Source organism: Plectonema cf. radiosum LEGE 06105 (genome assembly GCF_015207665.1).
Taxonomy (GTDB): domain Bacteria; phylum Cyanobacteriota; class Cyanobacteriia; order Cyanobacteriales; family Nostocaceae; genus Rivularia; species Rivularia radiosa_A.
Map to the genome: position 1 here is coordinate 1 of NZ_JADEWL010000050.1, position 43,631 is coordinate 43,631.

39 protein-coding genes are annotated in these 43,631 nt (G+C 39.7%); 16 read left to right on the plus strand and 23 right to left on the minus strand.

The genetic code is table 11. The annotated features are described in order from the left end of the window. The first annotated feature begins 147 nt into the window (after positions 1-147). The 5 genes from IQ247_RS15735 to IQ247_RS15755 all read left to right on the plus strand — a co-directional run bounded on the left by IQ247_RS15735 (position 148) and on the right by IQ247_RS15755 (position 6,491). A complete protein-coding gene (locus IQ247_RS15735; RefSeq protein ID WP_193921525.1) occupies positions 148-1,650 on the plus strand; it encodes a thioester reductase domain-containing protein in 1,503 nt (500 codons plus the stop codon). 228 nt (positions 1,651-1,878) lie between these two features. After that, positions 1,879-3,135: a glycosyltransferase family 2 protein gene (locus IQ247_RS15740; RefSeq protein WP_193921528.1), complete on the plus strand. Its 1,257-nt coding sequence runs from the start codon at positions 1,879-1,881 to the stop codon at positions 3,133-3,135. 100 nt (positions 3,136-3,235) lie between these two features. Continuing rightward, positions 3,236-4,426 (plus strand): ABC exporter membrane fusion protein, encoded by a 1,191-nt coding sequence (locus IQ247_RS15745; RefSeq protein ID WP_193921530.1) that lies wholly within the window; start codon positions 3,236-3,238, stop codon positions 4,424-4,426. 38 nt (positions 4,427-4,464) lie between these two features. Next, entirely contained in the window at positions 4,465-5,631 is a 1,167-nt protein-coding gene (devC, locus tag IQ247_RS15750; protein WP_193921532.1) for an ABC transporter permease DevC, read from the plus strand. Positions 5,632-5,813: 182 nt separating this feature from the next. Continuing rightward, the gene (locus IQ247_RS15755; RefSeq protein ID WP_193921533.1) at positions 5,814-6,491 is read left to right on the plus strand and encodes a DevA family ABC transporter ATP-binding protein; all 678 of its coding nucleotides are present in this window, start codon (positions 5,814-5,816) and stop codon (positions 6,489-6,491) included. 250 nt (positions 6,492-6,741) lie between these two features. Here the strand turns inward: IQ247_RS15755 and IQ247_RS15760 are convergent, their stop codons facing one another. Beyond that, positions 6,742-6,912, minus strand: coding sequence for a hypothetical protein (locus tag IQ247_RS15760; RefSeq protein ID WP_193921535.1), 171 nt, complete (start codon positions 6,910-6,912; stop codon positions 6,742-6,744). Between the two features lie 230 nt (positions 6,913-7,142). Between IQ247_RS15760 and IQ247_RS15765 the strand changes: the two genes are divergently transcribed. The 3 genes from IQ247_RS15765 to aroF all read left to right on the plus strand — a co-directional run bounded on the left by IQ247_RS15765 (position 7,143) and on the right by aroF (position 11,904). Continuing rightward, a complete protein-coding gene (locus tag IQ247_RS15765) occupies positions 7,143-8,615 on the plus strand; it encodes a serine/threonine-protein kinase (protein WP_193921537.1) in 1,473 nt (490 codons plus the stop codon). Positions 8,616-8,796: 181 nt separating this feature from the next. Further along, the gene (locus IQ247_RS15770) at positions 8,797-10,341 is read left to right on the plus strand and encodes a flavin monoamine oxidase family protein (RefSeq protein ID WP_228059783.1); all 1,545 of its coding nucleotides are present in this window, start codon (positions 8,797-8,799) and stop codon (positions 10,339-10,341) included. A gap of 468 nt (positions 10,342-10,809) precedes the next feature. Next, a complete protein-coding gene (gene aroF, locus IQ247_RS15775; protein WP_193921539.1) occupies positions 10,810-11,904 on the plus strand; it encodes a 3-deoxy-7-phosphoheptulonate synthase in 1,095 nt (364 codons plus the stop codon). A 455-nt stretch (positions 11,905-12,359) separates the two neighbouring features. Here aroF and IQ247_RS15780 read toward each other — a convergent pair whose 3' ends face one another. The 3 genes from IQ247_RS15780 to IQ247_RS15790 form a co-directional block, all read right to left on the minus strand. Continuing rightward, on the minus strand, positions 12,360-12,734 hold the full coding sequence (locus IQ247_RS15780) for an ester cyclase (protein ID WP_228059784.1): 375 nt from the start codon (positions 12,732-12,734) through the stop codon (positions 12,360-12,362). A gap of 215 nt (positions 12,735-12,949) precedes the next feature. Next, positions 12,950-13,684, minus strand: a complete 735-nt coding sequence (locus tag IQ247_RS15785) for an SDR family oxidoreductase (protein ID WP_193921541.1) — start codon at positions 13,682-13,684, stop codon at positions 12,950-12,952. Between the two features lie 33 nt (positions 13,685-13,717). Beyond that, entirely contained in the window at positions 13,718-14,482 is a 765-nt protein-coding gene (locus IQ247_RS15790) for an SDR family oxidoreductase (protein ID WP_193921542.1), read from the minus strand. 499 nt (positions 14,483-14,981) lie between these two features. Between IQ247_RS15790 and IQ247_RS15795 the strand changes: the two genes are divergently transcribed. Further along, on the plus strand, positions 14,982-15,917 hold the full coding sequence (locus tag IQ247_RS15795) for an AraC family transcriptional regulator (protein WP_193921544.1): 936 nt from the start codon (positions 14,982-14,984) through the stop codon (positions 15,915-15,917). Positions 15,918-16,285: 368 nt separating this feature from the next. Here IQ247_RS15795 and IQ247_RS15800 read toward each other — a convergent pair whose 3' ends face one another. The 11 genes from IQ247_RS15800 to IQ247_RS15850 form a co-directional block, all read right to left on the minus strand. Further along, entirely contained in the window at positions 16,286-16,735 is a 450-nt protein-coding gene (locus IQ247_RS15800) for a hypothetical protein (RefSeq protein ID WP_193921546.1), read from the minus strand. A gap of 576 nt (positions 16,736-17,311) precedes the next feature. Further along, positions 17,312-17,620 (minus strand): hypothetical protein, encoded by a 309-nt coding sequence (locus IQ247_RS15805; RefSeq protein WP_228059785.1) that lies wholly within the window; start codon positions 17,618-17,620, stop codon positions 17,312-17,314. A 109-nt stretch (positions 17,621-17,729) separates the two neighbouring features. Next, entirely contained in the window at positions 17,730-18,425 is a 696-nt protein-coding gene (locus tag IQ247_RS15810; RefSeq protein WP_193921548.1) for a stage II sporulation protein M, read from the minus strand. A gap of 53 nt (positions 18,426-18,478) precedes the next feature. Beyond that, positions 18,479-19,270 carry a CPBP family intramembrane glutamic endopeptidase gene (locus IQ247_RS15815; protein WP_193921550.1) on the minus strand — a complete coding sequence of 264 codons (792 nt, stop codon included), beginning with the start codon at positions 19,268-19,270 and terminating at the stop codon, positions 18,479-18,481. 141 nt (positions 19,271-19,411) lie between these two features. Continuing rightward, a complete protein-coding gene (locus tag IQ247_RS15820; RefSeq protein ID WP_193921552.1) occupies positions 19,412-20,266 on the minus strand; it encodes an SDR family oxidoreductase in 855 nt (284 codons plus the stop codon). 119 nt (positions 20,267-20,385) lie between these two features. Then, positions 20,386-21,039 carry a GOLPH3/VPS74 family protein gene (locus IQ247_RS15825; RefSeq protein ID WP_193921554.1) on the minus strand — a complete coding sequence of 218 codons (654 nt, stop codon included), beginning with the start codon at positions 21,037-21,039 and terminating at the stop codon, positions 20,386-20,388. Positions 21,040-21,113: 74 nt separating this feature from the next. Then, entirely contained in the window at positions 21,114-21,905 is a 792-nt protein-coding gene (locus tag IQ247_RS15830) for a CPBP family intramembrane glutamic endopeptidase (protein ID WP_193921556.1), read from the minus strand. 36 nt (positions 21,906-21,941) lie between these two features. Beyond that, positions 21,942-22,319, minus strand: a complete 378-nt coding sequence (locus IQ247_RS15835; protein WP_193921558.1) for a hypothetical protein — start codon at positions 22,317-22,319, stop codon at positions 21,942-21,944. A gap of 82 nt (positions 22,320-22,401) precedes the next feature. Further along, entirely contained in the window at positions 22,402-23,361 is a 960-nt protein-coding gene (locus IQ247_RS15840) for a CPBP family intramembrane glutamic endopeptidase (RefSeq protein ID WP_193921560.1), read from the minus strand. A gap of 93 nt (positions 23,362-23,454) precedes the next feature. Further along, entirely contained in the window at positions 23,455-24,411 is a 957-nt protein-coding gene (locus IQ247_RS15845; RefSeq protein WP_228059786.1) for a CPBP family intramembrane glutamic endopeptidase, read from the minus strand. A 69-nt stretch (positions 24,412-24,480) separates the two neighbouring features. Further along, a complete protein-coding gene (locus IQ247_RS15850) occupies positions 24,481-25,098 on the minus strand; it encodes a TetR/AcrR family transcriptional regulator (protein WP_193921562.1) in 618 nt (205 codons plus the stop codon). A 231-nt stretch (positions 25,099-25,329) separates the two neighbouring features. Here IQ247_RS15850 and IQ247_RS15855 point away from each other — a divergent pair, with 231 nt between their 5' ends. From IQ247_RS15855 to IQ247_RS15865, 3 genes are all read left to right on the plus strand, one after another. After that, entirely contained in the window at positions 25,330-25,500 is a 171-nt protein-coding gene (locus IQ247_RS15855) for a hypothetical protein (protein ID WP_445974526.1), read from the plus strand. 148 nt (positions 25,501-25,648) lie between these two features. Beyond that, complete coding sequence (locus tag IQ247_RS15860; protein WP_193921564.1) at positions 25,649-27,850, plus strand: anthranilate synthase; 2,202 nt, start codon at positions 25,649-25,651, stop codon at positions 27,848-27,850. 67 nt (positions 27,851-27,917) lie between these two features. Next, on the plus strand, positions 27,918-29,492 hold the full coding sequence (locus IQ247_RS15865) for an iron uptake porin (RefSeq protein WP_193921565.1): 1,575 nt from the start codon (positions 27,918-27,920) through the stop codon (positions 29,490-29,492). 332 nt (positions 29,493-29,824) lie between these two features. Here the strand turns inward: IQ247_RS15865 and IQ247_RS15870 are convergent, their stop codons facing one another. From IQ247_RS15870 to IQ247_RS15885, 4 genes are all read right to left on the minus strand, one after another. Next, the gene (locus IQ247_RS15870; RefSeq protein WP_193921567.1) at positions 29,825-30,118 is read right to left on the minus strand and encodes a type II toxin-antitoxin system RelE/ParE family toxin; all 294 of its coding nucleotides are present in this window, start codon (positions 30,116-30,118) and stop codon (positions 29,825-29,827) included. After that, positions 30,118-30,357: a ribbon-helix-helix domain-containing protein gene (locus IQ247_RS15875; protein ID WP_193921569.1), complete on the minus strand. Its 240-nt coding sequence runs from the start codon at positions 30,355-30,357 to the stop codon at positions 30,118-30,120. Before IQ247_RS15875 ends, IQ247_RS15870 begins: the two co-directional genes overlap by 1 nt. A 108-nt stretch (positions 30,358-30,465) precedes the next feature. Further along, the gene (locus IQ247_RS15880) at positions 30,466-31,644 is read right to left on the minus strand and encodes a DUF1822 family protein (RefSeq protein WP_193921571.1); all 1,179 of its coding nucleotides are present in this window, start codon (positions 31,642-31,644) and stop codon (positions 30,466-30,468) included. Between the two features lie 82 nt (positions 31,645-31,726). Then, positions 31,727-32,926, minus strand: a complete 1,200-nt coding sequence (locus tag IQ247_RS15885) for a sigma-70 family RNA polymerase sigma factor (protein ID WP_322745512.1) — start codon at positions 32,924-32,926, stop codon at positions 31,727-31,729. Positions 32,927-33,677: 751 nt separating this feature from the next. On the opposite strand from IQ247_RS15885, the gene IQ247_RS15890 reads away from it, so the two are divergent. After that, a complete protein-coding gene (locus IQ247_RS15890) occupies positions 33,678-35,822 on the plus strand; it encodes a DUF8082 domain-containing protein (protein ID WP_193921573.1) in 2,145 nt (714 codons plus the stop codon). 225 nt (positions 35,823-36,047) lie between these two features. Here the strand turns inward: IQ247_RS15890 and IQ247_RS15895 are convergent, their stop codons facing one another. Both IQ247_RS15895 and IQ247_RS15900 read right to left on the minus strand, forming a co-directional pair. Next, positions 36,048-36,941 (minus strand): c-type heme family protein, encoded by an 894-nt coding sequence (locus tag IQ247_RS15895; RefSeq protein WP_193921575.1) that lies wholly within the window; start codon positions 36,939-36,941, stop codon positions 36,048-36,050. A gap of 53 nt (positions 36,942-36,994) precedes the next feature. After that, a complete protein-coding gene (locus tag IQ247_RS15900) occupies positions 36,995-38,617 on the minus strand; it encodes an MFS transporter (protein ID WP_193921578.1) in 1,623 nt (540 codons plus the stop codon). A gap of 470 nt (positions 38,618-39,087) precedes the next feature. Between IQ247_RS15900 and IQ247_RS15905 the strand changes: the two genes are divergently transcribed. From IQ247_RS15905 to IQ247_RS15915, 3 genes are all read left to right on the plus strand, one after another. Then, positions 39,088-39,909 (plus strand): metal-dependent hydrolase, encoded by an 822-nt coding sequence (locus tag IQ247_RS15905; RefSeq protein ID WP_193921580.1) that lies wholly within the window; start codon positions 39,088-39,090, stop codon positions 39,907-39,909. Positions 39,910-40,247: 338 nt separating this feature from the next. After that, complete coding sequence (locus IQ247_RS15910) at positions 40,248-40,742, plus strand: hypothetical protein (protein ID WP_193921582.1); 495 nt, start codon at positions 40,248-40,250, stop codon at positions 40,740-40,742. A gap of 6 nt (positions 40,743-40,748) precedes the next feature. Next, positions 40,749-40,991: a hypothetical protein gene (locus tag IQ247_RS15915; RefSeq protein WP_228059787.1), complete on the plus strand. Its 243-nt coding sequence runs from the start codon at positions 40,749-40,751 to the stop codon at positions 40,989-40,991. Positions 40,992-41,025: 34 nt separating this feature from the next. Here IQ247_RS15915 and IQ247_RS15920 read toward each other — a convergent pair whose 3' ends face one another. Together IQ247_RS15920 and IQ247_RS15925 are read right to left on the minus strand one after the other, a co-directional pair. Then, the gene (locus tag IQ247_RS15920; RefSeq protein ID WP_193921584.1) at positions 41,026-42,258 is read right to left on the minus strand and encodes a cytochrome P450; all 1,233 of its coding nucleotides are present in this window, start codon (positions 42,256-42,258) and stop codon (positions 41,026-41,028) included. 61 nt (positions 42,259-42,319) lie between these two features. Then, on the minus strand, positions 42,320-43,631 hold a 1,312-nt coding region (locus tag IQ247_RS15925; RefSeq protein WP_228059788.1), incomplete at its 5' end, for a cytochrome P450.

Sequence of the window (43,631 nt, forward strand, 5' to 3'; positions counted from 1 at the left end):
GGAGATGGGGTAAATACTTTTTACTAATAACCACTATCAACTATCAACCAACAACTAACTACTATCAACCAACAACTAACTACTATCAACTATCAACCAACAACTAACTACTATCAACCAACAACTAACTACTATCAACTAACTACTATGTCTTTAAATTCTCAAGATATTCAAAGTTGGATGGTTTCGCAACTTGCGGAACAGTTAATAATTGAACCGGATGAAATTGATATTCAAGAACCTTTAGATACTTACGGATTAGATTCGGCACAAGCGATGATTTTGGCTAGTAAAGCTGAAAAATTATTGGGTTTTGAATTACCTCTGAATTTACTGTGGCTTTATCCTACAATTGAAACTCTTTCCGAACGTTTGGTAGAGGAAATTGAAGAAAGAAAGTTGGAATTAGAAACCGGAAATACTCGAATTACAAAATTAGAAGATATTAAATTAGACTTAGGTGCAGAAGTTGTTCTTGACCCAAATATAGACCCTCTAAAGGTACCGTTAGAACTGAAATATGAACCAAAAAATATTTTTGTAACCGGGGGAACAGGATTTTTAGGAGCTTTTTTAATTGAAGAACTTTTACAGCAAACTAAAGCCAATATTTACTGTTTAATTAGGGCTGCTGATGTCGAATCTGGAAGAAATAGATTATTAAAAAACTTACAACACTATCAAGTTTGGCAAGATAAATATGGTTCTAGAATTATCCCTGTTTTAGGTGATTTATCAAAACCGTTATTAGGTCTTTCTCGCGAACAATTTAATTTATTAGCAACAACTATTGATATTATCTATCATAGTGCTGCTTTACTTAACTATGTTTATCCCTATTCAGCAATGAAAGCTGCAAATGTTTTGGGAACCCAAGAAATTCTCAGATTAGCAAGTCAAGTAAAACGTAAACCTGTACATTATGTATCTAGCGTTGCAATATTTGAATCAACTGCTTATACAGGTAAAATTGTTGAAGAAGCAGATAGTTTTGATGACCATGAGGGGATTTTCTTGGGTTATTCTCAAACTAAATGGGTAGCCGAAAAATTAGTTAAACTAGCGGGTTCTTTAGGTTTACCAGTTACTATTTATAGACCACCTTTGATTAGCGGACATAGTAAAACAGGAGTCAGCAATACTGAAGATTTCATCTGTTTAATGTTGAAAGGTTGTGTACAAATGGGAAGTTTTCCCGATATAGATTATTGGTTGGATATGTCTCCTGTAGATTATGTAAGCAGAGCAATAGTTTATTTATCACAACAACCAGAATCGGTTTCTAAAGCTTTTCATTTACAACATCCCCAACCAATTCATTTGAGTCAATTAGTAAATTGGATTTCCACACTTGGTTATGATATCGAGCAAATTCCCTACGAAGATTGGTTGAATAAATTGCAATCTAAAGCTTGTTCTCCTGATAATCCTCTTTACACTCTTAAACCTTTTTTAGTACAGCGTTGGACTGAAGAACAATTAACCGCAACTGAAATATATATACAAGCAAGAAGACCTGCCAAAATCAGTTGTCAACAAACTCTTAATGCACTCGCTGGTTCCGATATTATATGTCCTCCTCTTGAGCCACAATTATTTAGTAAATATTTATCATATCTACTGCAAAGTGGTTTTTTGAGTCTGGTGTAAGACAGTTATCAGTTAACAGTTAAGAGTTGACATTCCCCAAACTCGGTGTATGGTGGGAGATAAGATAGGGAGGATATCATAGATGATTTTTCCTTGTTCCCTATTCCCTGATAACTGTTAACTGTTCACTGTTCACTGATTTAATTTGTAATTATTCACTTATTAAATAAAAAAATGTAATTAAAATATAATCAATGAATTTATTAAATCAAAAAAGAGGAATAATCGGTGAATGAAATAGCAATTTTAATTTTTTATTTACTTGTAAGCTTAGCTATATTTTATTTATGGTTAACAGTTGCTTTTGTATCCAAACTCCATCAATTTCCAAAAATATTGCAAGAAGAAGAATTACCAATAGCGACGATAGTTCTTTGTTTGCGTGGTGCAGACCCATTTTTACCTAAATGTTTAGAAGCCTTACTAAACCAAAATTATCCTAATTATGAATTACAAATAGTAGTGGATAATTATCAAGACCCAGCTTGGGAAATGGTGACTCAAACTGTGAAAAATATTGCTGTAAAACACGTTAAAATTAACTGTTTACGAGTTGCGCGTTCAACTTGTAGCCTTAAATGTAGTGCTTTACTACAAGCTGTATCTGAGTTAGATGATAATTGTCAAGTAGTAGCGTTAGTAGATGCCGATACCATCGTACATTCTAATTGGTTGCGTGAATTAATTAGTCCTTTAACCGATCCTCAAATTGGAGCCACAACAGGTAATCGTTGGTATCTACCTCAAGGTAGATATTGGGGAAGTGTAATTAGATATATTTGGAATGTAGCAGCTGTAGCTCAGATGCAGTTTTACCGAATTCCTTGGGGTGGAAGTTTAGCGATAAAAACCGAAATTTTTCGTCAAACGGGACTGTTAAGCAAATGGGAACAAGCTTTTAACGAAGATACAATGATACAGCACATCTTGCAACAACAAGGATTAACAGTGAAATTTGTACCTTCTATATTGATGTTAAATCGGGAAGAGTGCGATTTAAAAAGCTTTTTTGCTTGGGTTAAACGTCAATTGCTTTGCTCTCGACTTTATCACAACTCTTGGAGCGCGATCGCAATTCATGGCATCTTAACCACGGTACTTCCTTTGACAGCAATCATGTTATTGCTGATAACCTACTTAAATGGGGAATGGTCTATTAATGGTTATTTCGCAGGTGGATTAGCTATTTATATAGTTACCCAACTATTATGTCTTGTTATTTTAGAATATCAGGTACGGGGTATATTTCAACAAAAAGGCGAAACAGTACCATCGGTTGATATAAGAACAATTTTCAAAGTATTATTAGCACTTCCTTTGACTCAAATAGTTTACAGTTTAGCATTGACCTCAGCAATGTTTATGCGACAAGTTGAATGGAGGGGTATTACTTATCAAATTAAAGGTCCATGGGATATAAAATTAGTAAAATATCAACCATATAGCTATTCAGAAAAACCTGTAGATTCTATACTATCACTGTAGGTTAAAGGTCAAAGGTTAGAGGTTAAAGGTCAAAGGTTAAAGGTTAAAGGTTAGAGGTTAAAGGTCAACTGTCAACTGGTAATTGATAAGGCATAAAATAATGGTTCAAAAGGAAAGTCAGCCTTTAAATAAACCCCTTGGTCAGCGGCTTATATATGTAATAGTCGGTTTAGCTTTGAGCGGTGGGGCTGTCTTTCTTTACAGCTTAGTACAGCTTCGCTCTAATTCCGAACCAGTTGCATCTACTACACAATTAAACGAACCAATTATTATTGGTGTTGCGGCTTTAGGACGCTTAGAACCCCAAGGAGAAGTAATTCGTTTATCTGCACCAACGTCCACAGGAGGTAATAAAGTCACCGAACTTTTAATTAAACAGGGTGATCGAGTACTTCAAAACCAAGTAGTGGCTATTTTGGAAACTTATAATCGTAGCCAAGCTGCTTTAGATAAAGCCAAAACCAACGTTGAAATTGCCAAAGCTGAATTAGCAAGGGTACAAGCTGGAGCTAAATCAGGAGATATTCAAGCTCAAAAAGAAGATATTGCTCGTTTACAAGCTGAATTAGAAGGACAAGTCGCTACTCAAAAAGCAACCATCGCTCGCTTAGAAGCTGAGGTAAGAAATGCCGAAATTGAAAATCAACGCTTTCAAAAACTTTATGAAGCCGGAGCAATTGCCGCAATCGAAGCAGATACTCGACGTTTACGACTCGAAACCACTCAAAAACAACTTCAAGAAGCCAAAGAAACATTAAATCGGACTATCGAAACTACTCAAATTCAATTAGAGCAAGCAAGAGCAACCTTAAATAGTCTTGCAGAAGTGCGTCCTGTTGATGTACAAGTAGCCCAAGCCGAATTAAAAAGTGCGATCGCCGCTGTCAAACAAGCTCAAGCTGACTATGAGTTAACTACAATTCGTTCTCCAATAGCAGGTCAAGTGCTTAAAGTCAACGTCCGTCCGGGAGAAGTAGTTGGTAATACAGGAATCGCTGACATCGGTAAAACAGAGCAAATGTACGTTGTCGCAGAAGTTTACGAAACTGATATCGCAAAAGTGCGTATCGGTCAACCCGCTACCATCAGAAGTCCAGCATTCAGTGGAGAATTACAAGGTACAGTCAGCCAAATAGGGTTACAAGTAGACAGACAAAACATTTTTGACGTTAATCCTCAAGCAGATACAGACAAAAGAGTAATTGATGTCAGAATCCGTCTTCAGCCAGAAGACAGCAAAAGAGTTGCCGACCTAACTAACCTTCAAGTACAAGTACTGATTAACCTTTGACCTTTAACCTCTAACCTTTAACCTTTAACCTTTTTATCATGACAATTCCAGTTGCTTGGCTACAATTAACTCAACAAAGAGTAAGATTTTTAGCGACTTTAGCGGGTGTTTCTTTTGTCGTGATTCTAATTTTTATGCAATTTGGTTTTCAAGATGCACTTTATAATAGCGCTACACAATTACACCAAAATTTGAAAGGAGATTTATTTATAATTAGTTCTCAATATAATGCTTTAACTTCTCAACAAAGCTTTCCCCGTAATCGTTTATTTCAAACCTTAGCATTTAATGGTGTAGAGTCAGTTAGCCCTGTTTACCTACAATTTGCTAAATTAAAAAATCCTTATACTGGGAAAAAAAATCCCATTTATGTAATTGGTTTTGACCCAGCCGCACCAGCTTTTAATTTACCAGAAGTTAATCAATTATTACCTTTAATTCAACTTCCCGATACAGTTCTTTTTGACCAAGCTTCTCGACCGGAATTCGGACCGATTGCTCAAAACTTTTTGCAAGGGGAAGATATCAAAGTAGAAGTATCTAGTTACAATGCCTCTATTGGATATAAAGTTAAAATTGGCGGTTTATTTCCTCTAGGTCCTTCTTTTGGTGTAGATGGTAATTTAATTATGAGTTATTCTACTTTCTTAAGAACCTTTCTTGACCGTAGAGCCGGTTATATAGATATAGGTTTAATTAACCTCCAAGAAAATGTTGATAAAAATTGGGTTTTAGAAAACCTCAAAGCAAAATTACCTCAAGATATCCGAATTTTAACTCGTGAAGATTATATTAAATTTGAAAAAGATTATTGGTCTCTACGTACACCAATTGGTTTTGTATTTAGTTTAATGGTAGTCATGGGATTAGTAGTAGGAATTGTCTTTGTTTATCAAATTCTTTATAGTAATATTTCTAGTAGTTTAGTCGCTTTTGCAACTTTAAAAGCAATGGGATTCAAACATAAATATTTATTAAAAGTCGTGTTTCAACAAGCTTTTTTATTAGCAGTATTAGGTTATATTCCCGGATTAATCGTTGCTTTTGGATTGTATGATATCGCTAAAAAAGCCACAAAATTACCAGTAATTATGACTTTGGATAAAGGAATATTAGTTTTATTTTCAGTAACTTTAATGTGTTTAGTATCTGGTTTTCTCGCAGTCCAAAAATTACAATCCGCCGACCCCGCAGATATATTTTAATTTGGGAATTGGTAATGGGGAATGGGTAATAGGTAATGGGTAACTGTCAACTGTAAACTTAAGTAAGCTGGCGCAAAAAAATAACGCTATCTAAAGAAATGTAAATCAATCTTAAACCCTTTTAACTTTTGCCTGTTGCCTTTTGCCTTGTCTCAATGATAATTTTCCGCACTGACCTACTTATGTCTAAACAAGCTATTATAAAAGTTAAAAATTTAAATTATTACTACGGTAGTAAAGCATTAAAAAAACAAATTCTCTTTGATATTAACTTAGAAATTAATGCGAGAGAAGTTACACTGCTTACAGGACCATCAGGTTCGGGTAAAACGACTTTATTAACTTTAATTGGTGCTTTGCGTTCAGTTCAAGAAGGTAGTTTGCAATTTCTTGATAACGAACTTAATGGAGCTAGTGCCAAACAATTAGTACAAATACGTCGTCAAATAGGCTATATTTTTCAAGCTCATAATTTGCTAGAATTTTTAACCGCACGACAAAATGTACAAATGTCCTTGGAACTTCAATCACTTCCCGAACGAGAATCAATTTCTCAAGCAGAAGCAATGTTAAAAGCTGTGATGTTGGGTAATCGTGTAAATTATTATCCCAATCAACTTTCAGGTGGACAAAAGCAAAGAGTAGCGATTGCTCGTGCTTTAGTTAGTCATCCTAAATTGATTCTTGCTGATGAACCTACCGCTGCTTTAGACAGTAAAACTGGAAGAGATATCATCGAACTGATGCAGCGATTATCCAGAGAGCAAGGTTCAGCAATTTTGATGGTAACTCATGACAATCGTATTTTAGATATTGCAGACCGTACCATCCGGATGGAAGATGGTTTTTTACAAAATTAGTAGTTCGTAAATTGACAATATTTTCCATCTCTAAGACTAACTTCAGCTATCTATATTTTAAATAACTCAGTTGATTGCGATAGCTTCGCTTACACTACGCGATCGCGATTAAATATTAAAGCTTTATTTTTTCCTGTTGCAGAGAAGTCGAGTTTATATAAAATTTGTGTTGTCTTACACATATTTAAGGTAAAAAACCCGATTTCTTAATCGTTGTTACTGATAACTGTTAATCGATAACTGATTTGAGTCATGCTGTTTTCTTTTGATGATTGAGTCGTTTGGTTGTGGATTTTTTCTTTGGTAGAGGTGTTGAAGCGCTTTCTGAAAAGTTTTGCTGTTGTAACTCTGCTGCTTGTCTTTGTTCAAATTCTAATACAGTGCGGCAGATTAATTCAGCCAAAGTTTCTGGTTTTTGCATGATTGTGAAGTGATTCTCAACTTATCATGCTAATTCGTAAGACGAAAACTTCTGTTAATTACGAACAATGTTAAATCAGTTATCAGTTATCAGTTATCAATGTCAACCATCCACCATCAACTATCAACCATCCACCATCCACCATCAACTATCAACTGATATGCATAATTCTCAATCTTCTCACCCTATAAAGTTAAAAATCCTATTATAAGTAAAAGAATTATTTAACAATGAGTGAGGAAATTAATTCAGGAACTTTAATTAATAATCGCTATCTAATTGATAAAACTTTGGGAAGAGGTGGATTTGGTAGAACTTATTTAGCTTTAGATACTCATCGTTTCCAGGAACCATGTGTACTCAAAGAGTTTTTACCAAATACTAATAATGCCAAGGTAATTAGTAAATCTAAGGAACTATTTGAACGGGAAGCAAAAGTTTTATACCAAATTCAACATTCTCAAATTCCGCAATTTTTGGCTTTATTAACTCATAATCAGCAATTATTTATTGTTCAAGAATATATTAATGGTAAAACTTATTTACAAATTTTAGACGAGCGTCTTTCTACAACAGGTAAACCATTTTCGGAAACTGAAGTCAGAGAATGGCTTTTAAAAATGTTACCAGTTTTAGAATATATTCACAGTTGTAATATTATTCACCGGGATATTTCACTAGAAAATGTCATGCTTCCGGACAATGGAAGTAAACCTGTATTAATTGATTTTGGAGTAGTAAAAGAAAAATTCAGCCAAATATTTTTAACTGATTCTTCTTCACCGCAATACTGTACTAAAGCTTCAGTAGTGGGGAAAATTGGTTATTCACCACCGGAACAACTGCGTTTAGGGCAATGTTATCCTTCAAGCGATATTTATGCTCTTGCTGTTTGTGCAGTAATTCTGTTAACTGGTAAAATGCCATATTTATTAATAGATGAATCATTAAATTGGCAATGGCAAAAAAGTGTTAATATTAGCGGTAATTTAACTAAAATTTTGGAGAAAATGTTAGCAGAATTACCTATCAAACGATATCAATCAGCAAAAGAAGTAAGAATAGAGTTAGAGAATAGTTGCAATTATAATATTAATGTTAGTAATAATGACTTGAAACCAAAAATATCATTAGGTGGTATTATTTCCACTTTATTACCAAAACAAACATATAATAAAGAGAAGCTAAAAGCTGATGAAGAACTTAGTTTTGAAAAACTCGGACAAACACCAGTTTATCTAAATCCACAATTTGTAGATTATTGTCAACAACAACTTACTAGTTTTGTTGGACCTTTAGCTAGCGTTGTGATACAACAAACTTTGGATGAAAATCCCGATATAGCATCAAAAGAATTTATAGAAGTGTTAGCGAACAAAATTCCTAATGTACAACGCGCGGAAGATTTTAGAAGTCATATCCAACTTCTCAAAGAATTTAAATTAGAAAAAACTACTAAATTAAATGAATCATCTTTGAATTTAATCAAATCTCCTGCTATTAGTCATCCAGATTTTTTAGACCATTGTCGGCGAGAATTAACTAGTTTTGTCGGTCCTTTTGCTAGTGTGGTCATTCGAGATACTTTAGAAGAATGTCCACATTTCACCCCCAAACAACTTATAGAATCCTTAGCCGCTGGAATTCCCAATCACAAAAAAGCAAAGGAATTTGAAAGACGTATTCTTCAGGGACAAGAATAATTAATTTTCGGAGATATCTCATGTCTAATGCTAAATTATGGAGACGTTGCACTACAACGCCTCTATATTTTTATTCCAAAATACCGAATAAATATATTTTCTCGCAAAATCTCGATGCATCCCTGCATAAACGAGAAACCTTGTCCGGTATGAAGTAACAGAAGCGGGGAATACACCGCAAATGAAATTCACACCAAACAAGGATAAAAAAATGCTTACCACTACTCTACTAGATATGTGCGAACTCAACAACTTGCAACCTGGTAAAAAGATTACCATTCTCGGTGCAGGAATTGCAGGATTAGTTGCAGCTTATGAATTAGAACGTTTAGGTCATCAAGTCGATATCATCGAGGGTAGTCCCCGTGTAGGTGGAAGAGTTTGGACACATCGTTTTGGTAAGGATAATAACGCACCTTATGCAGAATTAGGAGCAATGCGGATTCCTAGTAGCCATCACCATACATTACATTATGTTAAAGAAATGGGATTGAGTGATAAACTCTGCAAATTTATGACTGTATTTGAAGAACAAAATGCCTTTATTAATTTAGAGGGTAAAATCTTCAAAATCAAAGATGCTCCTCGCATTTTGCAACAACGCTATCAAGGGATATTTACAGACACCCGTTACAGCGAACAAACTCGTTTATTTGCAGCTTGGTTAAAAACGATTGTTGATACAATTTCCCCCGGTGATTTACGAGAAGGTTTAGAAAATGACCTGAAATCTCACTTGATGGATGAATTAGAAAGATTGGATTTGGAACCTTATTTTTGCGAAGATAATGAATCTATTGATTTACAATCTTTTATCAAACAAAATCCCGGTTTTCGCGCTCGTTGTAGTAAAGCTTTAGATATGTTTTTTGAGGACATTGTAGTGGAAACTGCTAAAGATTTATTACAACTTCAAGGAGGTATGGAACAAATTATCGACCGTTTGGTAGAATCAATTAAATCACCGATTAAGTGCAATCACAAAGTAGTTGCAATTCGAGTTAATCCTGAATTTACAGAAATTGACTATGTAGAAAATGGTGAAAAACACACTCGTCGTTGTGATTATGTATTATGTACAATTCCTTTTTCTGTATTACGAAAAATGGAATTGAAAGGATTTGATGAAAGAAAACTCAACTCGATTCATAATACTTATTATTGCCCTGCGACAAAAGTTGCTTTCCATACTAAAGAAGCTTTTTGGCAAAAACAAGGTATTCGTGGTGGTGCTTCTTTTAGCGGTGAAGGTGTACGTCAAACATACTATCCTTCTGTTAAATTCAATCCCAATAGCGGTAGTGTCATGTTAGCTAGTTACACAATTGGTGATGATGCTGACAGAATGGGAATGATGCCAGAACAACAACGTCACAATTACGTTAAAGATGTTGTTAGTAAAGTTCACCCCGAATTACAAGCTGAGAATATGGTTGTAGAAGCTGCTTCGATTGCTTGGGGTAATTATGAATGGAGTGCTGGCGGTTGTGCGGTACATTGGGAAGATGAATCTGTGAATACTTCTAATTATTTGGAAGCTGGTAGAAGACAACATCAATTATTATTTGCCGGGGAACATTGTTCTAGATATCCAGCTTGGTTACAAGGTTCTATTGAGTCTGCTTTGGAAGCAGTTTACGATATTGTTGCTGATAAAAGAAGGAATCTTTTTTCTACCAGTTCTGCTGTTCAAAGACAAGATGCTAACATTTTACAAGCAGCTTGAAATCATTTATCTTAAAGGAGTTTTTTATTATGTTGATAATGTTATTTGAAGTAATATCCTTTACGCTGACATCGAAATGATAAAAAGTATGTGCAAAAAAACTCTGCGTTCCTCTGCGCTTACCTCCGCGTCACTTTGCGTTAAAAATATATAATTCCGATACAAACGGATTTAATATAATATTCCCAAATTATTGGTGAAGAATATGAAACCTGGTTTTTAAAAAGAATCAGGTTTTTCAATTGATATTTTTTTATTCATATCATGTACGAGTAAACACTTTTAATATAGGGAATAGGGAATTGTCAGTTATTTATGCAATTTTATTTTTATAAATTAAGATAAATTAAGATAAATTAACCGCAGAGAGCGCAGAGAGCGCTGAGGAAGAAGAAGAGAGAGAATTGCATAAAATGAATAACTATTACCCTATGAAAAAGTATTAGATGATGAAAATGAGGTTACAAAATGATTATTGTTACTCAATGTGGAACTCCTGATGTTGAAATTGAACGGATTATTAATGAGTTGAATGTTTATCAAGGAACTATTGAAAAAATTGTTGGTAAGGAGAAGGTTGTAATTGGCTTGGTTAGCGATACTTCTAATATTAGTCTTCAATCTATTCAACAAATTAGTCCTTTTATTGAAGAAGTTTTTCGAGTTGAGCAGCCTTTTAAACGAGTTTCTCTGGAATCTCGTTATGGTGAATTTTCTGAAGTTGTTGTCCAAACCCCTAACGGTACAGTAACTTTCGGTCAAAATCATCCTTTGGTTGTTGTTGCTGGACCTTGTTCGGTGGAAAATGAAGAGATGATTGTGGAAACTGCACAGGTAGTTAAAGCTACGGGAGCGCAATTTTTGCGAGGTGGTGCTTATAAACCCCGGAGTTCTCCTTATTCTTTCCAGGGGCATGGTGAAAGTGCTTTACATCTTTTAGCTAAGGCACGTGAAGTTACTGGTTTAGGAATTATCACTGAAGTAATGGATACTGCTGATTTGGAAAAAGTTGCAGAAATTGCCGATGTGGTACAAATTGGAGCCAGAAATATGCAAAATTTCTCGCTGTTGAAGAAAGCTGGTGCTACTGGTAAACCGATTTTACTCAAGCGGGGGATGTCTGCAACTATTGAAGAATGGTTGATGGCTGCTGAATATATTTTGTCTACGGGCAATAAGAATGTAATTTTGTGTGAGCGGGGAATTCGCAGTTTTGACAATAAATACACTCGAAATATTTTGGATTTATCCATTGTACCTGTATTGCGGACTCTGACTCATTTACCGATTATGATTGACCCCTCTCACGGTACTGGTTACTCGAAATATGTTCCGACTATGGCTAAGGCTGCTATTGCTGTTGGTACTGATTCTTTAATGATTGAAGTTCACCCCAATCCCGCTAAAGCTCTTTCTGATGGTCCTCAATCTCTTACTCCCAAAGCTTTTATCGAGTTGATGCAGGAAATTAAACCTCTTTCTCAATACTTTGGACGCGATGATAATTTTGATTTTACAACATCAAGTTTTGTTAGTGAAAGTGAAATTATAATTGGTGTTTGACGAGCAGGGTATGGGAGAGCCATAAAATTTCAGTTTAAGAACGTTTATTCTTTGCTGCGAACAATCGACTCAATTTTTGAAACCTGGTTTTTTTTAAATCTGGGTTTCTTTATTTTTATGTACTCTTAGCGGTAGCGTAAATCTAATTACTTGTTGAAACGAAGACCTATTTAACCCACATTCCGCACCCTAACTGTCACAAAGGTATTTTTACTGTTTTTTTAGAATAAAACAAAGCTAGCTTATATACTTAATCTCCTTGTTTTAACTGATATGAAACATTATTTAAGCATAATTTTTATCTCAAATTCTGGTAAAAGTTAAGTGATTACCGATTGTGACACTCTATGTGCGGAATGTGGGATTTAATCAAAAGGAATGCAGAGGAAAACGCTAATTAAATTGAAGTATCATTCTGTTTTTCCTGTTTCAACAAAGACTGAAAAAGGGATACCTTACCTAATTGGCGGTGTAATCGTTGCCCAACGCTCAACAAGTTTGCCATCTGCTAATCTCCAAAGTACAAAGCCCTTAAACTCCATCTTCTTTCCTGTAGAAAAATCGGTTCCGCGCCACAGACACCGCACCATAACCTTATCGCCCTCAGTGATCGTGTCCTCGACTGTAACGTGCAAATCGGGATACTTTACATATGCCTTCTCCATCGTCTGCTTAACCAGTTCGGGACTCACCAATCCTACAAAAGGTTCTTCATGATCTATAAAGTTAGGTGCAAAGTTTTGGTAAGCAATGGCAGAATTCTTGCGGTTTACAATCTCTTCAAAGTGATTGCGGATGAATGTTTTATTCTGTTCGAGTGTTTGTTCCATAATGCTCCCGAACTCCATTCGAGTTGTGTAATATTCTATCTATCTGAAGTGTAGTAGGTTTTGATGACATGTTCCGCAAAATCGCCATCTCTCGGCTAAAGTTCGGTTTTTGTTGATGTTTATGGCAGAACTGAGCGCCGCATTAAAGCGAGTCAATATTGTGGACTGAAGACTTGAATAAGTCAGTCACGAGACGGAGTGATGTCGTCCGGTGTTTACATCATCTGGCGGATCGGGCGGACAATCACTTCATTAACATCAACATCGTCCGGTTGGGACACAGCGTATAAAACGGCTCTGGCGATCGCCTCTGAGGGAAGTGCAGTTTGGCGAAATTCTTTTAACAAACCTTTGGATGGCTCATCGGTGGTATCAGAGCCAAGTTCAGTTTCAACGACACCCGGAGATATGGTAGTGACGCGAATATTTTGGGATTCCTGACGTAGCCCTTCAGATATTGCCCAAACTGCATACTTGGTTGCGCAGTAAACTGCCGCAGTGGGTACTACCAAATGGGCACCAATGGACGCAGTATTGATGATTTGCCCGCCACCTTGCGCTTCCATAATCGGTAGCCCCGCCGCGATACCATTCAATACGCCCCGGATATTCACATTAATCATGTTGTCCCATTCCTCGACTTTCAGGGCATTCATCGGAGATAGGGGCATCACGCCTGCATTGTTAAAAATGACATCAACGCGACCAAATTTAGCTTTGGCAAACTCAACAAATGATTTCACAACTTCGCGATCGGTGACATCGACCGTTTTGAATTCTGCTGTACCACCGGATGCGTGAATCTCTTCAACTAGTTTTTCTAGCTTGTCTATCCGCCGTGCCCCCAAAACAACTTTTGCGCCGTTCTGAGCAAGCAATTTTGCAGTAGCTTCACCAATACCGCTACTGGCTCCGGTGATAGCAACGACTTTGTTTTCTACATTCAACATAGCGAGTTTTCCTTTTGTTTTAGTGAGTGTGAATTAAAGAAACATACCGCCAGAGACTTCAATTCTCTGAGCATTCACCCAGCGGTTATCTTCAGAAAGTAAAGATGCGATCGCACCTCCAATATCATCGGGAAGACCAACTCGACCTAACGCGGTTTGCGAAGCGAGGAAGTTGTTGATTTCTGGATTGTCACGGACTGCACCGCCCGCAAAATCTGTTTCGATCGCGCCCGGAGCCACAACATTTACAGCAATCTGTCTGTGTCCCAATTCCTTTGCCATATAACGAGTCAAGACCTCGATCGCCCCCTTCATTGCTCCATAAGCGGCATAGCCTGGTAGGGCAAACCGGGCAAGACCAGAGGAAATGTTGACAATCCGCCCTCCATCTTTCAGCAAAAGCAGAAGTTTCTGCGTCAAGAAGAAAACCCCCTTCACATGGATATTCATCAAGTGATCGAATTCTTCTTCAGTCGTCTCGGCAAAAGGGGCATAAACGCCTATTCCAGCATTGTTGACGAGGAAGTCAACCTGCTCGATCTGCCATTTGTCTTGGAGTGATTGCTTGACTTGCTCTACAAAACTATCAAAAGTTTTGGTGTCAGAAGTATCCAGTTGTATAGCAACCGCTTTACTGCCCATGGCTTCGATCTCAGATACCACGCTGTTCGCTTCTGCCTCACTACTGCGATACGTTACGATTACACCAATCCCCTTTTTGGCAAGTGCGAAAGCCGTATTTTTGCCCAGTCCTCGGCTCGCTCCTGTGACCAATGCGATCTTCGTGTTGTTTGTCATGGTTTTCTCCTTGTTAAAATTGCGGAAGTCGCTCTAGCTCAGCGATATGGCGACCAACACTAGTTCCTCGGTGAAACTCTTGTCCACAAGTCGTTGAACTCTTGCATATCCAGAAAGGCGATCGCTTTGCCGTCCTGCATTCTGAAATACCAGGTGTAGGTGTTCCTCTGTTGAGTACAATTGGCTATAGCGGTTTCTGCATCCTTAGTTTTGCCGCTGGAGGAAACCCACACTATGGCGAGTACCGCAACAGCAACGGACAGGAGTAGTCGTTTCACAGTTGTCCGTAAACTACTCAAATCAGCGGCGGCAAAGAAACTCGAACGCAGCACTAGAGGCTTTAGACCGCTCGGATAGTTTCATCCTATAAGCAAGAATCAGGAGGGTAAATGCACAAACCTCGCAGATTATTGCCTAATCCTCTCAAAATATCTAGACAAAAAAGAAAGATTTCCTATAATGATTGCATGAGCAGGGCTACATCAATTAGGAATCCAGTATGACGATTGATACAATCAGCCACAAAAGCGCGATCGCCAAATGTGCAGAATTGGCGGCACTCATTGATCGACACACAGACAGCAAGGAAGGCATTTATCATCCAACTGCGATCAATTCCTTAGTCTTTGTGCGATGTGATACTTGTAAAACCCTCCAAACGGTCAGCGAACCGTTGTTCGCTATGGTGGCACAGGGCGAAAAGAAATTATCGCTGAATGAGGAAATCTTTCAATATGGTGTTGCTCAATATTTGGTGATGTCAGTGGATTTGCCGTTGAGCGTCTGCATGATCGAGGCGACACCCGATCAACCCTATCTCGGCTTGAAGCTGAAGCTAGACCCAGTTCAACTCTGCGAGATTATTGCTCAAACAAACCCAGACAACGATCGCAAAGAAAACTCGGTCAGAGGCTGGTGCGTTAGCGATGCCAATCCGTCTTTACTTGATTGCGCCATCCGGTTAATCAACCTGTTAGAGACACCACAGGATATCCCGTTTCTCGCCCCGATGATGATCCGCGAAATCTATTACCGTCTACTCACCGATCACCAAAGTGAAGCTGTTCGTCAGGTTGCCACCGCTGGCAGCAACATGCAGCGAATTGCAGACGTGATCAAACAAATCAAGACAGAATTTACCCAACCGTTGCGGGTTGAGGAGCTAGCTGAACAAGCGAATATGTCGGCTGCATCGTTCCATCGCCACTTTAAGGCAGTCACCTCAATGAGTCCGCTGCAATATCAAAAACAATTGAGACTGTTAACCGCGCGTCAGATGATGCTGGCTGAGGCGATCGATGCAACTCAGGCGGCTTATCGGGTTGGGTACGAAAGTACATCGCAATTCAGCCGCGAATATTCCCGCATGTTTGGTGCGCCCCCTATCCGGGATGTTGAACGTTTACGGACAACCGAAACAGTACTAAGTAGGTAGACATTGTTGTGGACTCCGTGCAGGCGGAGGCGAAATGGATAGTAAAGAACAGCGCAAGCGCGAAAAGGGTTGCGCTGCTCATCGATATCTTTTGAACTGAGAGTCGAAATCCAAAGAGGTTGAATTCCAGTGCCTCTTGTCGTGATTTTGCAGTTTTGTTCATGTCATTTACCTGCGTAACAGAAGGCTTGACCGCAACTAGGCAGGTTAAAGAACAAGTCGCAAGTCGCAAGTAAGTTTTGTGACGGGGATTTAAACCCCGACACAAAACACGCTGCTTGTAGAAGCAGGGGACTTAAACCCCAAATTTGGTTAAAAGATCGTAAGTAGTTAAACAACTTAGATAGGCACTGCTAGCAACGATTTTGCTAGGGAAGAATGCCGTCTTTTTGTAATTGCTTCTGGAGCGTTTTCGGTAGGCTTTTAATATTGCAAAGTTTGGCAGAATCGCCGTCATAGCGCCAGGATTGAATCTCGCTGGAGCGATCAAACTCGACATTAATCTCGCAGAAATCACGATCAACAATCGTGTTGCCCCCGGTAATCAACGTAGTTCTCTCGCCTCGACGGTTCCGAAATTCATTCACATTGATTGGCTGCTTAAACGCCTGTTCTCGATCCGTTCTGTAAGAATAGATTGTGTTCCCATTAGGTAACGTGAGTGTAGTCGTAGGTGCGCCATATTTGCGAACAAACTCATTGATATCCCGACCAATCCAACTGTTCATCGTGCTATTCAATCGCTCTTTAGATCGCTCGTCGCACCCGAACAAGCTCACGCTTGCTAAAATTAGCAGCATCGAAATCCAAGTCTTCATATTCATCCCTCTGTGTTGAAAAGTTCTAATGTATTGACCTTTGAAAGGCATGAGGTTGAAATCCTCTGCTTCCCTCAGCATTAATCTCGTGTTGATCTGGAGTGTACTAAGTTCTAATGTTTGATTTCTTCCAGATTCTTATGGTGAAGAACGAGTTCGTTTCGGCATCGTCCGATTGAAACATTAACGTTCAGAATTCACTTGCCATGTAATCACAATGATTTCTGCAAACCCTAAGACAAATATTAGCCGCGAAAACGCTCCTAAAATGGCTTCCATCGTCCAGTTCTGACTCTGAACCTCCCAGATCATCCAAACAATATAGAATCCAATCACCAACCAGGGTAGAATTACCGCTGAATTCCGTCTGCGATAGAAGCGGATTGTCCTCTCGCGCCAAAATGGGAAGGTGCTGAGGAGACAAAAAATGTAGGAGGTTCCTGCACTGATGAACAAGCTTCTTTGAAGACTCGAAGGCAGGTTTGGGTATCCAAGTGCGATCGCACTCAGGCAAACTCCGAGCGCGAGGTACAGGAAAGTGAACAAGGTAAATCGTTTCATTCTTCCTCCTGAACTTTATTCTGTGTACCAGACACGTACACATTGAAAGCAATTGATTCTAACGCCTTGACTGATTATCAATTGGTAGACCCCATTACTGACCGTCACTCCGTAGACACCATCACTTGTGCCATCGATGTGATCGGGTAAAACAACGGTTTCAACATTGATCACCTGTATCGCTGTACTTTCAATCCACTGATTTGCAGCACTCACAACCTCAGAGAAAGATTCATACTCCGAAGCTCCGCCGAAGGGTCCCCGTTTAGTAATCCGAGGCGCAAAATCTTTACACTGAATCAAAGCCACTTTATCTTGTCTCATTCTGTTTCTCCTGTTTTAATCAAAATTGACCTTCAGCCCAAAATCAAACTCCGAACAGTCTGTAAAACCCTTCACAGTAAAGTTTTGTGGGCAGTACTCACCCTACTGGCTACAACAACCATTGGGTCAGTGGAGGAACCAGGTAGCGGAGCGAGAACGCCTCCCAGATCGCACCGACGATGAACAGTGGGAGCGTGGACAGACTCAGCCAACCGAGCTGTTGCAGCCCACGGACGTAACCTTGACGATGGTTCCGAGTCCCGATGGTTGCGGGGCGAACCCAAGACCGACCCAGGATGTATGCGCCAAACATCAGGAGGGCGTAAGCTTGGAATTCGATGAGTATTGTCAGCGAGTGCGGGATCAGTGCCACTGCCATAATCTTGGTAGCCGGAGCCATCGCTAAACCGAGAGTGAACGTCTTATAGGCAAACATGGCGATGCCAGCAAAGGGAACGATCAGCGAAGGAAGCACGATCCACAGCGCGCCAGTCGCGAGGTTGACTCCCAGGATAGTCAGCGAGAACAGCCAGGGGTTATTGAATAGCGATCGGACAAGATCCGCCGTTCCGTTGTCTTCCAGGATGGCTGCCTGAGTGGCGCTCAGGTTGGGGAAGACCATCGCCACTACCAACCCGGTGATGACTAAGCCATACACAATGGCATTGATAGTGAGGTAGGCGCGAAAATTAGTGCGAATGATCTGAAAGGGTTTGCGAAGAAATCGCCGAAGCGGGTGTTTGGCACTGGGAGTAAGTGGTCGTTGTGGAGACTGGTCTTTGGTGGCGATCGTTTTGCGTGACATATTTTAGCTCCGATATTTGGTGATGGATGCAGTGATGCTTGCCAGAAAAAAGCTTAGACGAATCTTGCCAGCAAAAGGCTAAGAGCAAAGGAAAAGGTATGAACGCTAAAATGGGATAACATCGCAGCCTCAAGTGAGTATTGCCAAAAGAGCCAACCGAAAGCAATGCCAGCAATCCCATTAAGTAATATCGCTCGGACGATCACAATTGGAGTGAGGGGAACGATCGCGGCAGTCGCTGGCAGGTGTAGTAGTCCAAATACCAACGCGGCTAGCACGATCGCACCTTGGTATATTGCTTGACTTGGCAACGTAATGCCTTGTTTTAAGACCTTCCACGCGATCCAAACAAGCAGCGACATGAAGCCCCAGCGCATCAGAATTTCCTCAGTGATGCCGCCATAAAGCATTGCTGTAAGTGAACTCAGCCAATTCAACTCTGTATTATTTGATACCTGTAGTGCTTCAGGTAGAGCAGGCTTCATGAACCGATCGAGCAACAGAAGAACGATCGTCGTCGCTGCACCCACACCCAAGCTCCATTGCATCTCAATGACAGAAAATGGAATCTTAGGGGTATGAAGTACCCAGTAGTCAATCAAATGTGAGCGTAATCCAACGCGATAGGCACAGCCAATTCCGATCAGAATGCTGATTGCTAGTAGAACTGTAAGCTGTAGTGCTTGCAGCAGTATTAAAACCCACAGTGGCGGAACGTTTGCCAGTTCTTCTGGAGACAGTTGTGCCAACCGTTGCTCAACGAATGGAACCGACGTAATCGCAAGCATCATAATTCCCGCAATGCCCAACACAAATAGAATTCCAAATTGTTTCAAAACTGCCATTGATTTAATCTCCAGAGTAAAACACTTAGAAAAAACAAGCAACATGAGTAGAACCAGTCTTTTTTGGGCACTCGAATCATATTATCGAACCAGGGTTGCGAACGGCTAGAGCTATACTTGTCGATCATTCAATTTCGGAAGTCAGCTAAATGCCGTTGCATAATCGCGAGCAAAGTCCTTAAACTGACGCGGCGCTTTGCCAGTCGCATCCTCTATCCCTGAAGCGATCGCTGCTGCCTCATTGCGTCGATAATGGGCGTAATCTTCAATCAGTCCATCGGCTTGCCAAGCTGGCATCCCAAAGCCAACCATTGCTTCCCGCATCTGTTCGGGTAGGATATCGACAAACGCAATCTGACGCTTCACGGCAGCAGAAAGATATTCTGCCATCTCGGTATGTGTTAGTGCCTGCAAACCCGTAAGATCATAAATCTTTCCTTCATGCCCAGCTTTGGTTAGAGCAGCTACAGCAACGTCAGCAATGTCGCGGACATCTACTACGCTCACCTTCGCATCACCGATCGCAGCGTAAAAGGTGTTTTGCTCAACGATCGACGATCGGAAGTTTAACAAGCCCTGCATAAACAGATTGGGGCGCAGAAACGTATACGCCATCTGGGTTGCTTGGATCGCCGATTCGACAGCCGCATGGTAGCGTAAAAAGCGCACAGGTGAGCGGGCATCGGCTGCAAATTGCGACAGTTTAACGATGTGCTTGACACCGCTTTGTTGTGCCGCTTCGACAAACGCGAGTTGCTGTGCTTCGGCGCGTTCTGTTGAGTTGGTGACGAGGAAGGCTCGATCGACCCCTGCCAGGGCAGAGGGCAGTGTTTCAAGGCGATCGAAATCAGCCTCGACCATTTCGATGCCCATATCTGCAATTGCTTTGGCTCGATTGCGATCGCGCACCATCGCGTGAGCTTGAACGTTTTGCGCGGCGAGACGCTTGAGTACCTCCAGACCGTTATTTCCAGTTGCGCCAGTTACTAAGATCATTTGAATCTCCTGATTAGATTTTGAGCATTCTTCTGCTCCAACACGCCGGACAATTCTGATAGGAAAGCAAAGCTTTCAAAAATTGTCCGAACTATTGTTCTATACAACCCCTAACGATTTCATCTGACATTGACTGCGCCCAAAATCGTGGTTGCTTGAATGATGAAAATTGCCTTTGAAACTGCTTTGCCGACCAACTCCCCTTCTGCGATCGCTCTAATTCGCGATCGCGCTTCAGGACGTTCTTCAGGTCTGAACACCGCATCGGTCAGGTGAGAGGCTTGCATCAAACTAATCAATGCTACCATCCGAGAATTCAGTCCAATGCCTTCTAACACGGCTGTACGAACTTGCTGGACAATCTCGCGCTGAATCGATTCATCGGTGAGAAAATATCGCCGCGTTGGGAATAGACCCAGAATGCGTTGCTCTTGTCGTTGCAAAACACCTAAATCGACTAAGTTCTGCAACACAATCGGCTGAAACCATCTGTATCTTCGTCTCCAACGAGTCACCCAGAACCTTGCAGTTCGAGGACGAGACGATGCCAGAACTTCATTGAGGTGTCGATCTAAGAATTCATTGCCTGTGTTGCCTGCGTTCGCACCGATCACCCGATTGTCGTTGTCGATCTCAAGTTTGTCTCGTAGGATTAAGTCTAGTAACAAAGAACCGACCAAGCCATATTCGAGCGCCGCGTAGAAAGAGAAGCGAGTTTTCCCAGTTTCGGGATTGAGTGCAAGAAGGATTAAGTCCTGTGAAAGATATTGCATGATAAATTCCTGATTGAAGTATGCTGTGGTTCCTTAAGGGGGCAGTGCTAGCCCTACGATATCTATTCCAAAACTTAAGCCAACCTTGCCAGTAAACCGCTAAGAACAAAGGTAAAAGCATGAACGCTGATATGAGCTAACATTGCCGCTTCTAGCGAATATTGCCAAAAGAGCCAGCCAAACCCAATCCCTGCAATTCCATTCAGTAACAACGCCCGAATAATCACAACTGGAGTGAGTGGAACGATCGCGGCAGTCGCTGGCAGGTGTAGTAGTCCAAATACCAACGCGGCTAGCACGATCGCACCTTGGTATATTGCTTGACTTGGCAACGTAACGCCTTGTTTTAGCCCTTTCCACCCGATCCAAACAAGCAGCGACATTAAACCCCAGCGCATCAAAATTTCCTCAGTGATACCGCCATAGAACATTGCTGTGAGCAAATTCGACCAATTTGGCTGTGTATTATTGGTTGCCCGTAGCGCTTCAGGTAGGAGAGGTTGCATCAACCGATCGAGCAATAAGAGAACGATCGCCGCCGCTGCACCCATACCCAGGCTCCATTTCATCTCAACGGCAAAAGATGAAGACTTAGCAGTGTGAAACACCCAATGATCGATCAAATGGGAGCGTAATCCAACGCGATAGGCACAGCCAATTCCGATCAGAATGCTGATTACTAGTAGAACTGTAGGCAGTAGTCCTTGCAACAGCATTAAAACCCACAATGGAGGCACCTTTTCGAGCATTTCTGGAGACAGTTTTGCTAACTGTTGCTCGACTAAAGGAATAGACCCGATCGTGAACATGAGAATTCCCACACTGCCCAATACAAATAAAATCCCAAATTGTTTCAGAATTGCCATTAATCTAATCTCCAAGTGATGCCTTGATGACTCAACTTAACGTTTCGTACATCCATATTGCTGTTGGATAGCATTGTTTCTGTACACTTCTAGCGTTCCAGATTGCTGGCTATCCAATGTTCCATCCCAAACCCAGTATTGATAATTACCATTCTGGAATTTGTAAACTCGAACGCCTTCTGTTGCTTGGCTTGTTCCTCTTCCCAAGCTCAAATTTCCGTTGGAACTGGTTGAGCGATAAAGGAGTTCGCCTGATTTTTTAGTTTTCCAGATATTGACGTTGTATCCGCCTTGGCATTGCAAGTTGAGGAGCAAATTAGCGGTAGAATCGGCTTTTGCAGGTAAAGCGAAATGAACTATCATGCTGGTTGCTAAAGTCAGAAGAGTTGTGGAATAAGTTAGGAATGCTTTCATGGTGTTCCCTCTAAGTATTTGAGTGGTAGGTTTACGGTAGAGCAGTCGTGAAATCACTTTACCGATGACCCTTTCGATCGCTCTAGGAAACGGGTTTGGATACCCCGTCGCGCTTGAACACTCGGAAAACGATCACCAGGAAAACGGGAATCAGCACGAGAGAGGTGATGTCGTAGAATCTTGCATGGTACTCACTAATGCTGAACAGGGCTGGCGTGGTGAAGAAGCTTCCAGACCAGTTGAACAGGAGAAAGTACGCAATGTTGTTGGCGAAGTGCGCCCCGATCGCAAGCTCGGTGGTGCCGTCGATCAATGAAACGATCGCAAACAGCAGACCCGTGCCGACGAAGAGTCCGAGGAACATCCCGATCCAGCCACCCTCCTGTGACTCTGGATTGGTGGCGTGCGGCAGGGTGAAGATCACAGCCGAGACGATCGCCAGAAACATCCGGTTCGACCAGATCAGGCTCGCACCCTGCACGATGTACCCGCGAAAGAAAAGCTCCTCGGTGGTCGTCTGGATTGCGGTGAGAACCAGCGCGATCGGGACGAAGAGCGCGAACGTTGCGAGGTCGGAGTTGAAGGAGAAGGTGTCGGGGTAGAGGAAGTACTGCCCCAGCCCGCCGAGCAGCACCCAGGGCACGAACCCAGCCACGAACCCGTGACCAACGCGCCGCCAACTGATTTTCTCCCGCGCCGTAATGAGCGTCCGGGGATGACGCTGGTGGATGAGGGTGATGGCGATGAGAATTCCCGCGAGAAACACCGGAAAACCCGCCATGACCACGACGAAGCCCCCCACGGAACCGAACGCAGCGTAATCCAGCCGACCCAAAGCCGCAGCACCCTCTTTGCCGCCAATCGCAAGCGCGACGAGTGCGCTGGCGAAGTTGGCGACGACCATCCAGGCAAAGAGGATGATCATTAGCCCCAGAACATACCGCCACCACCGATACTTACCCCACCCAGCAGCCTCGACGTAAGTCGCGCCTTTCACTTCCGTTCCGATTCCCTGCTTTCCTTTGATTGCTTTAATCCTCATCTTTGTCTCCTTTACTGGTGCGTGTGTGCAAAATTCACGGAACAATTGCAGTCACTTTAATACATTTGCTGATTGTTTTACGAACTTACGAGATCACCGACGACTCTCCGGTGGCTCTGGGAAACGGGTGGGGGCTTTACGCTTGAACACTCCGTAGGCGATCGCCAGAAACACAGGGATTGCAACCAGCACCGATAGCGCCCCGTAGGTCGCGTGGAACTCGCTGATTGTGAACAGAGCGGGAGTGGTCACGGCGGTTCCGGCTGCGTTGAACAGGAGGAAGCCGACGATGTTGTTCGCGAAGTGTACGCCGATCGCAAGCTCGGTGGTTCCGTCAATCAACGAGACGACGGTCCACAGCAGACCCGGAACGAGGAAGTAGCTGAAAAAGACCGTGAACCAGCCGCCAGCAATTGCCTCCGGGTTGAGCAGGTGCGGCAGGGTGAATACCATGGCCGCCACGAGCGCCAGAAAGATGCGGTTGCCCCAAACAATGCTCGCCCCCTGCACAATGTATCCGCGAAAGAAAAGCTCCTCTGTGGTGGTCTGGATCGCGGTAAAGACTAGCGCGATTGGCACAAAAAGCGCGAACGTTGTGAGGTTGGAGTTGAAGGAAAAGGTGTCGGGATAGAAGAAGTACTGTCCCAGCCCACCAATCAGGCAGGCTGGCACGAACCACGCCACAAACCCGTGACCGACACGCCGCCAGCTAATCTTTTCCTGCGCTGTGACCAGCGTCCGGGGGTGGCGGCGGTGGATGAGGGAGACGGCGATGAGAACACCCGCGAGGAAAAATAGGAAACCTACCATAACAAACAGGAACTTCCCCAAAGGACCAAGCACGTAGTAATCTGGTTGACCGCTAAACGCGAACGCGACGAGTACGCTGGCACCAGTCCCGACCACCAGCCACGCAAAGAGGATAACCACCAGCCCCAGAACATACCGCCACCCCCGATGCTTACCCCACCGGGCAGCCTCCACGTAAGTCGCGTCTTTCCCTTCCGCTCCGCTTCCCTGATGTCCTTTGATTGCTTTGATCTTCATCATGTTTGTCTCCTTTACGCTTGCGTGTATGTAGTGCTTGGATCGAGTTGCTAGTTGCCTTTGCTATTGTTTTCAGGGATCGACCGGGTTGCCGACGGCTCCACCAGTGGCTACGCGCACGGCGTGAGCCATGTGCTTGAGCGGGTTGCCGATAGAGGCGCGATCAGCTCCCGCCATAAGGGCGGCACTGACATCTTCACTAATGACGCGCAAGACTGCGGTGGCAGCCGCCGCGTGCAGACGCACCTGGATATCATCAGCCGGGCGGCGCAGGCGATCCGCGATGATCTCGACCAGATCGCGCTCTATTCGATCGTGAGCCATTAGCCAAGCCGTCCGCAGATCCGGCTCTTTTTCAGCTAGCACGGTCATCTTGATCACGGCATCGTCGTAGGACTGCTGATCGGGATCTTTGGAGCGATTCGTCGCCCACTCGACGAGGTGATCTTCGAGGGAAACCTCCCGAGGCCAACGGCGCAACACCGCCACACATTCCTCTGCATCCTGCGCTAAGACTGGCTCGACACAGCTCTCCTTGTTGCGGAAGTACCGCCAGAGGGTACGTACCGAAATGCCTACTGCGTCTGCAATCTGCTCGCCGGTTGTAGCAGTGACACCTTGCTCCCAGAACAAGCGCGCTGCTTCACGGGAGATTTCCAAACGCATCCGCTCGCGCCGCTGCTCACTCATCCCTTCCTAACTCTTGCTCGCTTGTTGTTATACCAGTCACAGCGATACTCCACACAGTGAGCATTTTTTCCATTGATTGGCATCAGGTTCTATTTTTTTGTCACTAAATGTCATTATGTCACAAAGTGACATATTTTGACAAGGGGATGCTGCACAATAGTTACTTTTGCCGCACCGCAGCAAGCCAATGTATAAAACTGGAGAAATTTGGGTATTAAATGTCCATTATTAATGGATGAACCTTTTGGAGCATTAGATGCTTTAACTCGTGGCAAATTGCAACGACAGGTATTAGATATTTGGGAAAATCATCGCCAAGCAGTGATGATGATTACTCAATATTTTGAACTCCGTAACCATGCTCTCAATTTTCTCGATAAATATTTTACGCAAGACGAGTAATTTTAAACCATGATTATCTTTCGTGAGTAGCTTAATTCAAATTTATCCGCATCAAGTGTCCCCATCATTGCTAAATACCTGACCTAAATTGCATAAACCAAGTTTATTCACCCCTATACAAATTTCAAGAAGACTAGAGAATATTAAAATGCAATTTGACACTAATTCTTATACAACTGACGGTGGTATATTTATCTCTCGCTCCGTTACGAATACTTCTATCGATTCGGCTATTGAGGAAGTTTTGATGCGTCTGGATTCTCAACGCGGTGGTTTACTCGCTAGTAGTTATGAATATCCAGGACGATATAAAAGATGGGCTATCGGTTTTGTCAATCCTCCTTTGGAAATATCTACTCGCGATCGCAATTTTACAATTACGGCTCACAATGAACGTGGTCTGGTTTTACTCGGTTATCTAGGGGATTTATTTTTAGATAAACCATATATTGAAAATATAAATCGAGAGGATAACTGTATTTCAGGTTCTATAAAACTGAGCAATCGTTTATTTTCCGAGGAAGAGCGCAGCCGACAACCATCTGTATTCAGTGTGATTCGAGAAATAATATCAGCATTTTACAGTGATGAAGATGAAAATTTAGGGCTTTATGGAGCGTTAGGTTACGATTTAGTGTTTCAATTTGAACAAATGCCCAAATTATTGGAACGAGAATCAGACCAAAGGGATTTAATATTATATTTACCGGACGAATTATTAGTTGTTGATTACCATTTACAACAAGCATTTCGCTTACAGTACGATTTTGTGACTAATAATGGCAGTACCAGAGATTTACCGCGTAAAGGTGAAGTGATGGATTACCGGGGTAAACGTTTGAATGTGACTCAAGGTTCTGACCATGCAGCGGGTGAATACGAACAACAAGTTACCAAAGCTCTAGATTATTTTCGCCGGGGTGATTTATTTGAGGTAGTTCCTTCTCAATGCTTTTCTGAAACCTGCGAAAAATCTCCAACTCAATTATTCCGCACTTTGAGAAAAATTAATCCTAGCCCCTATGGCTTTATCTTTAATTTGGGTGGAGAATACTTAATTGGTGCATCTCCAGAAATGTTTGTCCGAGTTGAAGGTAGAAGAGTAGAAACTTGTCCCATCAGCGGTACAATTCGTCGGGGAGAAACAGCCATTGATGATGCAGTACAAATTCAGAAATTGTTGAATTCCCGTAAAGATGAATCTGAATTGACCATGTGTACCGATGTAGACCGTAATGATAAATCACGAATTTGTGAACCGGGTTCGGTAAGAGTAATTGGTCGTCGTCAAATTGAAATGTACAGTCATCTGATTCATACTGTTGACCATGTAGAAGGAACACTCAAACCAGAGTACGATGCTTTGGATGCATTTTTGACTCATTTATGGGCTGTTACCGTCACCGGAGCGCCAAAACGGGCTGCAATGCAATTTCTCGAACAAAATGAACGCAGTGCCAGACGTTGGTATGGTGGAGCAGTAGGAGGTTTTAATTTTAAAGGTAATTTGAATACAGGTTTAATTTTACGAACTATCCGACTCAAAGATTCCATCGCTCAAGTAAGAGTTGGTGCAACAGTCCTTTATGATTCCGAACCGGAAGCAGAAGCTCAAGAAACTATTACGAAAGCAACTGCGTTATTTCAAACTCTGAATCGAGCAAGCAATCAAAAAGTTGATCAAAAATCAATCATGTCTCAATTCGGGATTAAAGAACAATTACCAGCAGCAGGGAAAAACGTTTTATTAATTGACTACGAAGATTCCTTCGTTCATACCCTTGCTAATTACATCCGTCAAACAGGAGCAACAGTCACAACATTAAGACATGGTTTTCCCGAATCAGTCTTTGATCAACAACAACCCGACTTAGTAGTATTATCACCCGGACCCGGAAAGCCTAGTGACTTTAAATTAGAAATGGCGATCGCCGCTTGCAAAAAACGTCAAATACCCTTATTCGGTGTATGTTTAGGATTACAAGGAATAGTTGAAGCCCATGGTGGAAAGTTAGGAGTTTTGGATTATCCCCAACACGGTAAAACATCTTTAATAAATATAGTAGATAAAGATTCTGTGGCTTTTAAAAACTTACCATCATCCTTTGAAGTTGGTAGATATCATTCCTTGTACGCAATAGAAGATAATTTACCCCAAGAATTAAAAATTACAGCCCTATCCGATGACGGAATAGTTATGGGTATTGAACATAAAACCTTACCAATAGCCGCTGTTCAGTTTCATCCCGAATCTATCATGACTTTAATGGAAGGTGTAGGCTTAAAAATTATCACCAATGTTGTATGTGAATTTACTTGTTCCGATAAACAGTTAACAGTTATCAGTTAACAGTTACCAATTACCAATTACCAATTACCAATTAACCATTACCAATTACCAATTACCAAATTTCAAAATGCTTAAATTCTTTTTTATTGTTTCTCCGATTATCTGCTTTCTTTTAACAACATCTCCTGTTAAAGCAGAAACAGAAATGAGACAGATAACGAATGTCAATCAATTAAGCGATGTTCAACCGACTGATTGGGCATTTCAAGCATTACAATCTTTAGTTGAACGGTATGGTTGTATTGCTGGATATCCCAATGCGACTTTTCGGGGGAATCGAGCAATCACCCGTTATGAATTCGCTGCTGGACTCAATGCTTGTTTAGATCGAATTAATGAACTGATGGCGATCGCCACGAAGGATTCTGTAACTAGGGACGATTTATTAACTTTACAGAAGTTACAGGAAAATTTTACTGCGGAATTAGCAACTTTACGCGGTCGAGTGGATACCTTAGAAGCCCGTAACGCTCAGTTAGAAGCATCCCAGTTTTCTACAACTACTAAATTGAGGGGACAAGTAATTATTTCTGCGAATGCTGGGGGTATAAATGGCGATCGCATTATTGACGCGACTGGAAGACAAATTACAAATGACCCCAATGCCACAATGGTATTTAGGGCTGGATTTGATTTAGATACCAGCTTTAATCAAAATGATTTATTAAAGCTGCGTTTGGAAACAGGAAGCGGTTTTACAGAAAATGGTCAAGTTCAAGGTGGTAGAGATAATGCTGGTGGTTTCTTAGAACCATTTTTTGGTAGTGCTTTGGATTATTCTATCAATCCCCCTACAGATAGAGATTTTGAGATATCAAGACTTTATTACACCTTTAAACCTAGTCAAGATTTAGCAGTTACTATCGGTCCAAATATTCGTGCTGCGGATTATATAGACTTTAATAGTTATGCTAAATTAAGTTTTCGTGATTTTAGTACTCAAGCTTTTGTAAATAATTATGTTATTTTCCCCATCGAGTTTCCCAGTGCTGGAGCAGTAATTGACTGGAAACCGAATCGCGGAGCTTTTAGCGTTAGAGCTGCTTATACCGCAGCAGATGCAGCAAATCCCAGCAATCAAGGAAGACTGATCGGAACAGCACCTTTTATAGATGTATTGTACAATTCTCCCAATATTCCCAATTCACCTAATACTGGTGGAACAAGGGGTTTATTTGGAGATAATTATCAAGGTGTAGTAGAAGTAGAATATTCACCTTCTAGAGATTTAGCTTTACGTTTACAGTATAGCGGTGGTGAAATATTTGATAACCGTTTTGATGCTATTGGAGCTAATTTAGAATTAACCGTTGCTCAAAAAATTGGTATATTTGGACGCTACGGATTTAGTAGTTACAACAATACGAATTTTGGTGATATTAATCCCAATTATTGGATGGCTGGAGTTGCATTTAGAGACTTATTTACTAGAGGTGCTTTAGCTGGCTTTGCTGTCGGACAGCCTTTTATAGCCACAGAAATCGGTGATTCAACTCAAACAAATTATGAAGCATTTTACAACTATCCTATTAATAGAAATGTACAAATTACGCCGACAATTCAAATAATCGATAACGCTGCAAATCGAAACGATAACGGTACCATTTATACGGGGACGTTACGGACGACATTTTCTTTTTGAGGTTTTTAACGCAGAGTTACGCAGAGGTAAACGCAGAGGAATACAGAGGTTAATGATGTTGTGATCATGGCTTCTTATGCAGTGAAAAATGGTGGACTTTGGCACAAATTGCCAGAATTAGCCGAATTTTTGGAAGATAATTTATAATTAACGTCAGTGTTCGATGAGAAGTCGGGTTTTTACTTTCCTTGTGTTGTCTCACAGATATTTCAAGGAAAAAACCCGACTTATTATATCAAGTCCGGATGATTAGTTATTAGTTTAACCAGACATGATATCAGGAGGGTAGGGCTGATTTTTTTATACTTTCTCAAAGGTTTACGGTATATTCCTTATAAATCAAGAATTGTGTCAGTCTCTTGGCTTCTAAGGATTGCCATGATTTCAACCACATCATTTTCAATGCGGTAATAAATGCTATTCACACCACATACGCTGCGGCGATAGCCTTTACGGATAAAATCAACTTCAGGGTATAAATAGGGCTGTGCAGCTATCTGCTCAAAGCGGTCAAAAAGTTGATTATAATACTGGTCTGCTGCTGCTTCGCCCCATGTCTCAAAGCCATAATAATAAATTTGCCGTAAGTCTTCTTTAGCCCCTTGCGTCAATCTATAGTTTGCCATTACTGTGCAGCATGACGCTTGAATTCAGCAAGAATTTCCTGACGCTCAGGAGTAACAAAGCCGCTTTGCTCTGCCTCAATTAGCTTAAAGCGGATTTCTTCAACTTTTTCTTGCTTGGCACGAGCCTTACGTATCAGGTCGTTTACCACCTCACTTTTACTAGCATACTCCTGACCTTCCACCTGTGCTTTTAACCAGGCATCATTCGGCGGTGTAAGTGAAATACTTTGACGGATCATAATCTTTGTTGCATGACATCTGGTGCAATTATACAGCATAATTGCACCAGATGCGACAACATACTTGTATCAACTCCGGATGATTAGTTATTATTTCCACGTCTGTATTTATAAATATAAAGTTTCATATTCATAATCATCGGGTGTTGGCTCTACTTTCCATACCAAACCTTCTTCATCCTCACCCAAAGCGACATCAACATAAATTCTTTCTACAGGTGTTTTAGCTTGAACTTGATTGCCATCAAATGGTTGTAAGTCTTCTGTTAACAGCATTAATTTCAACCCAACAGGAATCATCTCTCCCACTGTTGCACGTCGTAATTCAAAACGCCAAATTCTATCTTCAATTCTACCTTTGGGATGCACTAATAATTCATATTCCAAACCGGATATAATAATTTTTCTAATTAAAGTTGTTCCTTGAGGTGTTTCTGTAGTACCTCTAGCACCTTCTAAATTAGGTTGTAAATTTATACTTCCCCAACCAAATTGTCTCGCTACTTCCGATACTCCCGTTTGCATCCATTGTCTAATTGACCATTGTTTTGGTATTCCCAAACGTTGTTCGTACAATCTTTGTCTCCAACCAAATTGTTCTAATAATGCTCCCCACATCGTCCATGGTATTTCTTGACGGGGATTTATTACTTGGGGATTTCCTAACCGATTTAACAAGTTTTCTGCTTGAATTGCGGACAATTCCGGTATCGGAACAGTTGGATTTTTGGTGATTTCTTCCGGACAAATTTGACGTGCTATCCATAAAATGCTCAAGTTAGAAATTAGATGCTCCTTATTTAAACAATAAGTGCGATCGCGATGATCATAATTTCCCATTTGTTTTAAATTTACTTGAGATGTATAACCCCAAATTCTCATATATCCGGATTCTACATTAATTTGTACAGCTGCGTAATAATCAGCGCTCCATTTGGGAATGTCTACCCATTCTTGAGGAACTCTAATTTCTGATATATCAAGGGCTTCAGTGGGAATTAATACTAATTTTTTACCATTAAAACAAATACCCGTACCATTGGTAACTTCCCAAATACTCGGTAAAGTAGCAGAATTAGGAAACAATTTTGCATCTTGAGCGTATTCTTCCTGGAGCCAAGGTAAAAACACATTTAAACTTAAACGGTTGAGATATCCTATCCAACGACGATTATCTGTAGAATAAGCTTGACTTTGTTGCCAAATTTTAGTTTGTTGGTTTTCGGGAATTTCCAACCATAGGTTTGTAGGATTATTTAAACTTAGCGTTTCTAAATCAACGTTCATAATCAAAGGCTCCGGTAATCAGTTATCAGTTATCAGTGAACAGTTATCAGTTATCAGTTGACAATTACCTGCTCCCTGCTCCCTATTTACTGTAATAAGTTTGCAACCATTCCTCTAAAAGAGTACTCATATAATCTAATAGTGACGAATTTAAGGAAATATGCAGCGATTCTTTGCTCCAAGTAGCCAATTTTAGTAATAATATGTCCTTACATTTACTAAGTTTACGAGAAATCGTGTATTGCTTTACTCCTAATTCTTTCGCTATTTGTGATTGGGTCAAACTACCTTGATAGTAATATTTAATAATATTTTGTTCTTGTTCATCTAATTCTTTGATGGCAGCAATTATCACATTGCTGATTTGAGATTGCTGTGATTTTCGTTCGGCAATTTCTTCTTGAGCGATAATTTCTGAAAGCAAGGATTCTTGTCTAAGTTGCGGTAAAATATCTTGAAATTCTCCGGAATTATCCCCCGAAGTTGCATTCAAAGAAGCCATATTGGGATATAAATAAGCCCGTACAGCTTTTGCACAACTAATCAGCCATTTTTCTATGGTTTCTCCACTACATTCTAGTCCAGGTTGGGAAAGTTGAGAATGGCGATCGCGATTATAAAGTTGAGCAATATTCTCCCATACAATATCATCTGGTCTTGCTAGTTTACGAGTTCCCTTTTCTTGACGAGGAGCATACATTGCTTGATAAGCTTTCCAAGCAAGTAAGTAAGATTCGATAGTTTGTGCATTCAATCCAGCATTTTCTAAAGATTCTACCAACCTTTTTTGAGTCAACTTCCGCAACAATCTCCAATCGGTAGAAATATCAACTTCTTTGTGTTGTCGTAATAATTCCTTAAGTTCACTACTAAAAATCGCACTAGCATAATTTTTAATATTAAAACCCATATCAGGTTTAAAACCTTGCAAAACTTTATCAGTCTTAGTAACAATCGCTTGAAAACAATCTGATAAAGTATATTGACCAGAAGAAAAATGAGTAACTGTTTTATTTGCAGCCCAATAGCAAACTTCTTGTAAATAAGCCGATAAATGTCCTTTTGCTAAATTCTCTGTCTGAGATTGCCATTTTTTATACCAATAAGATACCCAAAAATCTTCGGAATTTTCTGATTTTGATAACGCTTTTTGATGATTAATAATATTCCGACGTAATCTAGCATCGGTAGCCCAACCAATTACTCTATTTGCGTCAAATTGTAAGAAAGTTGTAAATAATTCGGCAATAGTTTGACGAGAACGCATAACTAAATCACTCACAAATATATAAGTACATCATAAATACATCTACATATATATTAGATGCAGTTACCTGATTATACCGACAATAACACAGACTCCTATATCCACGTTTTTAACTGCATTTAGTTAGGTTTTTATCAATTACCGATAATATCTAAAAAAATCACTTTACACAACTTAATTAAGTTGATTTAAATGATTACTAGGTTGGTATGAAGCAATCAATTTTGTCAATACTTCTAAATATATAAATATTTTGACATGATTATTTTCAATTAAAAAATTCAGGAATAGGCGCGATTGACTGCTTATTTTTACGTTCAAGATTGTCACACAACGACAATAATGCCCGAAGTTAATCTACACCGCCCCAGAGCCTCCCCTACAATAAAAATTTGCCAGTTACGTAAGTCCTAAAATTAATTAATTGATGCTCAACTTTATAATTACCTCAAAGCTCTACCCATAATAAAATAAGGTAATTATGGGTTCAAACCTGATTTGTGAAGAATGATTAGATTTAGAAGTTGTAGAAAAGTTAAGTCGATTTTGTAAGAGCATTTTCCACTACTTTTCTGTATCGACTATATCTCATCCAAATTATATAAAATTATATAAGTAGGATTAATTAAATACAATGGAAAATCAGTTATCGATTGACAGTTGCGACGGTGTATGTTTGAAGATAAGGTAGGAAGCATATCAATAGATAACTGTTCACTGATAACTGATAACTGATAACTGATAACTGTTAAGAGGTTTAATAATTATGGCTCCTCTCGGCGTAGGTTCTAGCGATTCAACTTATACATTAAAATCAGGAGAAGCGAAACTTTGGCTATTATTAGTAGGTGTTAACGATTATCAAGATATAAGTTTACCTTCTTTACGTTATCCAGCCTTAGATTGTCAGGGATTGGAAGAATCACTTGTGAAAGCGACAGAAGGATTTCCCAATAAAGAAATAGTTGTACATCATGATTTTGCCAGAAAAGCGCCAGAAATAAAGAATATTCGCCAAAGTTTGTACAAAATTGTTTCCCAATCACAACCGAATGACTCGATTTTATTATATTTTTCCGGACATGGGATGTTAGAGCCAAATACTCAAGAAGCTGTCCTATGTTTTTCCGATACTAATAAAAGTAACTTGTTGGCTACTGGTTTACCGATGCAGGAACTTGTAGAAATATTAAGTAAAAGTCCTGCAAAGCAACAATTATTGTGTTTGGATACCTGTCATAGTGGTGATATGGCATTGTTAGGAGCAAGGGTTGGTAGTTCTAGGGATGGAGATATTGCACCCTTGTCCAATTCTACCCCGCAACTGATGAACGTCCTTAGACACCGTGCTTCTCAAAGTAAGGGATTTTGTGCTTTACTAAGTTGCGATCGCGGTCAACAATCTTGGGAATTTCCGGAGTTAGGCCATGGAGTATTTACTTATTATTTAATGCGAGGATTATCGGGGGAAGCAGCCGATAACAGCGGATTTATTGATGCTGACGGACTTTATAAATATGTTTATCGTCAAACGGTACAGTATATTGATAAGTTAAATCATCAAGTACGTTTAATTAATCAGCAAAAGCGAGAGCGTGGAGATAGTCAGCTTTATCCAGAGTATCCCATACAAACACCGAAAAGAATTGTTGAAGGTGTCGGAGAGTTAATTGTTGGATTTAAGCCGAATCAGGTTGATTCTCATAAGTTACGACGTGCTTTAATCATTGATGGATTAGCAAATCGTGAAAATACTCATAATCTGAGTCAACTGCTCAAAAGTGCTGGTGATTTTGAGGTGGAATGTTTTTACCAACAACATCAAAATTGGTCGGAAATTCGTACAGAAATTCAAAAATTTACCCAAGTGAGTGGAGAATTAAATGCACAATATAATCAAAAAGTAGGGGGAGTAAAGAGAATACCAACTTGTTTATTATATTTACGGGGATATGTTGAAGAAAAAGAAGATGGAGAAGCCTGTTTAGTTTTAGGTGATGGAGTACGTTTGAGTCGTTGTTTTTTGAGACAACTATTACGTCGTACTCAAAAAATTCAACAAATAGTTATTTTAGATTTAATAAGTTCAGAATCTTCAGGAATTAGTTCTGCACAAAATTGGATAGAAGATTTACAATGCGGTACCGAATATGGACAATGTTTGATAGTTACTCAAACACCCGTTCATCAATCAGCAATATTTTCCCAAATTATTTTAGAAAGTCTTGTGAATGCAAATCCTCAAGTAGGATTACCAGTTGCTAAATGGATTAGTCAATTACAAAAACTCTTACAAAGTAAAGGTGTAAATTTACATACTTGGCTTTCTGGTACCCAAGCAATCATTGATATTTTACCCGGTAATATCAATCAAGTATTTCACAATGTTCAACAAATTAAACCTCAAAATAATATAGCTAAATTACCTGATGTAAAAGTACCAATACAATCCCCAAATCAGTTAATTATAAATTTCGAAAAATATACAGAGTTAGAAGAGTTACTCAAAAAAACAATCGGAATAATTGCATCTAAAATATTGCAACAATCAATTAAAAAAGTCGGGGACTACCAACAATTAATTGAAAAATTAACTGATTATATCCCCCTACAAGAAAAAATTCTATTTAAAAATCAAGCAACAGCTATTTTAGAAATACCAAGTATTTCAACTCAATCTCAATTAGCTAAATCTTCAACAACTTTATATCAAACTATTGATGCTGATTTTATCAGCAAATGTGAAAGTTACTTAACTTATTCCATTGGTCCAATTGCTAATTTTATCATTCAAGAGACTTTACAATCTCATCCCTTAATTTCTATAACCGAATTCGTTGATAAATTATTACAAAATATTCCCGATTACGGAATTGCCATGGAATTTAAAAAACGTATATTGGAACGGTAATCAGTTATCAGTTATCAGTTATCAGTTATCAGTTATCAGTTATCAGTTATCAGTTATCAGTTATCAGTTATCAGTTATCAGTTATCAGTTATCAGGATTCTAATAATTACAGAAGTCGGGTTTTTATGACTATTTTCTGGTGTTACCCATAGAAAATCATAAAAACCCGACTTATTTTCATAGGGATTCAAGAATCAGGAATAAATTGAACTCATGTTAAATTTATTAATTATTCTTTTTTCTATTCAACATATTCATGGCAATTTCTAGACTATATTTCATCCGGTTAAAAGCTTCAGCTAAATCTCCAATTTCATCCTTATTTTGTCTACCAAAATTAGCATCCATATTACCGACGCTAACTTGTTCAGCAACTGTCGCAATACGCTTTATTCGTCGTAATACAGTTCTTTGTAACAACAGATTAATGATGATAATTACCACCGTGAACACCATCGCCACAATTCCCGTTACCAGCATAAATGAATCACGAGCATTTTCGAGAATTTCTTCGGCGGGTACATAAACAATTTGCACACCAAGAATATCATTGAGCGTCCATCCGAAACCATGTTCACTTCCATAAGTTTTTAACTGGCTTTTCGGTGCGTTTTCAGGAATACTATGACATCGTAAACAACTTTCATTTTTAATTGCAAAAGGTTTAGCAGTATAATATAGTTTTATTCCTGACATTGTACGAAAACCAGATAAAGATGTTTTATCGGGTTGTTGACGAAAACTATTAACAATTTCAGTTTCAAAATCATCCGCTTTATCTCGTAAATTTGTAGGATTTAATGTTGCATCTTTATAGAAAAAATTCGCGTATTCTGGAGTATTACGAAAATATTCAAAAACTTCTCTCACCGAGTAAGATGGTATCGATTCTGGAATAAAATTCTCTTGAATTTCTACTTGTGGTGATAATAAAGGTCCTACTCGTTCATTTGTATAGCTTCTCACTGAGTTATTCATTGTCATTAATGCACTGGCTTTAGAATTTATCTCATTTTGCGCTTTTTGTTGTAATACATTTGATAGCGCAATACCGCTAATTAAAATTCCGAGCAGAAAAAGAATTATCAGAATTGAATTTACTTTATTTTCTATTTTCATGGTTTTATTTAAGCAGGTGGGTGGAAAAAATTATCCGTAAATGTTTAATTAATTTAATTCAATTGAAATACAAACGCTACCATATCACGTTTACCCAAACCAAGTTTAACTCCCGGTCCTAATTTGTACCAAATACCTGGTAAAAGTGGATATTTATTAATATAAGTGCCGTTGGAACTTCCCATATCTTGGATATAATAATCTTGTCCATCAAATTTAATTTGAGCGTGATTCCGCGAAACAACTTCTGAATAAGGTAAGTTAGAAATATCTATATCAGATGTACCATTTTTATGCTGTTTACCGATATAAATTAATGAAGGAATTTCTGGTAAATCAATAATTTTATTCGTGAGAGTGTGAACTAACTGAGCAACCGGAGCTTGTAAATCTGTAGGAGAGGCAATGGAAGGAATAGCTGTTAATTCTTCATCTATTTCTATTTCTGGTAGTAACTGTGGTACTGATTTAGTTTGTTTGGGAGTTATGAGAATATTAAATATTACAAATGCAATTAAAGCGTATCCAGCGGAACTAAAGAAAACTGCTTTAATACCCCCAATCGCGATCGCAATTGCTCCTAATATCGGACCTAATGCTTGTCCCAATGACTGAACACTAGCATTTACAGCCATAAAGCCAGCGCGGGTATCTTGTGCAGAAAGCCCCGCTAATAATGCTTGAGATGATGGTAAGGCAAATGCTAAGGCTACACCAAATAAAGCGCTAGGAATCAATAGCAGCCAAGGATTATTAATTACCGGAATGATTAATAATGCTACAGCACTGATAATAAAAGAAACTTTAATTAAGGTAATTTCCGAAAATCTTTGAATTAACCATCCCAATTGAGAAGCACTAATCGCAACCGCTAAGGACATTACACATAAAATAATCCCATTCATCAATCCAGAAGCACCAAGGGAAATCCCCGCAAAAATGGGGACGTAGGTAATGAAAGCTCCAAATTGAATCATAAATATGGAACCCACTGCAAATAATAATCCGATTACGGAACGGTTATTAATACTTTTATAGGTAGTCTTTAAATAAGTTTTTAAACTTGGTTTTTCAACTCCGGGAGGTTTTGAGGGTAGCTTTAATACCATAATTACCAACATTACCAAGGGGAAAGCCAAAACTGCAAGTAAAAATGGATATGTCCAGTTAATACTTCCTAATGCTCCCCCTAATAACGGATATATTGCCGAAGATATACCAATTACCGCTGCATTGATTGACATTGCTGCACCCAGTTTTCTACCGTTGTAGAGCATTGCAATCATCGTTAAAGCTAAAGCATCCAACGGAGCCGCACCTAACCCCTGTAAAAATCGTAATCCCAAAACAGAAGTGAAAGTCCCCGCAAAAGAAATAGATGCTCCGGCGATCGCAAATAATATTAAGGCAGGAATCAAAACTTTCCTAATCCCGATTCGATCGGCTAATACTCCTAAAATCGGAGTTGCGATACCAATGGGTAATACAAAAAGTGTCATTACCAGTTCAATTTCCCTGGGAGAAACATTAAATACAGAGGTTAGACTCGGTAATATTGGGGCAACTGTTTGTCCTCCCATAATCGATATCAGCGTTACACCAATAATGATGTAAAGATTTTTGTCTTGAGTAATTTCGGTATTTTTCTGCTCTGCTGGTATTGAAAGGTTATTCATGGTAATTTTGCTACTACTAATCGATTACGTCATTAGATAGCTAGGGGTAGCAATTTGCAATTTATGCAATTTTCATCGGTTTAAAAGTTGGGTTTTGAATATTTACTGACGGACACGCGGAGCTAACTCTGCGCTCTGTGCGTCTGTGTCTTGAAAAGTTGTTCATGGGGGAAACCACGGCGCTCAATGTGCGGACACAGGTTCCGCACCCGCGCCTCCCCAAGACCACACTTTCCGCTGCGGTTTTTTAATTCTCCCTGGGGGAGACGCTGCGCGAACAGTAATCTTCTGCCGGGAAGGGAGTAAGTCCTAATATTGATTTGTTTCTGTAATCTCTTGACAAACAAGAGTTTTTTTGTGTGCGTGTATTTGCTGAATAATGTGGTATTGTTAAGCTTAACTTTTTTGCTCAATCATCCCGATTTTCAACATATCAGCTTGATTTTTTTTTACATAATCTGAGTATTTCCATGAACACAACTTTCACAACATCAAAACCTTTCAATCCGCAAAAAATACAACCGAGAAAAGTTGATTTTCAATTCTCTACCGAGATTCCTAAGTTGTGGCACAATAACAGCCCAATTATGACTCATTTTTTCAACGGGATTAACTTGTTTCTCCCAACTTTTGAATTATTTATGGTTAGAGTCATGAAGAGTCAATTGAGTAATATCAAAGACTCTCAATTAAAAACACAAATTTGTGGTTTTATCTCTCAAGAAGCCAACCACAGTCAAGCACATCATCAATATAATCAAATATTACGAGAACAAGGTTATAAATTTGAAACATGGTTAAAAATTAGTGATTTTATTCTGCTCGAAATCTTGGAAAAAAGATTAGGTCAGGTGGTTTCTTTAGCAACAATTGCAGGTTTTGAGCATCTTACAACCTTACTTGCAGAAATTATCCTCAAAGCAAATATGCTCGAACCTGCCCACTCTAGAATGCGGCAATTATGGCAATGGCACGCCGCTGAAGAAATTGAACACAGTTCTGTTGCATTTATTTTTTTACAACAAGTAAATAACAGCTATTTGTTACGTTTCATTGGAGGATTATTAGGAGCAGCAATTGTTGTCGGTTTTATTGCTGTGGGAATGTTGTCATTAGTGGTACAAGAACGGAATTTTATTTCTTGGAAAACATTGATGGATTTGAAAAAATTATTGTTTACTAAATACAAGCTTGTTCCATACGGATTGAAAACTTTTTTCCAGTACTTTAAATTGAAGTTTTATCCCTGTAATCAAGATGTGTATACCTTAGCTGAAAAAGTATTTAATTAAGAAATTGCTAATTAGCTATATTTAGCCATGTCCTTACGGACACCCTTAACCGCACGCCCCCAGCGTGAACGCTAATCTTAGAGCGGGATAGGAGTAATTAAGTGCATATTCATACAGAAACGGTAACAGTATATTTTCTTCTCCCTACTCCCTAATCCCTAGCCCCTAAGAGTTATTCAAGCAACTGAGCGCGTAGAAAAATACCTACCACCAATAGAACCGATAGTTTCAGCACAAGGGAGTTTTAATCCCTATTGACCAACAATGAATAGCACGTATAATTATACGTAGTGAATTATTGAATTTATTAAATTGACTTGGCTGAAAACGCATCATCTATGGTTCTAGGCAATTTTAGCAATATTTACTCAGATGAGCTAATTACTGCCACTGAGTTAAATCGTCAGCCTGGGCGAGTTCTAGATAAAGCTTTGGAACGTCCAGTGACAATTACTCGTAATGATCAGTCTTTTGCGTTGCTGCGACGAGAGGAAGTAACTTCTGTGATCAAAGCAGCTACTCAAAGTAAAGCTGTTTTTGAAGCATTAACTGTGGCTTTTTCTCTATTACTAGGGAAAGAAATCGGCTTTGAATATCCTTATGGATGGTTGAGGGTGTTTGATTCCGATGAGTTACAAGAGTTTATCAAACAGCTAAGTGAAGCTTTTCGGTTGATAGATTCTTCAACCACAGCATGGGAGATAATTGACGGGATTATCCATGAATGGCATGAAAGTGCCATTGCAATTTCCAGCGCCGAGCTGGCAGCAGCTTTTAATGCCGAAACTGATGAAGTCCCATTAACCAAACCATCTACTCAGAATGCTCTGTGAGATACTATGTCAGACAACCAAGAAGAAAATCCCATAGTCGAGAATTTAGAGCCGCCATTCGTTAAACTGACGGCTTCTGCATTATTTGAGATAGAAAGCACTTGGTTGGTGGTAGCCAAAAATCGTCGGGTGAATCGGGATTGGGAGGCTTTAATGCAGCGTTATCCAGAAAACACACATCGTTGTTATCAGGATTTATGTACTGCACCAACTACTAGACAACCTGGGCGTGTTTTCCCCTGCACCTAAACCATAATTCCTACCCATCAAAAAAATTGACTTTTCAAAAACCCTCTAAATCAAGACTTACATAACCACGGTCTAATAATGTGGGAATATGGTTTAATTGTTGGTTGGGAGTGATTCGTAAAGTAGGTAGCCTTTGAGATAGTACTTCTAAGGCAATCCGTGCTTCTCGACGAGCTAAGTTGAAACCCGTACAATGATGTTTTCCATGACTAAATGCTAAATGGTTGACAGGAGTGTCTTTGAAACGTTCGACATCAAAGCGATCGCCATTTTCATATTGACTTGAATCCCGATTTGCAGAGCCGTAAAGCAACAATACGCGACTATCTTGGGGTATTGTGACTCCTGATAGAGTAACTTCTTTAGTGGTAACACGAACCATCGATTGGGCTGGTGTATCGTATCTGAGGACTTCTTCAAGAGCTATGGGAATCAAGGCTGGATTTTCATGTAAACTCTGCCAAATATGAGAATTTTCGACTAACAGTTTGATTGCTGTTCCGATTAGACTTGCAGTTGTTTTATGTCCAGCTATCACTATTTCACATAGAAGTAAAACTTGTTCGGGTAAAGTCAGGTCACTGCTTTGTAATTCGCTGATTAAGTCATTCCCTGGTGTCGAGCGTCGTTGTTCGATTAAACTAGCAAGATAATGTTGTAAAGCAACATAACTTTTAGCGCATTCAATTTGACGCTCCGGTGGTAAGGGTGATGAAAATAAAGCAGAGGTACTATTACCTGAGTGTTTTACCTGTTCCATTTTCTCTAAAGGTACACCGTACATCGTTAGAATCACTTCCAGAGGTAATGGATGAGCAAATTGGGATATGATTTCTACGTTGCCATTATCAATAAAACTATCTACCAATTTATTCGCGATCGCCCGAATGGAATTTTCTACTGTTACCAGTCGTTCTGGTGCAAAAACTTTCACAAAAGGAGTGCGTAAGCGTTTATGTTGTTCACCATCACTATTAATCAAGGAAACAAAGGGAAAGCCTTGACGCAACACTTCAACCACTTCTGGAGTTAAATCCCCCACAGCTTGAAGACTTTTTGCTGAAGAAAATTCTGTAGGATTTTTGAGTATATTTAAAACATCTTCGTATCGTGTAATTACATAAGCATTTAATAATGGGCTATAAAATATCGGTTCTTCATTTCTTGCACGTTGAAAAAATGGATAAGGATTATCCAATTGTTCTTTAGAAAAAGGTTGATATTCTTTCCCAGCATGAAAAGGACAAGTCGTATTTTGTTTATTCATTATTTTAGATTGGTAATTGGTAATGGGTAATTGTTAATTGTTAACTGATAACTGATAACTGTTAACTGATAACTGATAAATCCCATTCAAGATGAAGATTAGTGCAACCACGACTTCTTAATGTGGGGATATAGTTAAATTGTTGATTGGGCTGAAGTCTGAGATTTGGCAATCTTGAAGACAATACCTCTAAAGCAATCCGAGCTTCGGTAAGCGCTAATTTGGAACCAATACAGCGATGTATTCCATGACCAAATGCTAGATGATTGGAAGTTGTTTGTTGGAAACGCTCAATATCAAACTCTTGAGCATTTTCATACTGAATATCATCGCGATTAGCGGAACCGTAAATCAAAAATAATTTGCTGTCTTTAGGTAAAATCATTCCTCCAATTTCAACTGTTCCGGTAGTGGTACGATTGACTGCTGGTACGGGAGCATCATATCTAAGCGCTTCTTCTACAACCCCAGGAATGATTGATGGATTTTCGCAAACTGTTTGCCATAATTTGGGTTTTTCTAACAGAACTTTTAAAGCATTTCCCATTAAATGACTGGTAGTTTTATGTCCAGCAAATATCAAACCACATAAAACCATTACCATATCCGGCATAGTCAAATCAGAATCTTGAATATTGCTAATTAAATCATCTTGTGGTGCTTTACGTCTTTGCTCGATTAAATCTGCAACCATATACTGTAAAGCTACAAAACTACGAGCGCATTCCACCTGTCGTTCCGGTGTTAATGGTGCAGAAAATAATTCAGCCATATCATTGCACCATATTTTGATATCTGTCATCCTTTCTAAAGGAACACCATATAAATTCAGAATTACCTCTAACGGCATCGGAAAAGCAAATTTTTCCAGAATATCGACTTTACCATCATGAATAAAATTATCCACCAATCGGTTAGCAATAGTATAGATAGAATTTTCCATTGCTTTAATACGTCCTGGTACAAACACTTTCATCAAAGGTTCCTTCAAAAATTTGTGGCGATCGCCATCACTATTAACTAAATCGGAAACGAAAGGAAATCCTCTACGTAAAACCTCGACAGTTTCAAGACTATATTCACCAATTGGCTGTAAATTATCCTTAGAAGAAAACTTAACTGGGTCTTTGAGTATGGCAAGTATGTCGTTGTAACGAGTCACAACATAACCATTTAACACCGAACTGTAAAATATTGGTTCCTGATTTCTTGCCAATTCATAAAATGAATAAGGGTCTGATAATTGAGGATTGACAAAAGGTTGATATTGTGTATCCAGATGATGAAAAGGACAACCTTGTTTCTGAGATTGTGTTTTATCTTGTATATTCATTGGTAATTGGTAATTGGTAATTGGTAATTGTCTCCCCATC

Coding starts and splice junctions, on each gene's coding strand:
- IQ247_RS15735 (WP_193921525.1), top strand. CDS start 148: ATGTCTTTAAATTCTCAAGATATTCAAAGTTGGATGGTTTCGCAACTT.
- IQ247_RS15745 (WP_193921530.1), top strand. CDS start 3,236: ATGGTTCAAAAGGAAAGTCAGCCTTTAAATAAACCCCTTGGTCAGCGG.
- devC (WP_193921532.1), top strand. CDS start 4,465: ATGACAATTCCAGTTGCTTGGCTACAATTAACTCAACAAAGAGTAAGA.
- IQ247_RS15755 (WP_193921533.1), top strand. CDS start 5,814: ATGTCTAAACAAGCTATTATAAAAGTTAAAAATTTAAATTATTACTAC.
- IQ247_RS15760 (WP_193921535.1), bottom strand. CDS start 6,912: ATGCAAAAACCAGAAACTTTGGCTGAATTAATCTGCCGCACTGTATTA.
- IQ247_RS15765 (WP_193921537.1), top strand. CDS start 7,143: ATGAGTGAGGAAATTAATTCAGGAACTTTAATTAATAATCGCTATCTA.
- IQ247_RS15770 (WP_228059783.1), top strand. CDS start 8,797: ATGAAATTCACACCAAACAAGGATAAAAAAATGCTTACCACTACTCTA.
- aroF (WP_193921539.1), top strand. CDS start 10,810: ATGATTATTGTTACTCAATGTGGAACTCCTGATGTTGAAATTGAACGG.
- IQ247_RS15780 (WP_228059784.1), bottom strand. CDS start 12,734: ATGGAACAAACACTCGAACAGAATAAAACATTCATCCGCAATCACTTT.
- IQ247_RS15785 (WP_193921541.1), bottom strand. CDS start 13,684: ATGTTGAATGTAGAAAACAAAGTCGTTGCTATCACCGGAGCCAGTAGC.
- IQ247_RS15790 (WP_193921542.1), bottom strand. CDS start 14,482: ATGACAAACAACACGAAGATCGCATTGGTCACAGGAGCGAGCCGAGGA.
- IQ247_RS15795 (WP_193921544.1), top strand. CDS start 14,982: ATGACGATTGATACAATCAGCCACAAAAGCGCGATCGCCAAATGTGCA.
- IQ247_RS15800 (WP_193921546.1), bottom strand. CDS start 16,735: ATGAAGACTTGGATTTCGATGCTGCTAATTTTAGCAAGCGTGAGCTTG.
- IQ247_RS15805 (WP_228059785.1), bottom strand. CDS start 17,620: ATGAGACAAGATAAAGTGGCTTTGATTCAGTGTAAAGATTTTGCGCCT.
- IQ247_RS15810 (WP_193921548.1), bottom strand. CDS start 18,425: ATGTCACGCAAAACGATCGCCACCAAAGACCAGTCTCCACAACGACCA.
- IQ247_RS15815 (WP_193921550.1), bottom strand. CDS start 19,270: ATGGCAGTTTTGAAACAATTTGGAATTCTATTTGTGTTGGGCATTGCG.
- IQ247_RS15820 (WP_193921552.1), bottom strand. CDS start 20,266: ATGATCTTAGTAACTGGCGCAACTGGAAATAACGGTCTGGAGGTACTC.
- IQ247_RS15825 (WP_193921554.1), bottom strand. CDS start 21,039: ATGCAATATCTTTCACAGGACTTAATCCTTCTTGCACTCAATCCCGAA.
- IQ247_RS15830 (WP_193921556.1), bottom strand. CDS start 21,905: ATGGCAATTCTGAAACAATTTGGGATTTTATTTGTATTGGGCAGTGTG.
- IQ247_RS15835 (WP_193921558.1), bottom strand. CDS start 22,319: ATGAAAGCATTCCTAACTTATTCCACAACTCTTCTGACTTTAGCAACC.
- IQ247_RS15840 (WP_193921560.1), bottom strand. CDS start 23,361: ATGAGGATTAAAGCAATCAAAGGAAAGCAGGGAATCGGAACGGAAGTG.
- IQ247_RS15845 (WP_228059786.1), bottom strand. CDS start 24,411: ATGATGAAGATCAAAGCAATCAAAGGACATCAGGGAAGCGGAGCGGAA.
- IQ247_RS15850 (WP_193921562.1), bottom strand. CDS start 25,098: ATGAGTGAGCAGCGGCGCGAGCGGATGCGTTTGGAAATCTCCCGTGAA.
- IQ247_RS15855 (WP_445974526.1), top strand. CDS start 25,330: ATGGATGAACCTTTTGGAGCATTAGATGCTTTAACTCGTGGCAAATTG.
- IQ247_RS15860 (WP_193921564.1), top strand. CDS start 25,649: ATGCAATTTGACACTAATTCTTATACAACTGACGGTGGTATATTTATC.
- IQ247_RS15865 (WP_193921565.1), top strand. CDS start 27,918: ATGCTTAAATTCTTTTTTATTGTTTCTCCGATTATCTGCTTTCTTTTA.
- IQ247_RS15870 (WP_193921567.1), bottom strand. CDS start 30,118: ATGGCAAACTATAGATTGACGCAAGGGGCTAAAGAAGACTTACGGCAA.
- IQ247_RS15875 (WP_193921569.1), bottom strand. CDS start 30,357: ATGATCCGTCAAAGTATTTCACTTACACCGCCGAATGATGCCTGGTTA.
- IQ247_RS15880 (WP_193921571.1), bottom strand. CDS start 31,644: ATGAACGTTGATTTAGAAACGCTAAGTTTAAATAATCCTACAAACCTA.
- IQ247_RS15890 (WP_193921573.1), top strand. CDS start 33,678: ATGGCTCCTCTCGGCGTAGGTTCTAGCGATTCAACTTATACATTAAAA.
- IQ247_RS15895 (WP_193921575.1), bottom strand. CDS start 36,941: ATGAAAATAGAAAATAAAGTAAATTCAATTCTGATAATTCTTTTTCTG.
- IQ247_RS15900 (WP_193921578.1), bottom strand. CDS start 38,617: ATGAATAACCTTTCAATACCAGCAGAGCAGAAAAATACCGAAATTACT.
- IQ247_RS15905 (WP_193921580.1), top strand. CDS start 39,088: ATGAACACAACTTTCACAACATCAAAACCTTTCAATCCGCAAAAAATA.
- IQ247_RS15910 (WP_193921582.1), top strand. CDS start 40,248: ATGGTTCTAGGCAATTTTAGCAATATTTACTCAGATGAGCTAATTACT.
- IQ247_RS15915 (WP_228059787.1), top strand. CDS start 40,749: ATGTCAGACAACCAAGAAGAAAATCCCATAGTCGAGAATTTAGAGCCG.
- IQ247_RS15920 (WP_193921584.1), bottom strand. CDS start 42,258: ATGAATAAACAAAATACGACTTGTCCTTTTCATGCTGGGAAAGAATAT.